The sequence below is a fragment of the Pseudomonas sp. GW821-FHT09C10 genome (genome assembly GCF_059418085.1).
This window is the reverse complement of sequence record NZ_JBWKPE010000021.1, coordinates 55564-111450: the sequence shown is the minus strand read 5'-3', so window position 1 is coordinate 111450 and position 55887 is coordinate 55564. Positions and strand designations below refer to the sequence as shown.

At 61.6% G+C, this 55887-nt stretch carries 55 protein-coding genes and 2 pseudogenes (2 of these 57 cut by a window edge); 34 read left to right on the top strand and 23 right to left on the bottom strand.

Features of this window, described 5'->3' with window-relative positions; genetic code table 11:
- The 5 genes in view from recB to yfiB are tightly spaced (at most 12 nt apart) and all read left to right on the top strand, a layout consistent with a single transcriptional unit that may run on beyond the window.
- On the top strand, positions 1-3307 hold the 3' portion of the coding sequence (gene recB / locus AC07OT_RS29510; RefSeq protein WP_495109738.1) for an exodeoxyribonuclease V subunit beta. It extends 368 nt beyond the left edge of the window; 3307 of the gene's 3675 nt are visible here — the last part of the coding sequence; its start codon lies beyond the left edge, outside the window; its stop codon occupies positions 3305-3307.
- Positions 3304-5409, top strand: coding sequence for an exodeoxyribonuclease V subunit alpha (gene recD / locus AC07OT_RS29505; protein WP_495109737.1), 2106 nt, complete (start codon positions 3304-3306; stop codon positions 5407-5409). The genes recB and recD overlap by 4 nt, the downstream gene beginning before the upstream one ends.
- 12 nt (positions 5410-5421) lie before the next feature.
- On the top strand, positions 5422-5988 hold the full coding sequence (gene yfiR, locus AC07OT_RS29500) for a regulatory sequestration protein YfiR (RefSeq protein WP_141156008.1): 567 nt from the start codon (positions 5422-5424) through the stop codon (positions 5986-5988).
- Positions 5985-7247: a diguanylate cyclase DgcN/YfiN gene (gene dgcN / locus AC07OT_RS29495; RefSeq protein WP_495109736.1), complete on the top strand. Its 1263-nt coding sequence runs from the start codon at positions 5985-5987 to the stop codon at positions 7245-7247. The genes yfiR and dgcN overlap by 4 nt, the downstream gene beginning before the upstream one ends.
- 4 nt (positions 7248-7251) lie before the next feature.
- Positions 7252-7743: an outer membrane lipoprotein YfiB gene (yfiB, locus tag AC07OT_RS29490; protein ID WP_495109735.1), complete on the top strand. Its 492-nt coding sequence runs from the start codon at positions 7252-7254 to the stop codon at positions 7741-7743.
- Positions 7744-7887: 144 nt separating this feature from the next.
- Here the strand turns inward: yfiB and AC07OT_RS29485 are convergent, their stop codons facing one another.
- The gene (locus tag AC07OT_RS29485) at positions 7888-8835 is read right to left on the bottom strand and encodes a LysR family transcriptional regulator (RefSeq protein ID WP_065938980.1); all 948 of its coding nucleotides are present in this window, start codon (positions 8833-8835) and stop codon (positions 7888-7890) included.
- Between the two features lie 131 nt (positions 8836-8966).
- Here AC07OT_RS29485 and AC07OT_RS29480 point away from each other — a divergent pair, with 131 nt between their 5' ends.
- Together AC07OT_RS29480 and mmsB are read left to right on the top strand one after the other, a co-directional pair.
- On the top strand, positions 8967-10484 hold the full coding sequence (locus AC07OT_RS29480) for a CoA-acylating methylmalonate-semialdehyde dehydrogenase (RefSeq protein ID WP_141607289.1): 1518 nt from the start codon (positions 8967-8969) through the stop codon (positions 10482-10484).
- A gap of 14 nt (positions 10485-10498) precedes the next feature.
- Entirely contained in the window at positions 10499-11386 is an 888-nt protein-coding gene (gene mmsB, locus AC07OT_RS29475) for a 3-hydroxyisobutyrate dehydrogenase (RefSeq protein WP_027607678.1), read from the top strand.
- A gap of 64 nt (positions 11387-11450) precedes the next feature.
- Here mmsB and AC07OT_RS29470 read toward each other — a convergent pair whose 3' ends face one another.
- The gene (locus AC07OT_RS29470) at positions 11451-11795 is read right to left on the bottom strand and encodes a cupin domain-containing protein (protein WP_003230905.1); all 345 of its coding nucleotides are present in this window, start codon (positions 11793-11795) and stop codon (positions 11451-11453) included.
- Positions 11796-12159: 364 nt separating this feature from the next.
- Here AC07OT_RS29470 and kynB point away from each other — a divergent pair, with 364 nt between their 5' ends.
- Both kynB and kynA read left to right on the top strand, forming a co-directional pair.
- Entirely contained in the window at positions 12160-12810 is a 651-nt protein-coding gene (kynB, locus tag AC07OT_RS29465; RefSeq protein ID WP_108574771.1) for an arylformamidase, read from the top strand.
- Positions 12807-13664, top strand: coding sequence for a tryptophan 2,3-dioxygenase (gene kynA, locus AC07OT_RS29460; protein ID WP_027607676.1), 858 nt, complete (start codon positions 12807-12809; stop codon positions 13662-13664). Before kynB ends, kynA begins: the two co-directional genes overlap by 4 nt.
- A gap of 106 nt (positions 13665-13770) precedes the next feature.
- On the opposite strand, the gene AC07OT_RS29455 is transcribed toward kynA, so the two are convergent.
- The 4 genes from AC07OT_RS29455 to antA are packed head-to-tail and all read right to left on the bottom strand — an operon-like array spanning position 13771 to position 18149.
- A complete protein-coding gene (locus AC07OT_RS29455) occupies positions 13771-15174 on the bottom strand; it encodes an amino acid permease (RefSeq protein ID WP_495109734.1) in 1404 nt (467 codons plus the stop codon).
- 57 nt (positions 15175-15231) lie between these two features.
- Positions 15232-16239 carry an anthranilate 1,2-dioxygenase electron transfer component AntC gene (gene antC, locus AC07OT_RS29450; RefSeq protein WP_495109733.1) on the bottom strand — a complete coding sequence of 336 codons (1008 nt, stop codon included), beginning with the start codon at positions 16237-16239 and terminating at the stop codon, positions 15232-15234.
- A 27-nt stretch (positions 16240-16266) separates the two neighbouring features.
- On the bottom strand, positions 16267-16758 hold the full coding sequence (antB, locus tag AC07OT_RS29445) for an anthranilate 1,2-dioxygenase small subunit (RefSeq protein WP_053131958.1): 492 nt from the start codon (positions 16756-16758) through the stop codon (positions 16267-16269).
- Positions 16758-18149 carry an anthranilate 1,2-dioxygenase large subunit gene (gene antA / locus AC07OT_RS29440; RefSeq protein ID WP_495109732.1) on the bottom strand — a complete coding sequence of 464 codons (1392 nt, stop codon included), beginning with the start codon at positions 18147-18149 and terminating at the stop codon, positions 16758-16760. Before antA ends, antB begins: the two co-directional genes overlap by 1 nt.
- A gap of 311 nt (positions 18150-18460) precedes the next feature.
- Between antA and AC07OT_RS29435 the strand changes: the two genes are divergently transcribed.
- Complete coding sequence (locus tag AC07OT_RS29435; protein ID WP_065938987.1) at positions 18461-19453, top strand: AraC family transcriptional regulator; 993 nt, start codon at positions 18461-18463, stop codon at positions 19451-19453.
- A 45-nt stretch (positions 19454-19498) separates the two neighbouring features.
- Here the strand turns inward: AC07OT_RS29435 and AC07OT_RS29430 are convergent, their stop codons facing one another.
- On the bottom strand, positions 19499-20374 hold the full coding sequence (locus AC07OT_RS29430) for a LysR family transcriptional regulator (RefSeq protein ID WP_414886824.1): 876 nt from the start codon (positions 20372-20374) through the stop codon (positions 19499-19501).
- A gap of 114 nt (positions 20375-20488) precedes the next feature.
- On the opposite strand from AC07OT_RS29430, the gene AC07OT_RS29425 reads away from it, so the two are divergent.
- Genes AC07OT_RS29425 through catA form a run of 3 tightly spaced genes read left to right on the top strand, consistent with a single transcriptional unit; the run spans position 20489 to position 22890 of the window.
- The gene (locus tag AC07OT_RS29425; RefSeq protein ID WP_495109731.1) at positions 20489-21616 is read left to right on the top strand and encodes a muconate cycloisomerase family protein; all 1128 of its coding nucleotides are present in this window, start codon (positions 20489-20491) and stop codon (positions 21614-21616) included.
- A 12-nt stretch (positions 21617-21628) separates the two neighbouring features.
- Positions 21629-21919 (top strand): muconolactone Delta-isomerase, encoded by a 291-nt coding sequence (gene catC / locus AC07OT_RS29420; protein WP_027607668.1) that lies wholly within the window; start codon positions 21629-21631, stop codon positions 21917-21919.
- A gap of 41 nt (positions 21920-21960) precedes the next feature.
- Positions 21961-22890, top strand: a complete 930-nt coding sequence (catA, locus tag AC07OT_RS29415) for a catechol 1,2-dioxygenase (RefSeq protein ID WP_495102776.1) — start codon at positions 21961-21963, stop codon at positions 22888-22890.
- Positions 22891-23031: 141 nt separating this feature from the next.
- On the opposite strand, the gene AC07OT_RS29410 is transcribed toward catA, so the two are convergent.
- A complete protein-coding gene (locus tag AC07OT_RS29410) occupies positions 23032-23505 on the bottom strand; it encodes an Lrp/AsnC family transcriptional regulator (RefSeq protein WP_003176072.1) in 474 nt (157 codons plus the stop codon).
- A 144-nt stretch (positions 23506-23649) separates the two neighbouring features.
- On the opposite strand from AC07OT_RS29410, the gene kynU reads away from it, so the two are divergent.
- Entirely contained in the window at positions 23650-24900 is a 1251-nt protein-coding gene (gene kynU / locus AC07OT_RS29405; RefSeq protein ID WP_495109730.1) for a kynureninase, read from the top strand.
- Between the two features lie 164 nt (positions 24901-25064).
- Entirely contained in the window at positions 25065-26471 is a 1407-nt protein-coding gene (locus AC07OT_RS29400; RefSeq protein ID WP_495109729.1) for an amino acid permease, read from the top strand.
- On the opposite strand, the gene AC07OT_RS29395 is transcribed toward AC07OT_RS29400, so the two are convergent.
- Positions 26417-27313 (bottom strand): LysR substrate-binding domain-containing protein, encoded by an 897-nt coding sequence (locus AC07OT_RS29395; RefSeq protein ID WP_141155997.1) that lies wholly within the window; start codon positions 27311-27313, stop codon positions 26417-26419. The two genes, AC07OT_RS29400 and AC07OT_RS29395, sit on opposite strands and share 55 nt — an antisense overlap.
- A 107-nt stretch (positions 27314-27420) precedes the next feature.
- On the opposite strand from AC07OT_RS29395, the gene AC07OT_RS29390 reads away from it, so the two are divergent.
- The 5 genes from AC07OT_RS29390 (at position 27421) to AC07OT_RS29370 (ending at position 32503) form a co-directional block, all read left to right on the top strand.
- Positions 27421-28185 (top strand): sulfite exporter TauE/SafE family protein, encoded by a 765-nt coding sequence (locus AC07OT_RS29390; RefSeq protein WP_495109728.1) that lies wholly within the window; start codon positions 27421-27423, stop codon positions 28183-28185.
- 118 nt (positions 28186-28303) lie between these two features.
- Positions 28304-28894 (top strand): NADPH:quinone oxidoreductase MdaB, encoded by a 591-nt coding sequence (gene mdaB, locus AC07OT_RS29385; RefSeq protein WP_495109727.1) that lies wholly within the window; start codon positions 28304-28306, stop codon positions 28892-28894.
- Between the two features lie 30 nt (positions 28895-28924).
- Complete coding sequence (locus AC07OT_RS29380; RefSeq protein ID WP_065947220.1) at positions 28925-29821, top strand: LysR family transcriptional regulator; 897 nt, start codon at positions 28925-28927, stop codon at positions 29819-29821.
- A gap of 103 nt (positions 29822-29924) precedes the next feature.
- Entirely contained in the window at positions 29925-30818 is an 894-nt protein-coding gene (locus AC07OT_RS29375; protein WP_495109726.1) for an NAD-dependent epimerase/dehydratase family protein, read from the top strand.
- A 239-nt stretch (positions 30819-31057) separates the two neighbouring features.
- Positions 31058-32503 (top strand): SulP family inorganic anion transporter, encoded by a 1446-nt coding sequence (locus AC07OT_RS29370; protein ID WP_495109725.1) that lies wholly within the window; start codon positions 31058-31060, stop codon positions 32501-32503.
- Positions 32504-32505: 2 nt separating this feature from the next.
- On the opposite strand, the gene AC07OT_RS29365 is transcribed toward AC07OT_RS29370, so the two are convergent.
- Complete coding sequence (locus AC07OT_RS29365) at positions 32506-32886, bottom strand: lysozyme inhibitor LprI family protein (protein WP_405126434.1); 381 nt, start codon at positions 32884-32886, stop codon at positions 32506-32508.
- 247 nt (positions 32887-33133) lie between these two features.
- Between AC07OT_RS29365 and AC07OT_RS29360 the strand changes: the two genes are divergently transcribed.
- Genes AC07OT_RS29360 through AC07OT_RS29345 form a run of 4 tightly spaced genes read left to right on the top strand, consistent with a single transcriptional unit; the run spans position 33134 to position 37219 of the window.
- Positions 33134-34483, top strand: coding sequence for a GntT/GntP/DsdX family permease (locus AC07OT_RS29360; protein ID WP_495109724.1), 1350 nt, complete (start codon positions 33134-33136; stop codon positions 34481-34483).
- Between the two features lie 12 nt (positions 34484-34495).
- Entirely contained in the window at positions 34496-35356 is an 861-nt protein-coding gene (locus tag AC07OT_RS29355; RefSeq protein ID WP_027607656.1) for a MurR/RpiR family transcriptional regulator, read from the top strand.
- A gap of 1 nt (position 35357) precedes the next feature.
- Positions 35358-36821: an N-acyl-D-amino-acid deacylase family protein gene (locus AC07OT_RS29350; protein WP_495109723.1), complete on the top strand. Its 1464-nt coding sequence runs from the start codon at positions 35358-35360 to the stop codon at positions 36819-36821.
- A gap of 29 nt (positions 36822-36850) precedes the next feature.
- The gene (locus tag AC07OT_RS29345) at positions 36851-37219 is read left to right on the top strand and encodes a glyoxalase superfamily protein (RefSeq protein WP_253492012.1); all 369 of its coding nucleotides are present in this window, start codon (positions 36851-36853) and stop codon (positions 37217-37219) included.
- A gap of 606 nt (positions 37220-37825) precedes the next feature.
- Here the strand turns inward: AC07OT_RS29345 and AC07OT_RS29340 are convergent.
- Together AC07OT_RS29340 and AC07OT_RS29335 are read right to left on the bottom strand one after the other, a co-directional pair.
- Positions 37826-38419, bottom strand: a pseudogene (locus AC07OT_RS29340) (methyl-accepting chemotaxis protein); the annotation flags it as partial.
- Positions 38420-38680: 261 nt separating this feature from the next.
- Positions 38681-39745 (bottom strand): annotated as a pseudogene (locus AC07OT_RS29335) (methyl-accepting chemotaxis protein); the annotation flags it as partial.
- A gap of 262 nt (positions 39746-40007) precedes the next feature.
- Here AC07OT_RS29335 and bamJ point away from each other — a divergent pair.
- Positions 40008-40625, top strand: coding sequence for a BamJ family beta-barrel-assembly machinery protein (gene bamJ, locus AC07OT_RS29330; protein WP_003176055.1), 618 nt, complete (start codon positions 40008-40010; stop codon positions 40623-40625).
- Between the two features lie 60 nt (positions 40626-40685).
- Here bamJ and AC07OT_RS29325 read toward each other — a convergent pair whose 3' ends face one another.
- From AC07OT_RS29325 to AC07OT_RS29315, 3 genes are all read right to left on the bottom strand, one after another.
- The gene (locus AC07OT_RS29325) at positions 40686-40943 is read right to left on the bottom strand and encodes a PA4570 family protein (RefSeq protein WP_003194088.1); all 258 of its coding nucleotides are present in this window, start codon (positions 40941-40943) and stop codon (positions 40686-40688) included.
- 159 nt (positions 40944-41102) lie between these two features.
- Positions 41103-41444 (bottom strand): zinc ribbon domain-containing protein YjdM, encoded by a 342-nt coding sequence (locus tag AC07OT_RS29320; protein ID WP_003230858.1) that lies wholly within the window; start codon positions 41442-41444, stop codon positions 41103-41105.
- 191 nt (positions 41445-41635) lie between these two features.
- Positions 41636-42604, bottom strand: coding sequence for a polyprenyl synthetase family protein (locus AC07OT_RS29315; protein WP_027607652.1), 969 nt, complete (start codon positions 42602-42604; stop codon positions 41636-41638).
- Between the two features lie 239 nt (positions 42605-42843).
- Here AC07OT_RS29315 and rplU point away from each other — a divergent pair, with 239 nt between their 5' ends.
- From rplU to AC07OT_RS29280, 7 genes are all read left to right on the top strand, one after another.
- Entirely contained in the window at positions 42844-43158 is a 315-nt protein-coding gene (gene rplU, locus AC07OT_RS29310; protein WP_003176051.1) for a 50S ribosomal protein L21, read from the top strand.
- A 34-nt stretch (positions 43159-43192) separates the two neighbouring features.
- Complete coding sequence (gene rpmA / locus AC07OT_RS29305; protein ID WP_003176049.1) at positions 43193-43450, top strand: 50S ribosomal protein L27; 258 nt, start codon at positions 43193-43195, stop codon at positions 43448-43450.
- Between the two features lie 194 nt (positions 43451-43644).
- Complete coding sequence (cgtA, locus tag AC07OT_RS29300; protein ID WP_015885843.1) at positions 43645-44868, top strand: Obg family GTPase CgtA; 1224 nt, start codon at positions 43645-43647, stop codon at positions 44866-44868.
- A 109-nt stretch (positions 44869-44977) separates the two neighbouring features.
- Positions 44978-46096, top strand: a complete 1119-nt coding sequence (gene proB, locus AC07OT_RS29295; protein WP_065939004.1) for a glutamate 5-kinase — start codon at positions 44978-44980, stop codon at positions 46094-46096.
- Positions 46097-46112: 16 nt separating this feature from the next.
- The gene (locus AC07OT_RS29290) at positions 46113-46577 is read left to right on the top strand and encodes a CreA family protein (RefSeq protein ID WP_027607650.1); all 465 of its coding nucleotides are present in this window, start codon (positions 46113-46115) and stop codon (positions 46575-46577) included.
- Positions 46578-46678: 101 nt separating this feature from the next.
- Positions 46679-47161 carry a glutathione peroxidase gene (locus tag AC07OT_RS29285; protein WP_065925972.1) on the top strand — a complete coding sequence of 161 codons (483 nt, stop codon included), beginning with the start codon at positions 46679-46681 and terminating at the stop codon, positions 47159-47161.
- 147 nt (positions 47162-47308) lie between these two features.
- The gene (locus AC07OT_RS29280) at positions 47309-48412 is read left to right on the top strand and encodes an NADH:flavin oxidoreductase (RefSeq protein WP_092359315.1); all 1104 of its coding nucleotides are present in this window, start codon (positions 47309-47311) and stop codon (positions 48410-48412) included.
- An 858-nt stretch (positions 48413-49270) separates the two neighbouring features.
- Here AC07OT_RS29280 and AC07OT_RS29275 read toward each other — a convergent pair.
- Positions 49271-50449 (bottom strand): glycosyltransferase family 4 protein, encoded by a 1179-nt coding sequence (locus tag AC07OT_RS29275; protein WP_495109722.1) that lies wholly within the window; start codon positions 50447-50449, stop codon positions 49271-49273.
- A gap of 54 nt (positions 50450-50503) precedes the next feature.
- A complete protein-coding gene (gene cysZ / locus AC07OT_RS29270) occupies positions 50504-51268 on the bottom strand; it encodes a sulfate transporter CysZ (RefSeq protein WP_137212841.1) in 765 nt (254 codons plus the stop codon).
- Between the two features lie 294 nt (positions 51269-51562).
- Here cysZ and trxB point away from each other — a divergent pair, with 294 nt between their 5' ends.
- A complete protein-coding gene (gene trxB, locus AC07OT_RS29265) occupies positions 51563-52525 on the top strand; it encodes a thioredoxin-disulfide reductase (protein ID WP_025858049.1) in 963 nt (320 codons plus the stop codon).
- Positions 52526-52628: 103 nt separating this feature from the next.
- On the opposite strand, the gene AC07OT_RS29260 is transcribed toward trxB, so the two are convergent.
- Genes AC07OT_RS29260 through AC07OT_RS29235 form a run of 6 tightly spaced genes read right to left on the bottom strand, consistent with a single transcriptional unit; the run spans position 52629 to position 55566 of the window.
- Positions 52629-52970, bottom strand: a complete 342-nt coding sequence (locus tag AC07OT_RS29260) for a HopJ type III effector protein (protein ID WP_495109721.1) — start codon at positions 52968-52970, stop codon at positions 52629-52631.
- Positions 52963-53259, bottom strand: a complete 297-nt coding sequence (locus AC07OT_RS29255; RefSeq protein ID WP_065939008.1) for a DUF1244 domain-containing protein — start codon at positions 53257-53259, stop codon at positions 52963-52965. Before AC07OT_RS29255 ends, AC07OT_RS29260 begins: the two co-directional genes overlap by 8 nt.
- A gap of 23 nt (positions 53260-53282) precedes the next feature.
- A complete protein-coding gene (gene folX / locus AC07OT_RS29250; RefSeq protein WP_003194073.1) occupies positions 53283-53654 on the bottom strand; it encodes a dihydroneopterin triphosphate 2'-epimerase in 372 nt (123 codons plus the stop codon).
- A gap of 2 nt (positions 53655-53656) precedes the next feature.
- The gene (folE, locus tag AC07OT_RS29245) at positions 53657-54217 is read right to left on the bottom strand and encodes a GTP cyclohydrolase I FolE (protein ID WP_027607643.1); all 561 of its coding nucleotides are present in this window, start codon (positions 54215-54217) and stop codon (positions 53657-53659) included.
- 20 nt (positions 54218-54237) lie between these two features.
- Positions 54238-54948: a dihydromonapterin reductase gene (gene folM, locus AC07OT_RS29240; RefSeq protein WP_495109720.1), complete on the bottom strand. Its 711-nt coding sequence runs from the start codon at positions 54946-54948 to the stop codon at positions 54238-54240.
- A gap of 57 nt (positions 54949-55005) precedes the next feature.
- Positions 55006-55566 (bottom strand): antibiotic biosynthesis monooxygenase, encoded by a 561-nt coding sequence (locus tag AC07OT_RS29235; protein ID WP_065939011.1) that lies wholly within the window; start codon positions 55564-55566, stop codon positions 55006-55008.
- Positions 55567-55780: 214 nt separating this feature from the next.
- On the opposite strand from AC07OT_RS29235, the gene AC07OT_RS29230 reads away from it, so the two are divergent.
- Positions 55781-55887, top strand: the start of a protein-coding gene (locus AC07OT_RS29230) for a MerR family transcriptional regulator (protein WP_495109719.1). It continues 853 nt past the right edge of the window; only the first 107 of its 960 coding nucleotides appear in the window; the start codon lies at positions 55781-55783; the stop codon falls past the right edge of the window.

Sequence of the window (55887 nt, the reverse complement as noted above, 5' to 3'; positions counted from 1 at the left end):
TGAAGCGGCGGTTTCCACGATTCACAGTTGGTGCCAGCGCATGCTGCGCGAACACGCGTTCGACAGCGGCAGCCTGTTCACCCAGACCCTGGAAACCGACCACAGTGACCTGCTTGGCGAAGTGCTGCGCGATTATTGGCGACTGTTCTGCTACCCGATGCACGACGACGCGCTCAACTGGGTACGCAGCAACTGGGGCGGCCCGGCCGCGTTGATGCCACGCGTGCGCGCACTGTTCGGCAGCGAACGGCCGACGGATGAAACCCGCGAACCCGCCGAGTTGATCAACGCTTGCCTGCAAGAACGCCGTGAAGCGTTGATAAACATCAAGGCTCCCTGGCAACAATGGGCTGCCGAGTTGCGCGATATCTGCCTGCAAGCCGTAGCCGCCAAAGCCGTCGACGGCCGCAAGATGCAAGCGCGTTACTTCGAGCCCTGGTTCGAAAAGATCAGCGCCTGGGCCGCTGACGAAACCCTCGAGCAACTGGACATCGGCACCGGGTTCACCCGCCTCACCCCCGACGGCATGGCCGAAGCCTGGAAGGGCGACCCGCCGCAACACCCCGGCATCGACGCCATGGCCGGCCTCAAGGCCGCCCTCGACGCGCTGCCAACCCCCGACGCGGCGGTGTTGCAACACGCTGCCGGTTGGGTGGGCAAGCGCTTCGAAGAAGAAAAGCGCCGGCGCGCCGAAATGGGCTTCGACGACATGCTGATCCGCCTCAACGCCGCCCTGCAGGCCGATGGCGGCGAGCGCCTGGCCAGTGTGATCCGCGAGCAGTTCCCGGTGGCCCTGATCGACGAGTTCCAGGACACCGACCCGGTGCAATACAGCATCTTCGACAGCATTTACCGCATCGAAGAGAACCACCTCGACAGCGGCCTGTTCCTGATTGGCGACCCCAAGCAAGCCATCTACGCCTTCCGCGGCGCCGATATCTACACCTACCTGCGCGCGCGCAAATCCACGCTCGGCCGTCATCACACCCTGGGCACCAACTTCCGTTCCAGCCATGCGATGGTCGAGGCGGTGAACCACGTGTTCCTGCGGGCGGAAACCGGCCGCGGCGCTTTCCTGTTCCGGGAGCCGAACGGCGACAACCCGGTGCCGTTCCACCCGGTGTTGTCCCAAGGCCGTAAGGAAAAACTGCAGGTCGACGGCCAAACGTTGCCGGCGCTGAACCTGTGGCACCTGCCCACCGACCAGCCGGTTTCCAACGCGGTGTACCGCCAACAACTGGCCGGCGCCTGCGCCACCCGGATTGTCGAATTGCTCAACGGCGGCCAGCAGGGCACGGCCGGTTTCCTGCAACCGGATGACAGTTTCAAAGGTGTACTGCCGTCAGACATCGCCATCCTCGTGCGCGACGGCAAGGAAGCCCAGGCCGTGCGCGTCGAGTTGGCCGCCCGTGGCGTGCGCAGCGTGTACCTGTCCGACAAGGACTCCGTCTTCGCCGCCCAGGAAGCCCACGACCTGCTCGCCTGGCTCAAGGCCTGTGCCGAGCCGGACGTCGAGCGGCCGCTGCGGGCGGCCCTGGCTTGCGTCACCTTGAACCTGTCACTGCCGGAACTGGAGCGTCTGAACCAGGACGAACTGGCGTGGGAACGCCGCGTGATGCAGTTCCGAGGCTACCGCACGATCTGGCGCACCCAAGGCGTGTTGCCGATGCTGCGTCGACTGCTGCACGACTTCAAACTGCCGCAAACCCTGATCGCCCGCAGCGACGGCGAACGTGTGCTGACCAACCTGTTGCACCTCAGCGAGTTGTTGCAACAAGCCGCGTCGGAACTGGACGGCGAACAGGCGTTGATCCGCCACCTGGCCGAACACCTGGCGTTGTCCGGCCAGGCCGGCGAAGAGCAAATCCTGCGCCTGGAAAGTGACGAGCAACTGGTCAAGGTGGTGACCATTCACAAATCCAAGGGCCTGGAGTACGACCTGGTCTTCCTGCCTTTCATCTGCTCGGCCAAGCCGGTCGACGGCAGTCGCCTGCCGCTGCATTACCACGATGAACACGGCAAATCCCACGTCAGCCTGCGCCCAACCGCCGAGTTGATCGCCCAGGCCGACGATGAGCGCCTGGCCGAAGACCTGCGTTTGTTCTACGTGGCCTTGACCCGCGCCAAACATGCCTGCTGGCTCGGCGTTGCAGACCTCAAGCGTGGCAACAGCAGCAGCTCGGTACTGCACCTGTCGGCGCTGGGTTACTTGCTCGGCGCCGGTGCGTCGTTGAGTGAATCCGCCGGCCTCGCGCGTTGGCTGCTGGATCTGCAGGACGGCTGCCCGGCCATCCACTACGCCCCGGTGCCCGACGCCCAGGACATCCTGTTCCACCCGCCGCGCAACACTGCCCACTTGCTCGCGCCCTTGTTACCCAAGCGCAAGGCCGCCGAGAACTGGTGGATCGCGTCCTACAGTGCCTTGCGCATTGGCGACAGCATGAGCGTCGCCCACCTTGAAGCGCCCGAAAGCCCACAGGCGCAAAAGCTGTTCGATGACGAACGCCTCGATCCCGACGCACCGCGTGAAGTGGCAGCGTCCGGCGCAGACATTCACCGTTTCCCACGCGGTCCGAATCCCGGCACCTTCCTTCACGGCCTGCTGGAGTGGGCCGGGGAAGAAGGCTTCAACGTGACCTCCCAAGCGATCGAACAAGCCGTAGGTGCACGCTGCAATCGCCGCAACTGGGAAGGCTGGATCGTCACCCTCAGCGATTGGCTGGGCCATCTGCTGCACACGCCGCTGCCGGTGGATAACGACCAGGTCGCCCTGAGCAACCTGCAGCACTACCAGATCGAAATGGAGTTCTGGTTCGCCAGCCATAAAGTCGACGTGCTCGCCCTCGACAAGCTGGTGTGCCAGTACACCCACAACGGCGTTTCCCGTGTCTCTGCCGAACCGGTGCTGCTCAACGGCATGTTCAAGGGTTTTATCGACCTCACCTTCGAACATGACGGCCGCTACTACGTGGCCGACTACAAATCCAACTGGCTCGGTCCTGACGATTCGGCCTACACCCAGGACGCCATGGAACAGTCGATCCTCGAGCACCGCTACGACCTGCAATACGTGCTTTACCTGCTCGCGCTGCATCGCCAACTCAAGGCGCGCCTGCCGGACTATGACTACGACCGTCATGTCGGCGGCGCGCTGTACCTGTTTCTGCGCGGCACCCAGGCTGCCAGCCGAGGGGCGTTTTTCACCCGGCCGCCACGAGAGCTGATCGAAGGCCTGGACCTGCTGTTCCAGGGCAAGCCCATCCCGCCCAAGGCTGAGCCTGCCTGGGAACAAGGAGTGTTGTTATGAGCCTGTCGCCGTTACCGCTTGAGGCGTTAGCGCCCTTGAGCCGCGCCGCCGACCTGGTGAGCCTGCTGGAGCGTTGGGTTGATCGGGGGTGGCTGCGGGCGTTGGATAAGGCGTTCGTGGGCTTCCTGCACGAGCTTGATCCACACGCGGACCCCTTGGTGCTCCTGGCGGCGGCGCTGACCAGCCATCAACTCGGCCACGGCCATGTGTGCCTGGACCTGTTCGAAACCCTCAACGCGCCGGATTTTGCCCTGTCCCTGCCGCCCGAAGGCGACCTGCAAAGCGGCGCCATGCTGCTGCCGTCGCAGTTGCTCGACAGCCTTGATGGCGCCCGCTGGTGCCACGCCCTGGCCGCCAGCCCGTTGGTCGCCCTGGCGCTGGACGGCAGCGAATCGGCACACAGTCGTCCCTTGGTGCTGTCGGGCAAACGCCTGTACCTGCGGCGCTACTGGACCTACGAGCGACGCATCGACAGCGCCTTGCGCCTGCGTCTCGCCACCCAGGAAAGCGTCGCCGCCGATTTGCCCCAGCGCTTGAATGGCTTGTTTGACCAACCGGCGCCCGATGGCGTGATCGACTGGCAGAAACTCGCCTGCGCCCTGGCCACCCGCGGTGCATTCAGCATCGTCACCGGCGGCCCCGGCACCGGCAAGACCACCACCGTGGTACGCCTGCTCGCGCTGTTGCAGGCGCCGGCCGTTGAGTCCGGCAGCCCGCTGCGTATCCGCTTGGCCGCGCCGACCGGTAAAGCCGCGGCGCGCTTGACCGAATCCATCAGCCAGCAAGTGCTGTCGCTGACAGTGCCGCAAAGCGTGAAGGAAAAGATCCCGACCCAGGTCACCACGGTCCACCGCTTGCTGGGCAGTCGCCCGGGCACTCGGCACTTCCGCCATCACCTTGGCAACCCGTTGCCCCTGGATGTGCTGGTGGTGGACGAAGCCTCGATGATCGACCTGGAAATGATGGCTAACCTGCTGGATGCGTTACCGCCCCAGGCGCGCCTGGTGCTGCTGGGCGACAAGGACCAACTCGCCTCGGTGGAGGCCGGCGCCGTACTCGGTGATTTGTGCCGCGACGCTGAAGCCGGCTGGTACAGCCCCGACACCCGCCAATGGCTGCAAACCGTCAGCGGCGAAGACCTCAGCGCCAGTGGCCTGCACGAAGACCTCGATGGCAGCCATCCCTTGGCTCAGCAAGTGGTGATGCTGCGCTACTCACGGCGTTTCGGCGAAGGCAGCGGCATCGGCCAACTGGCGCGCTGGGTCAACCAGCAAAACGCCGACGAGGCCCGCAAGCTGCTGGCCGCGCGCAGCCACAGCGACCTGTTCTGCATCAGCCTCAAAGGTGAGCACGACCACGCCCTGGAGCGCCTGGTGCTGGACGGGCAGGGCGACGGCGCCCAGGGTTATCGCTATTACCTCAACCTGCTGCACAGCGCACGCCCCGCCGTCGACACCCCGCGCGATGACCTCGCCTGGACCCACTGGGCCCAGCAACTGCTGCAAGCCTTCGATGCGTTCCAATTGCTCTGCGCCGTGCGCAAGGGGCCTTGGGGTGTGGAGGGGCTGAACCTGCGCATCACGGCCGCCTTGCGCAAAGTGCGGCTGATCGAGGGGGATGAGCAATGGTACGAAGGCCGTCCGGTGTTGATGACGCGCAACGATTACGGCCTGGGCTTGATGAACGGCGATATCGGCATTGCCCTCAAACTGCCTGAAAGCGACGGCGGCCCCCAGGTGCTGCGGGTGGCTTTCCCACGTAACGATGGCCAGGGTGGCGTGCGCTTTGTCCTGCCCAGCCGTCTCAATGATGTGGAAACCGTGTACGCCATGACCGTGCACAAATCCCAGGGCTCGGAGTTCACCCACACCGCACTGATCCTGCCGGACGCGCTGAACCCGGTGCTCACCAAAGAGTTGATCTACACCGGCATCACCCGCGCCAAGCGCTGGTTCAGCCTGATCGAACCCCGGGGCGGGGTGTTTGAAGAGGCGGTGCGACGCAAGGTCAAACGCTTGAGTGGGTTGATGCTGGAGTTGGGTCAGGAGTCAGAAATATCCGACGCTGTGCTATCGTTGCGGCATCACCCCGAAAACACCTGAGAGAATCGCTGCATGAACCTGGCCGTCTCGCCCACAGAGCGTAGTTTGAGCTGGAGACGCCTGCTGCTGGTGGCGGTTCTATGCCTGCTGGCACCCCGGGTATTTGCCGAGGCCCCAGGCCCGGCTGATCAGCGCGCCCAGGCGGTCACCCAGGTAGTACTGGGTATCCTCAGCTATGCCCGCTGGCCAGTAGAGCCTGCGCAACTGCGCCTGTGCATCGTCGGCCCGACCCAATACACCGACGACCTGATCAAAGGCACCACCCAGGCTACCGGCCGTCCGGTTGTGGTGCGGCGCCTGCTGGCCGACCATCCCGATATCGTCAATGCCTGCGATGCCGTGTACATCGGCAAACTCAGCAATGACGAACGCAGCCGCCTGTTTGCCTCGTTGATCGGCCACCCGGTGCTCAGCATCAGCGAAGGCGGCGACCAATGCACTGTGGGCAGCCTGTTCTGCCTGCGAGTGGGCGATGAGCAAGTGTCGTTTGAGGTCAATCTCGACTCGGTGGCGCGCAGTGGCGTGCGCATTCATCCCAGCGTGTTGCAACTGTCCCGGCGCCGGGCACCCGCCACATGAAAGCGGCGAACGTACGACCTACCCTGCGTTCCGTCATCGGCCGAGGGCACATGATCCTGGCGCTGGTGGCGGTGACGCTGGCCAGTGTTTCCCTGACCCTGCTCGGCGTGTTGGCGCTGCGGGTCTACGCCGAACACAACCTGCACCTGATCGCCCGGTCCATCAACTACACCGTGGAAGCGGCCGTGGTGTTCAACGACCGCGGCGCGGCCACCGAAGCCCTCAGCCTGATTGCCTCCACCGAAGAAGTCGCCCAGGCTGACGTGTTCGATAGCAGTGGCCGGCTGTTGGCGCACTGGGAACGCCCGGAAACCGGCATGCTCTCCCGGGTTGAACTGGCGCTGGCGCATACGCTGCTCGAACAACCCATCAGCCAACCGATCCTCCACCAGGGGCGCACCATCGGCAGCATTCACCTGACCGGCCACGGCGGTAGCCTGCTGCGCTTCCTGCTCAGCGGCCTGGCGGGGATCCTGATCTGCACCGTCCTCAGTGCCTGGGTCGCGCTGCACCTGGCCCGTCGCTTGTTGACCGGCATCACCGGGCCGCTGCAAAGCCTCGCCGCCGTGGCCCACGCCGCCCGCAGCGAGCGGGACTTCGACCGTCGCGTGCCGCCGGCCCGCATCGCCGAACTCGACAGCTTGGGCAGCGACTTCAATGCCCTGCTCGGCGAGATGGAAGCCTGGCAAAACCACCTGCAAAGCGAAAACGAAACCCTCGCCCACAAGGCCAACCACGACAGCCTGACCGGTCTGCCCAACCGCGCGTACTTCGAAGGCCGCCTGATTCGCGCGCTGCGCAGCGCCGCCAAAGCCAAGGAGCAGGTGGCCGTGCTGTACCTCGACAGCGACCGGTTCAAAGAGATCAATGACAGCTTCGGCCATGCCGCAGGTGATGCCGTGCTGGTGGCCGTCGCCGAGCGGGTGCGTGCGCAATTGCGTGAAGATGACCTGGTAGCGCGCCTGGGCGGTGACGAGTTCGCCATCCTGCTGGCGCCGCTGCACAAGGTCGAAGACGCCCAGCGCATCGCCGAAAAAATCATCGCCAGCATGGACATGCCGATTGCCGTGCCCGGCAGCACCCAGGTATTGACCTCCCTCAGTATCGGGATCGCCATCTACCCCGAACATGGCGTCACACCCGGCACCTTGCTCAATGCCGCCGATGCGGCGATGTACCAGGCCAAGCGTTTGTCCTCGGGCAGCCAGCAAACGGCGGAGCCGGAGAGCCCCGTCGTCAACGTTCAACACAGGAGTTGATCCCTTGTTCTCGACCGCGCGTTTTATGTTTATCACCTTGCTGATGGCACTGCTCGCCCTTGGCGGCTGCCAGACGGCGCCTCCCAAAGGCCTGACCCCAGCGCAAGTCGCCGTCCTCAAGCAACAGGGCTTCGAGCTTACCGATGACGGCTGGGCGTTCGGTCTGTCCGGCAAAGTGCTGTTTGGCAGCGACGTCGAAACCCTTAACCAACCCAGCACCGACATCGTCCAGCGCATCGGCAAGGCCCTGCTGGGTGTAGGCATCGAGCGCGTACGCGTCGATGGCCACACCGACGGCTCGGGCAAGGAAACCTACAACCAGCAACTGTCCCTGCGCCGTGCGAAAAGCGTGGCCACGGTGCTGCGGGGCGTGGGCATGAAAGAAGAAAACATTCAGCTGCGTGGGCTGGGCAGCAGCAAACCGGTGGCCGCCAACGACACGGCGGCAGGGCGTACCGAGAATCGGCGGGTGTCGATTGTGGTGATCGCGGACTGAGCCGGCAGTCCGATTTCAATCTGAAATCCAATCAAAATGTGGGAGAGGGCTTGCCACCTCCCACATTCGAACGGTGTTCGCTTAGTTGGCCGCAGATTCTTTAGGAGCCTCCTGCCATTTAAGGGGAATTGTGGTTGCTGGCCCTTAATCCGCAAACCGCATCTCCCGCGTCTCCCCCATCAACAACCCCTGGTTCTGCTCCGTCACTTCCCGGATGTAATCCCACAACAACGTAATCCGCTTCAACTTCCTCAGATCCTCACGGCAATACATCCAAAACTGGCGAGTGATCGCAATCTGCTCCCCCAGCACCGGCAGCAACCGTGGATCCTGCGCCGCCAGAAAGCACGGCAAGATCGCCATCGACCGCCCTTGCTGCGCCGCCACGTACTGCGCAATCACGCTGGTACTGCGCAGGCTGGCGCTGGCGCCGGGCACGACGTTCGCCAGGTAAAGCAGCTCCGAACTGAAGGCCAGATCATCCACATAGCTGATAAACGGATGCTCGGCTAAATCGGCCGGGCGCTGGATAGGCGGGTGTTGGTCGAGGTATTCCTGGGTCGCGTACAGCTGCAGTTTGTAGTCACACAGTTTGCAGCACACGTAGGGCCCGTGTTCCGGGCGTTCCAGGGCGATGACGATGTCGGCTTCGCGCTTGGACAGGCTGATGAAGTGGGGCAGGGGCAGGATGTCGACCGAGATGGCCGGGTAGGTGTCGACGAAGTGGCTCAACTGCGGGGTGACAAAGAAGCTGCCGAAGCCTTCGGTGCAGCCCATGCGCACATGGCCGGACAGCGCCACGCCGGAGCCGGACACCTGTTCGCAGGCCATGTGCAGGGTGCTTTCGATGGACTCGGCATACCCAAGCAAACGCTGGCCTTCGGGGGTGAGGACGAAGCCGTTGGTCCGGGATTTTTCGAACAGCAGCGTGCCGAGGGACACTTCCAATGAGCTGATGCGCCGCGACACGGTGGTGTAGTCCACCGCCAGGCGCTTGGCAGCGACGCTGGCCTTGCGGGTGCGGGCCACTTCGAGGAAAAACTTCAGGTCATCCCAATTCAGGGAGCCCAGTGATGTGATGTTTTTTTGCATATTGGACCGGCTTTTATGTGCGTTCTTGTTAGAGATTTGCACATCTATACTCCAAAAACAGTCCGAACGCCTCATTCTTCAAGGCGATTCAAGCGCCTTGTCTCTGTATAAATATAAGAGTTGGAGACCACATGAACGCATCTGCCGATATTTCCGTGCAACAGGTCAAGTTGCTGATCAATGGTGAGTGGGTCGAGTCCAAGACCACCCATTGGCAAGACATCGTCAACCCGGCCACCCAGCAAGTGCTGGCCAAAGTCCCGTTCGCCACGGCTGATGAAGTCAATGCCGCCATCGACGCCGCCCATCAAGCCTTCCAGACCTGGAAGCTGACGCCGATCGGCGCGCGCATGCGCATCATGCTCAAGCTGCAAGCCTTGATCCGCGAACACTCCAAGCGCATCGCGGTGGTCCTGAGCGCCGAGCAGGGCAAGACCATTGCCGATGCCGAGGGCGATATTTTCCGTGGCCTGGAAGTGGTGGAGCACGCCTGCTCCATCGGCACCCTGCAAATGGGTGAGTTCGCCGAGAACGTCGCCGGCGGCGTCGATACCTACACCCTGCGCCAACCCATCGGCGTGTGTGCCGGCATTACCCCGTTCAACTTCCCGGCGATGATTCCGCTGTGGATGTTCCCGATGGCCATCGCCTGCGGTAACACCTTCGTTCTCAAGCCGTCCGAACAGGACCCGCTGTCGACCCTGCTGCTGGTGGAGTTGGCGCTGGAAGCCGGCGTACCGGCGGGTGTGCTCAACGTGGTGCACGGCGGCAAGGACGTGGTGGATGCGCTGTGCACCCATAAAGACATCAAGGCGGTGTCCTTCGTTGGCTCGACTGCCGTCGGCACTCACGTCTATGACCTGGCCGGCAAGCACGGCAAGCGCGTGCAGTCGATGATGGGCGCCAAGAACCACGCCGTGGTGCTGCCGGATGCCAACCGTGAACACACCCTCAATGCCCTCGTCGGTGCCGGTTTCGGCGCGGCGGGCCAGCGTTGCATGGCCACCTCGGTGGTGGTGCTGGTGGGCGCGGCCAAGCAATGGCTGCCGGATCTGAAAGCGCTGGCGCAAAAGCTCAAGGTCAACGCCGGCAGCGAAGCGGGCACGGATGTCGGCCCGGTGATCTCCAAGCGCGCCAAGGCCCGTATCCTGGAGCTGATTGAAAGCGGCGTGAAAGAAGGCGCCAAGCTCGAGCTGGACGGCCGCGACATCAAGGTACCGGGCTTCGAGCACGGCAACTTCGTCGGCCCGACCCTGTTCTCGGGCGTGACCACCGATATGCAGATCTACACCCAGGAAATCTTCGGCCCGGTGCTGGTGGTGCTGGAAGTCGACACCCTCGATCAGGCGATTGCGCTGGTCAACGCCAACCCGTTCGGCAACGGCACCGGCCTGTTCACCCAGAGCGGGGCGGCGGCGCGTAAATTCCAGAGCGAAATCGATGTGGGCCAGGTCGGTATCAACATCCCGATCCCGGTGCCGGTGCCGTTCTTCAGCTTCACCGGTTCCCGTGGCTCCAAGCTCGGCGACCTCGGCCCATACGGCAAGCAAGTGGTGCAGTTCTACACCCAGACCAAGACCGTCACCAGCCGCTGGTTTGACGACGACACGGTCAACGATGGCGTCAACACCACCATCAACCTGCGCTGATTCGGGAGACGACCATGAAGATTGCATTTATCGGCTTGGGCAACATGGGCGCACCGATGGCCCGCAACCTGATCAAGGCCGGCCATGGGCTGAACCTGTTCGACCTGAACCAGACGGTGCTCAAGGAACTCGCCGAATTGGGCGGCAACATCAGCGACTCGCCGCGTGACGCTGCCCAAGGCGCCGAGCTGGTGATCACCATGCTGCCCGCCGCCGCCCATGTGCGCAGTGTCTGGCTGAATGAAGACGGTGTACTGGCGGGGATCGGCAACGGCGTGCCCGCGGTGGATTGCAGCACCATCGACCCACAGACTGCGCGCGACGTCGCCGCTGCTGCCGCCAAGCAAGGCGTGGTGATGGCCGACGCACCGGTCTCCGGCGGTACCGGCGGGGCGCAGGCCGGGACCCTGACCTTCATGGTCGGCGCCACCCCGGAACTGTTCGCCACCCTGCAACCGGTGCTGGCACAGATGGGCCGCAACATCGTGCACTGCGGCGATGTGGGCACCGGGCAAATCGCCAAGATCTGCAACAACCTGCTGCTCGGCATCAGCATGGTCGGCGTCAGCGAAGCCATGGCCTTGGGCGACGCGCTGGGCATCGATACCCAGGTGCTGGCCGGGATCATCAACAGCTCCACCGGGCGCTGCTGGAGTTCCGACACCTATAACCCATGGCCGGGCGTGATCGAAACCGCGCCGTCGTCCCGTGGCTATACCGGCGGGTTCGGCGCCGATTTGATGCTCAAGGACCTGGGGCTGGCCACCGAAGCGGCGCGCCAGGCCAAGCAACCGGTGATTCTGGGCGCCGTGGCCCAGCAGTTATATCAATCGATGAGTCAGCGCGGCGAAGGGGGCAAGGACTTTTCGGCGATCATCAACAGCTATCGCAAACCCGAATAAACTGACGGTGGCGAGCGGGCTTGTCCCGCTCACCACAAAAAATCAGTTCACTGGAAGAGGCGGCTCAAGCAAACACAAAATACTTACGTACCGTCTCGACCACTTCCCACGTCCCCTTCATCCCTGGCTCCACCACGAAGATATCCCCAGCCCGCAAGTGAATCGGCTCCATCCCCTCAGGCGTGATCACGCAGTAGCCTTCCTGGAAATGGCAGTATTCCCATTTCACGTATTCGACATACCACTTGCCCGGCGTGCAGATCCAGGTGCCCATGATCTTGCTGCCGTCTTCGCTGGTGTAGGCGTTGAGGTTGACGGTGTGCGGGTCGCCTTCGAGCTTTTCCCATTTGCAGGCATCCAGGACCGGCAGGGGATGGGTGTCGCGCAATACGGTGATGGGCTTGGACATGATGACTCCGAGGCAGGGAATGGAAAGATGCACCCTAAGGCCTGGGACGTTGCGCCAGTGGTCTGAACTCGACATCGGGATGCCCAGAAGCGCAGGTGAACACGATTGTCGGGGCATCGCGAATCAGTGTGGAGGGGGCTTGCCCCGATAGCGGTGGGTCAGTTGGCACCTGTGTAAACGGACCCACTGCCCTCGGGGGCAAGCCCCTTCCCACATTAATCCTCTCTAGCCGACACTTTTGAGCGTAAATCAGTCGTTTCCTCGCAGTAAGTGCGAAAGAAGTCACTCTCGGCGCACGAATTCGCAAGAAAATTCACGTCTGGCCCTCGTATCATTCACTCCAGTAACCGCCGAGAGCCTTCAAATGACCTCAATAAAAACGTGGTGGGACATCAGCCCGCCCTTGAGCACGGCAACCCCGACCTGGCCGGGCGATACGCCGTTCCAGGAAGAGCGTGTGTGGCAGTTCGGCCCGGAGTGCCCGGTGAATGTCGGACGCATCACCCTGTCGCCGCACACCGGCGCCCATGTGGATGCGCCGCTGCATTACAGCGCCGACGGAGCGCCGATTGGCGAGGTGTCGCTGGAGGTGTACATGGGCCCGTGCCGGGTGCTGCATTGCCTGGACAGCGGTGCGCTGGTCCAGCCCCATCAGTTGCAAGGGCGTGTGGATAACCTGCCGGAGCGCGTGCTGCTGCGTACTTATCCACAAGCGCCGCTGACCGAATGGGATGCGAACTTCACCGCCATCGCCCCGCAGACCATTGAACTGCTGGCCAGCCTGGGTGTGCGCCTGATCGGGATCGACACGCCCTCCCTGGACCCGCAACAGTCCAAGACCATGGATGCCCACAACGCCGTGGCGCGGCATGGCATGGCGATCCTTGAAGGCATCGTGCTCGACGACGTACCGGAGGGCGACTACGAACTGATTGCCCTGCCGCTGCGTTTCGCCAACCTGGACGCCAGCCCGGTCCGAGCCATTCTCCGCCCGCTCAAGGAGCCCACGCGATGAGCCAATGTCCTTTCTCTGCCGACTACCAGCCACCGGAAGAATGGCATAACGCCGAACTGAATTTTTCCGAGTCCATGAGCTATGGCGACTACCTGGACCTGGGCAAAGTGCTCAGTGCCCAGCACCCGCTGTCGCCGGACCATAACGAAATGCTCTTCATCATCCAGCACCAGACCTCCGAGCTGTGGATGAAGCTGATGCTCCATGAACTCAAGGCCGCCCGCGAACACGTGCGCCTGGGCGAGTTGCCGCCGGCGTTCAAGATGCTGGCGCGGGTGTCGCGGATCTTCGATCAACTGGTGCACGCCTGGGCCGTGCTGGCGACCATGACGCCGTCGGAATACAAGGCGATTCGCCCGTTCCTGGGGCAGTCCTCCGGGTTCCAGTCGTTCCAGTACCGCGAGATTGAATTTATCCTCGGCAACAAGAGCCCGGCGCTGTTGCGCCCCCATGCCCATCGGCCTGAGTTGTTGCAGGCGTTGCAGGTGGCGATTGCCACGCCGTCGCTGTATGACGAGGCGATCAACCTGATGGTCAAGGCGGGGCTGGCGATTGACCCCAAGCGAGCCGAGCGCGACCCGACGGCGGCGACCGTGCACGATGAGTCGGTGGAGGCGGCGTGGCGCGAGGTGTATCGCGATCCGAGCCGGTATTGGGACTTGTACCAGTTGGCCGAGAAGTTTATCGACCTGGAGGATTCGTTCCGCCAATGGCGCTTCCGGCATGTGACCACGGTGGAGCGGATTATCGGCTTCCAGCCCGGCACCGGCGGCACCGAGGGCGTGGGTTACCTGCGCAAGATGCTCGATACGGTGCTGTTCCCCGAGCTGTGGCGAGTGCGCTCCACGCTGTAAACGCAATCAAATGTGGGAGGGGGCTTGCCCCCGATGGCGGAGGGTCAGTGGACACATAAGTGACTGACACACTGCTATCGGGGGCAAGCCCCCTCCCACATGGATATTACTGCGCAGCGGCGACCGCTTTCGTCTTACTCACTCGCAACCGGTAGGCCACATAGATAACCCCCACCCAAACCGGCATCGCATACACCGACTCGCGAATCCCCGGGATCGCCAGCATCACGCTGATGATCATCAGCATGAACGCCAGGCACAGGTAGTTGCTGAACGGGAACCAGAAGGTCTTGAACGACGGCGTTACGCCTTGCTCGCCCATGGCCTTGCGGAACTTGATGTGGGTGATGCTGATCAGCGCCCAGTTGATCATCAGCGAGGCAACCACCAGCGCGAACAGCAGCTCCAGGGCACTTTGCGGGGCCACGTAGTTGACCACCACGCACAGCATCGTCACCAGCGCCGAGATCGCCAGGGCCCGCAGCGGCACGCCTTGCTTGTTGAGTTTCATCAGCGCTTTCGGCGCATCGCCTTGCTCGGCCAGGCCGAACAGCATGCGGCTGTTGCAGTACACGCCGCTGTTGTACACCGACAGCGCCGCGGTCAGCACCACGAAGTTGAGGATGTGGGCGGCGGTGTCGTTGCCGATCAGCGAGAAGATCTGCACAAACGGGCTGCCGCTGTAGGCATCGCCCGACGCGCCGAGGGTTTGCAGCAGTTGATCCCATGGGTACAGCGACAGCAGTACGGTCAATGCGCCGACGTAGAAAATCAGGATCCGGTACACCACCTGGTTGATCGCCTTGGGGATCACCTTGCGGGGCTCACTGGCCTCGGCCGCGGTGATACCCACCAGCTCCAGGCCGCCGAACGAGAACATGATGAAGGCCATGGACATCAACAGCCCCATGCCGCCATTCGGGAAGAACCCGCCGTGGCTCCACAGGTTGCTGACCGACGCCTGCGGGCCGCCGGTGCCGCTGAACAGCAGGTAGCAGCCGAGCACGATCATGCCGACAATCGCCACCACCTTGATGATCGCAAACCAGAACTCGGCTTCACCGAAGAACTTCACGTTAAGAGTGTTGATCAGGTTCACCGCGACAAAGAACACCAGGGCGCTGACCCAGGTCGGGATCTCCGGCCACCAGAACTGGATGTACTTGCCCACCGCAGTCAGCTCGGCCATGCCCACCAGCACGTAGAGCACCCAGTAGTTCCAGCCGGCCAGGAAGCCCGCGTAACCGCCCCAGTATTTGTGCGCGAAATGGCTGAACGAGCCGGCCACCGGTTCTTCGACGATCATCTCGCCGAGCTGGCGCATGATCAGGAACGCGATGAAACCGGCGATCGCGTAGCCCAGGATCATCGACGGCCCCGCCGACTTGAGTACCCCGGCCGAACCGAGGAACAGCCCCGTGCCTATCGCCCCGCCCAAGGCGATCAACTGAATATGCCGGTTCTTCAAGCCACGCTTGAGGCCTACCGGGTTAACCATGTCATCCGCCATTAACGTTCCCTTCTACTTGTTTTTCTCGGGGTAGAACCCCTCAGAAGTGCTGAGGAGTCAGATATTACTCTGGGTAAACTTTTCGTAATACAGCTGAACGCCATCAAGTGCCTGATCCGCCAGCCATTGTTGGATGGATTCGACCATTGGCGGAGGGCCGCACACGTACATATCCGCCAATCCGTCGCGCAATTCGGCCAGGTCGAAATGCTCGGTGAGGTAGCCGCGCTTGCCGGGCCATTCAGGCGCCGGTGCGCTCAGCACTTCGGTGTAGCGAAAACCGCGGATTGTCGAGGCGTATTGATGGATACGCTGCGCTTCACATAAGTCCTCGGCCCCGCGCACGCCGTAGTACAGGTGCACCGGCTGATCACAGCCCGTGGCGGCCAGTTCATCGAGCATGCCCAGTAACGCCGACAATCCGGTGCCGCCGGCCACCAGCACCAGCGGTTTGCTGACATGGCGCAGGTAGAACGCACCCAGCGGCGCCTCCATCAGCAACCCATCGCCGACGTGGCAACGTTCCCGCAGGTAATTGCTCATCACCCCATCCGGCAGCAGGCGGATCAGGAATTGCAGCCGGTTGCCCGGCAGGTTGGCGAACGAGTAGGAACGCCAACAGTCGGTGCCGGGCACCGAGATGCGCGCGTATTGGCCCGGCAGGAAATCCAGCGCCGTGTCCAACCGCACCGTCAAGATCGCCGTACTGGCCGACACCTGCTGCACCTCGCTTACCGTGCCACGCACCTGCACCGGCCCCGGCGCATTGCACAGGCTCGAATCAAAGTCGAAGTAGAACGCCGCGTCGGACTTCACCCGGGTCTGGCAACTGAGCATCTTGCGCTGTTGCAGGTCGAGGCTGGAGAGGGCTTCCTCGTCCACATAGTCCTGGGTGTAGTCACCCGACTCGCACCGCCCCTGGCAGGTGCCGCACACGCCTTCGCGGCAATCCAGGGGGATCTTGATGCCATTGCGCAGCGCCGCATCCAACAGGATTTCATTTGCGCCCACCGGGAAAAACAGGGTCTTGCCGTCGGCAAAACTGAAGGCCACTTTGTGATTCATTCACGGAAACTCCACGCGTGATGTGCTTCAAAGGTGATAGAAATCCAGCACCGAATTGATGGTGTCGTTAAGCAGCAGCGCATGCTTGCGAGTGATCAGCCAACTGTCGCCATGGGGCTTGAGGCGATAGGTGGCATGCCCGTAGAACTGCTCCGATGTGGCCAGCCGATAGAACAGTGTGTGCCAGTTCAACCGGACCTCCAGCGTGCCGTCCGCCTGCTCGGCGATGCGCACGTTGTTGATCAGGTGCAAGGTGCGCGGCATCGGTGTAGCGGACGCTGCCTTGCCGGTGCGCAGGCGGAACACGCGGTCTTCCAGGCCCGAACGGTTGGCGTAGTAGATCAGCGACATCTCGCGCTTGGGGTCGCGGGTGTAGACGTGCTCAGAGTCCCATTGCGGCAGGTGGAATTCGCTCTGGGGGTCGAACAACTGCACATAGGCGTCCCAGTCCTGGGCGTCGCACAGCTCGGATTTACGGTAGAAAAACTGCTCGATCCGGTACTGCAATGGCGCATTCATCATTCCACCTCCCGCAGTGTCAGCGCTTGTTGGTCCAGGCCCTTGAGCAGGAACTGCTGCCAGTTGCGGTGCTGGTTGACGTACAGGCCTTCATGGGTGAACTCGGTGCCGGTCATGGCCGGTTGAATGCCGATGGCCTCGCTGTTCGGCGTTGGCCCGGTCTCCCAGCGATGGCTGCCGCGTGAAATATCGCTCCAGCGTTCCAGGCGGCCCTGGAAACCACGCTGGGCTTCGCGGAACTCCACGAGGTCGTCCGGGGTGCCCATGCCCGAGACGTTGAAGAAGTCCTCGAACTGGCGAATACGGTTTTCGCGGTCGGCGTCGGATTCGCCTTTCACCCCCAGGCACTGGCTGATGATCTCGGTCTTGTTCCACGCCACCGGGCGGATGATGCGCAGCTGCGAGCTGATCTGGTCGAGGAAGAACAGGCTCGGGTAGATATTCAGGTTGCGCAGGCGGTGCATCATCCACTCGGCCTTCTGCTGGCCATGCTCTTGCACCAGGCGCGGCATGATGGTGGCGTAGCCGGAGCGCACGCTGGGGTTGGGCATGTCGCTGAACAACACGCTGTGGCCATTGTTGAAGGCGAACCAACCGTCATCGGTGTTGGCGTCGCCGGCGCCGAGCTTGCTGTAGTCCAGGGTGCTGGCTGACCCGCTGCCGTTCTCGGTATTCACCTGCTGGCGATGCTGCACCGTGGCCACGTAGTTGTAGTGCACGGTGCTGACGTGATACCCGTCCAGGCCGTTTTCGTTTTGCAGTTTCCAGTTGCCGTCGTAGGTGTAGGCCGACTTGCCCGGCAGTACCTCCAACTCACCGGTGGCCGACTGCGCGACCATCATGTCGAAGAACACTTTGGCATCGCCGAGGAAGTCGTCCAGGCTGTCACGGCCATTCACGTCCAGGCTGATGAAGACAAAACCCTTGTAGCTCTCGATGCGGGCCTTTTTCAGGCCGCGTGTTGCCTTGTCGAAACTTTCCGGATATTCCCCCGGCGCCTTGACCTTCACCAGCCGGCCATCGCTCTTGTAGCACCAGGCGTGGAACGGACAGGTGAAGGTGGACTGGTTGCCTTTGCCGACCCGGGTGAGGGTGGTGCCGCGATGCTGGCAGGCGTTGACCAGCGCATTGAGCCGGCCCTCGCCATCACGGGTAATGATCATCGGCTGGCGCCCGGCGCGCATCGTCACGAAGTCGTGGTTATTGGCCAGTTCGCTTTCATGGCAGGCGTAGATCCAGTTCTTCTCGAAGATCAACTCCATCTCAAGATCGAACAGTTCCGGCTCGGTGAACATGTCGCGGGCGATGCGGAACACGGCGTCTGCCGGGCGAAAATCCAGGCAGCTCTCGATAAAGCTTTTCCATTGCTCGACGCTTCTTGCACCACTCATGGGGGCACCTTTTGATAATGGCTGAACAGGTGAGCCATTAAGAGGCTGCGACAAGGTGGCGGGCTATCCGCTTAATGGGGGAAGGTGGGCCGCAAAGTTGGGCAGCAAATACCCACGGCGGTGCGGGGCGGTGACGCAACGCGCCACTGTCCGGTGCGGCCAGGGGCGGCAAAACCTGTGGTTTATCCACATAGTCGGCCGTTGCTATCCACCCGGTTGCAATCGGGTCGGCGTGGCGTAGAACTTGCTGTGGAACCACAACGACGCGCCGCCAGAGCGCGCAACCGCCTGACCGCCGTGGGTGCACACTGATGAATAGTCCTACACGCGATATCCATGTCCAACGCTTCGACCTCGAAGGCGCCCGCAGCTGGATGTCCGGCATTTGCGGACCGCACCGCCTGGTGACGGCCACGCCCGAGCGCCTTCGCTTTCATCACAGTGCCAACGTGTTCAAGTCCCGGGCCACCACCCTGGGGGTGATCGAGTACGGCACCGACGTGACCATCGATATCGAAGACGCCGAGCACTTCAGCAGCTACAGCCTCACGCTGCCGTTGGTGGGGGAGCAGGAGCTGAGCAAGAACGGCCAACGCCTGAGTTCCAACCGCGACCAGGGCGTGATCATCGCGCCCAACGAGCACCAGGTGCTGGCCATATCCGGTGACTGTCGCAAGTTGCAGGTGGTGATCACGCGGGCGGCGATGAGCGAGTCGCTGGAGGGCTTGCTGCAACGGCCGATCGAGGCGCCGCTGCAATTTGAACCGGTGATGGATGCGGTGGAGGGGGCGTCGGCGTCGTGGTGGCGCATGGCGCGCTACTTCATCGCGGAGCTGGAGTGCCGTAGCGAATTGTATGAACAGGCGGCGTTCACCCGTGACCTGGAAAGCTCATTGATCAAGGGCCTGATCCTCGCCCAGCCGAACAACTACTCGGAAGAACTGCGCGACGTATTGGGGGTGAAACTGCCCCATTACCTGATCCGTGCGCGCCAGTACATTCACGACAACGCCCGCGAGGCGCTGCACCTGGAAGACCTGGAAACCGCTGCCGGGGTGTCGCGGTTCAAGCTGTTCGATGCGTTTCGCAAGTACTTTGCCCTGTCACCCATGGCCTACCTGAAGAAGCACCGGTTGAGTGCGGTGCGCCAGGAAATCCTCGAGCATGGATCGATCCGCACCATCTCCGAGATTGCCTTCGGCTGGGGCTTTACCCACCTGGGGCGGTTCTCGGCGGAGTATCGAAAACTGTTCGATGAATCCCCCAGCCAGACGCTGCAACGCATGCGTATGCGCAGTACTTGAACCTGATGAAGATCAACCAGTGGGAGGGGCGGTGCCTGGGCGATTTCAGATCAGTTCTTCAACCAACTGCAGGCAATGACTGAGCCCCGGCGACTGATCATTCACCCGTCGGCTGAGAATGATCGGCGAGGTCGCCGTCGCTTCCACAACCGGCGTGTAGCCGATATCCGCGCGATGCAGCACCTGCACCGACGCCGGCACCAGTGTCACGCCCATGCCTGCACCGACCAGGCCTATGGCGGTCTGCAGTTCGTTGGTCCACTGCGCCACCTTGAGGCTCAGGCCGTGGGCGTCGAACAGTGCGATCACATGGTCGGCATAGCTGGGGCGCGGGTTGCCGGGGTAGAGCACAAACGGCTCGGCGGCCAGTTGGGCGAGGGTCGCGGGTGCATCGAGCAATGGGTGGCCGGCGGGCAGCACGGCGACCAACCGATCCTCCACCAGCACACGCTGGACGATGGCCGGGTCGTCGATGCGAATGCGCCCGAAGCCCACGTCGATACGTCCTGCCTTGAGCGCTTCGACCTGCTGCAAGGTGGTCATCTCCGACAACCCCAGTTCCAGCTCCAACGCCTCATGGGTGCGCAACCGTCGGATCAACTCCGGCAGCACGCCATACAAGGTCGACGGCGCAAAGCCGATGCCCAGCCAGGTCTTCTCGCCCTGGCCGATGCGGCGCGTGTTGTCGCAGACCGTGGCCAATTGTTCGAGCAACACATTGGCGTGCTCATAGAAAAACCGCCCGGCTTCGGTCAGCCGCAGCGGTCGGCCACGCTCCAGCAGGACCACGCCCAATTCCTCTTCCAATTGCTGGATCTGCCGGCTCAACGGCGGCTGGGCGATGTGCAGGCGTTCGGCCGCACGGGTGAAGTTGAGGGTCTGCCCCAGCACCTGGAAGTAGCGCAGATGACGCAGTTCCATAACGGCTCCTTTCATACCTTGAGGGTATTGATCGAGACCAATTCTATATTGGAAGCCAGGAAAAATGCGGCACAGAATCGACGTAAATCTATAAAGAACCCAGCGGGTATTGCCATGCCGATTTGCGCCATCGAGTCGATCGAGACCATTATCGTCGACCTTCCCACCCTTCGCCCGCACAAGCTGGCGATGCACACCCTGCAAAACCAGACCCTGGTGATCATCCGCGTGCGCTGCGCCGACGGCATCGAAGGCATCGGCGAATCCACCACCATCGGCGGCCTGAGCTACGGCAACGAGAGCCCCGAGAGCATCAAGGTCAACATCGACCGTCACTTCGCCCCATTGCTGATCGGCCAGGACGCCAGCAATATCAACGCGGCCATGTTGCGCCTGGAACGCAGCATTCGCGGCAACACCTTTGCCAAATCCGGTATCGAAAGCGCCTTGCTCGACGCCCTCGGCAAGCGCCTGAACCTGCCGGTCAGTGAACTGCTCGGTGGGCGTGTGCGCGATGCACTGCCGGTGGCCTGGACCCTCGCCAGCGGCAATACCGCCCAGGACATTGCCGAGGCCGAAAAGATGCTCGACCTGCGCCGCCACCGCATCTTTAAATTGAAGATCGGTGCCGGTGAAGTGGGCGAGGACCTGGCCCATGTCATCGCGATCAAACAGGCCCTGGGCGAACGTGCCAGCGTGCGCGTCGACGTCAACCAGGCCTGGGACGAAGCCGTGGCCCTGCGGGCGTGCAAGGTGCTCGGCGAACACGGCATCGACCTGATCGAACAGCCGATCTCGCGTAACAACCGTGGCGGCATGGCCCGGCTCAACCTGTCGAGCCCGGCGCCGATCATGGCCGACGAATCCATCGAGTGTGTCGAAGAGGCCTTCAACCTGGCCCGTGAAGGCGCGGCCTCGGTGTTCGCCCTGAAGATCGCCAAGAACGGCGGCCCCCGCGCGGTATTGCGCACCGCCGCGATTGCCGAGGCCGCCGGTATCGGCCTGTACGGCGGCACCATGCTGGAAGGGGGGATCGGCACCCTGGCGTCGGCGCATGCCTTCCTCACGCTGAACAGGCTGGCATGGGGTACCGAGTTGTTCGGCCCGCTGTTGCTGACCGAAGACATTCTTGCCGAGCCGCCGCTGTACCGCGATTTCCAGCTGCATGTCTCCCACTTGCCGGGCCTGGGCCTGGCCATCGATGAGGAGCGCCTGGCGTTCTTCCGTCGTGACAAACACTAAGAGGCGCCGCCCATGTTGTTCCACGTAAAAATGACCGTGAACCTGCCCGTCGACATGCACCCCGAGCGCGCCGCCAGCCTCAAGGCCGACGAAAAGGCCTTTGCCCAGCGTCTGCAGCACCAGGGCAAATGGCGCCACTTATGGCGCATCGCCGGGCTCTACGCCAACTACAGCGTGTTCGACGTCGACAGCGTGCAAGAACTGCATGACCTGCTGATGCAACTGCCGCTTTACCCCTACATGGCCATCGAAGTGAATGCCTTGTGCCGGCACCCTTCGTCGATCCATGAAGACGACCGCTAGGCCGGTTTTCACCCTGATAACTACAAGATGAGGAACGCACCATGTCCATCCGACTGTCCCAGACTGCCCACGCCCAACGCTTTCTCGAAGAAGCCAGCGGCAACCTCACTGACGGCGGCAACCCGCGCGCCAAGGCGCTGATCTACCGCATCCTGCGCGATACGGTAAACATCATCGAAGACCTGGACGTGACCCCGGAAGAGTTCTGGAAGGCGGTCAACTATCTCAACGAACTGGGCAAGCACCAGGAGGCCGGACTGCTCGCCGCCGGGCTCGGCCTGGAGCATTACCTGGATATGCTGATGGACGCCGCCGACGAGGAAGCCGGCAAGTCCGGTGGTACCCCGCGCACCATCGAAGGTCCGCTGTATGTGGCCGGCGCGCCGCTGTCGAAATACGAGGCACGGCTGGACGATGGCAAGGACGACGCGGTGCCGCTGTTTATGCGCGGGCAGGTGCGCGACACCGACGGCAAGCCGTTGGCCGGGGCGATTGTCGATGTGTGGCAGGCCAATACCGGTGGCACCTATTCGTGGTTCGACCCGACGCAATCCGAATTCAACCTGCGTCGGCGTATCGAGACCGACGCCCAGGGCAACTACCGCTTTCGCAGCATCGTGCCGTCGGGCTACGGCTGCCCGCCGACCGGGCCGACCCAGCAGTTGCTCGATCAACTGGGGCGACACGGGCAGCGCCCGGCGCATATCCACTTCTTTATCTCGGCGCCGGGGTATCGGCACTTGACCACCCAGATCAACCTGTCGGATGACCCCTACCTGCACGATGATTTTGCCTACGCGACGCGGGATGAGTTGATTGCCGAGATTCGCTTCAGTGACGATCAGCAACTGGCACGGGAGTTTGGCGTGGAGGGGCGGTTTGCACAGATTGATTTTGACTTTGAGTTGCAAACCGCCGCAGCGCCGGTAGAGCAAAAACGCATGCAGCGGGTTCGCGCGTTGGAGGATTGATCAACACGGTCAAAAATGTCGGAGGGGGCTTGCCCCCGATAGCGGCGGATCAGTAAACATTTAAGTGACTGACACACCGCTATCGAGGGCAAGGCGAATCGTCGCACCGCCCCTCCCACATTTGATCGGTATTGTGGCTGACTATTTGCGAACGACCAGATCAAGCACCTCATCCCGATCCTTGATTTTCTGCAGCACAATCTCCGAGCGGATATCCATCACCCCCGCCGTGCGGTTCAGGTGGTTCACGATAAAGTCCGAAAAGTGCTTGAGGTTGCGCGCCTGCACCCGCAGCACATAGTTGCTGGCGCCGGTGATCACGTAGGCGCTGGCCACTTCCGGCCAGCCTTGCACCTTCTTGATAAACGTCTCATGCCAATCCTCCACATCCTGGCGCAATGACAGGTGGACGATGGCCTCCAGTTCAATCCCCAACTGCTCGGCATTCAACACCGCACGGTAGCCGCTGATAATCCCTTCGCTCTCCAGCAGGCGTAGACGACGCAGACAGGCAGAGGGCGACAACGCGACTTTTTCCGCCAGTTCCTGGTTGCTGATACGGCCATCCTGTTGCAGGAAATGCAGGAGGCGCAGGTCGGTGGCGTCAAGGATCATGGTTAGAATAAATCCGCGTATTTAGGGGTTAAATTCGAATTTCCTACAGCTTAATTAGCCTGTTGCCCACCACTTTGCACGAAAATTCTTTAAATCTTCGTTCATTATCTGCTGCATCCTCACTGACAAAAACCAGGACAGCCCATGACCCCTCGCAGCCATTGCCAAGCCCTTGACACCCAGGACCCGCTGGCGCCGCTACGTCAGCAGTTCGCCTTGCCGCAGGACGTTATCTACCTGGACGGCAACTCCCTCGGTGCGCGTCCGGTGGCGGCGCTGGAGCGGGCGCAGGCGGTCATCGCGCAAGAGTGGGGCAATGGCTTGATCCGCAGTTGGAACAGCGCCGGCTGGGCCGACTTGTCCCAGCGCCTGGGCAACCGCCTGGCGCCGCTGATCGGTGCGCGGGAGGGTGAGGTGGTGATCACCGATACCACCTCGATCAACCTGTTCAAGGTGCTCAGCGCCGCCTTGAGCGTGCAGCGCCAACGTGAGCCGGCGCGCAAGGTGATCGTCAGCGAAGCGAACAACTTCCCCACCGATTTGTACATCGCCCAGGGCCTCGCCGAGTTGCTGCAACAGGGCTATTCCCTGCGCCTGGTCAACAGCCCGGATGAATTGCCCGAGGCCATCGATGCGGACGTGGCGGTGGTGATGCTCACCCACGTCAACTACAAGACCGGCTACATGTACGACATGCAGGCGCTCACGGCCTTGAGCCATGAATGCGGCGCGCTGAGCATCTGGGACCTGGCGCATTCGGCCGGCGCGGTGCCCATCGACCTGCACGGGGCCGGTGCTGACTATGCGATTGGCTGCACTTACAAATACCTCAACGGCGGCCCCGGTTCCCAGGCATTCGTGTGGGTCAACCCGGCGTTGGTGGACCTGGTGCACCAGCCGCTGTCGGGCTGGTTCGGGCATACCCGGCAGTTCGCCATGGAATCCAGCTATGCGCCGAGCGCCGGCATCGCCCGCTACCTGTGCGGCACCCAGCCGATCACGTCGCTGGCGATGGTGGAATGCGGCCTGGAAGTTTTTGAACAGACCGACATGGCCCGCCTGCGCAGCAAATCCCTGGCGCTGACCGACCTGTTTATCGAGCTGGTCGAAAGCCGCTGCGCCGCCCACAACCTTGTGCTGATCACGCCGCGTGAACACGCCCGGCGTGGCAGCCATGTGAGCTTCGAACACCCGGAAGGCTATGCGGTGATCCAGGCCCTGATCGCACGTGGCGTGATCGGTGATTACCGCGAGCCGCGCATCATGCGTTTTGGGTTTACGCCGCTGTACACCAGCTTCACCGAGGTGTGGGATGCGGTGGAAATCCTCGGTGAGATTCTCGACAACGGCACCTGGGACCAGCCGCAATTCAAAGTGCGCCACAGCGTCACCTGAAGATAATGCAGATCAAAATGTGGGAGGGGGCTTGCCCCCGATTGCGGTGTGTCAACTTGCAAATCCGGCGACTGATACACCGCTATCGGGGGCAAGCCCCCTCCCACAGGGGATTTGCGTCAATATCCAAATAGTACAACCACAATAATAAAGGGACACACCACGTGACCACGCCAGACCACGGCTTTGCCGAGATCACCCACCGCGAACTGGGCCTGAGGCGCCAGCTCACTTCCGGCCAGATGAGCATGATCGCCATCGGTGGCGCCATCGGCACCGGGCTGTTCATGGGCAGCGCCTATGCCATCGGCTACGCCGGGCCCAGCGTGCTGGTGAGCTACGCGATCGGCGCGTTGATCACCTTGCTGCTGATGGGCTGCCTGGCCGAGATGACGGTGGCCCATTCCACCTCGGGCTCTTTCGGCGCCTATGCCGAGTTCTACATCAGCCCGCTGGCCGGGTTCCTGGTGCGTTATGCCTACTGCGCGGCGATTGTGCTGGCGGTGGGCGCCGAGGTCACGGCGGTGGCGATGTACATGAAGTACTGGTTCCCCCACGTGCCGGAATGGGTGTGGATCGTGTCGTTTTCCAGCGTGCTGATCCTGCTCAACGCCATCAGCGTCAAGACTTTCGGCAACTTCGAATACTGGTTTTCGACGATCAAGATCAGCGCCATCGTCGGCTTCATCATCCTCGCGGTGTACGTGGTGTTCGGCTCCGGCAACCCGCAATACGGGGTGCAGAACTACACGGCCCACGACGGGTTTTTCCCCCATGGCGTGAGCGGCATGTGGATCGCCGTGATCGTGTCGATCTTCAGCTACCTGAGCGTCGAGATGATTGCCGTGGCCGCCGGTGAAGCGGCGGACCCGGAGCAGGCCGTGAAGAAAGCCTTTCGCGCGACCATCGTGCGGCTGGTGGTGTTTTACCTGCTGACCCTGGCGCTGATGCTCGCCATCGTGCCGTGGAACCAGGCCGGCCAGGCCCAGAGCCCGTTCGTCACGGTGATGCAGACCATCGGCATTCCCGGCGCCACCGGGGTGATGAATTTCGTGATCCTGATCGCGGCCTTGTCGGCGATGAACAGCCAGCTCTACATCACCACGCGCATGATGTTCAGCCTGTCCCGCGCCGGCTTTGCGCCCAGGTCCATGGGGGCCTTGAGCAAGAGCGGCATTCCGCTGAATGCCTTGCTGTTGTCCAGCTCGGGCATCGCCCTGGCGACGCTGTTGAACCTGGTGTACCCGGAAAGTTCGTTCACCCTGATGATGGCGATCTCGATGTTTGGCGCGATCTTCACCTGGTTCATGATCTTCCTCACGCACCTGTTCTTCCGGCGCTATCGCAAGCGCCATGGCGGCGCGAAGCTGTCGTTCCAGTTGCGCCTGTTTCCCTACAGCACGTTATTGGGGCTGGTGCTGATGGGCGCGGTGATGATCACCACGTACTTCACCGAAGCGTTCAAGATGACCCTGGTGTTTGGCGTGCCGTTCCTGCTGATCCTGTCGGCGGTGTATTACGGGGTTTTCCGCAAGGGCAGGGCCAAGGCATCGAACAAGGCCCTGGCGTAACCCGGCAATTGTTCGAACGAACGCGCGCATAACAGCAGCGTTCGGCAAGCCCACTCTTCCTGCAACGGTTGGGCGAGGAAGCGGCGCGGCGCTGGCCAGCGCGCCAGCGCCGCCTGGGGCACGATGCCCAGGCCGGCGCCGCGGGCCACCATGCGAATCAGCCCGTCAAAACCGTCGGCGCGGATGCGCGTCTGCACACGAAAGCCCGCGTGCAGCGCCTGTTCTTCCAGGTACACCGCGAGTGCGCTGGCGGCGGCCAAACCCACGTAGTCGTATTGCAGGCTGTCGACAAAGCTCACCGTGCCGCCCGCCAGGGGATGGTCGTGCGGCATGATCAGCGCCAGCGGGTCGTCGCGAAAGGGCAAGGTCTGCAAGCCGTGGGTGTCCACCGCGTCGGAGATGATCCCCAACTCCGCCGTGCCCTGGCGCAAGGCCTGGGTGATGCGCAGGCTGGGCAATTCTTGCAGGTCGATATCGAGGTTGGGGTGTTCGCGCAGAAAGTCCGCGAGCAGTTCCGGCAGGTATTCGCTGAGCGCAGTGGTGTTGCACAGCAGGCGCACCTGGCCTTTGACGCCGTTGGCGTATTCCGCCAGGTCCTGTTGCAGGTGCTCGGCCTGTTGCAACAACAGGCGGGCGTGACGGGCCAGGGCCTTGCCCGCCGGCGTGGGGGTGACGCCGCGACGTCCACGCTGGAGAAACTCGATGCCCAACGACGCCTCCATCGCCCGGATGCGGGCACTGGCGGCGGCCAGGGATAAATGGCTGCGGGCCGCGCCGGCGGTGATGTTGCCGGTGTCGAGGGTGTGCAGGTAGAGGCGCAGGTCGATCAGGTCAAAGTGCATGGCTGATGGCTCGGGTAACTGGATTGGCCTCAGGCTCACGCAAAACAAGAGGCTGCCTCAGTATATGGCGAATTTTAGAGCGCATCGAAAAGTCGCACACTCTGCCCATGAATACCTTCCTCGCGTTTTACCAGAACCTCGGTCCCGCCCTTACCTTGCTGGTGATCGGCACCTTCCTGCTGGCCGGTACGGTCAAGGGGGTTATCGGCCTGGGCCTGCCCACTGTCGCCATGGGCATGCTCGGCCTGGCTATGCTACCGGCGCAGGCAGCGGCATTACTGATCATCCCTTCGACCGTCACCAACCTGTGGCAATTGGCATTCGGCGGGCACCTGAGTGCGTTGCTCCGGCGGCTATGGCCGATGTTGCTGCTGATTTTCCTCGGCACCGGGCTGGGCACGGTGTGGCTGGGGATGGACGGCGGGCAATGGGTGGTGCGCGCATTGGGCGCGGCGTTGCTGGCGTATGCACTGAGCGGACTGTTCCTGCCCACGTTCAAGGTCAAGGCCCGGACCGAGCGTTGGCTGGGCCCGGTGTGCGGGCTGATCACCGGCCTTATCACCTCGGCCACCGGTGTGTTTGTGATTCCTGCCGTGCCGTACCTGCAGGCGCTGGGATTGAATCGCGATCAACTGGTGCAGGCGTTGGGGCTGTCGTTCACGGTATCGACCCTGGCCCTGGCCGCCGGTCTGGCCTGGCGCGGCACCTTGGGCGCTGGCGCAATCAACGCCTCGTTGCTGGCCTTGGTGCCGGCGCTGCTGGGCATGTGGCTGGGCCAGGTGGTGCGCCAGCGCATCAGTGCGGTGCTGTTCAAGCGGGTATTTTTTATCGGCATGGTACTGCTGGGCGGGCATTTGCTGATCGGCGGTTAACAATTCATGATCAATTCGTGCCTTGTGGTCAAAGGTATTTTGCCCGGTGGCCGCTTATTCCGAAGGGCCGAGGTGGATAGTCTGCGTCCAGACATTTTCAACCTTCTGGATGCCTCCCATGAAAAAAGTACTCCTGCTCAACGGCGGTAAAAAGTTCGCCCACTCCGACGGCCGCTATAACGCCACCCTGCATGACACCGCCTTGGCGGTGTTGGACCGAGGCGGTATCGACGTCAAGGTCACCCATATCGACGAAGGCTACGACGTGGCCGAAGAGGTCGCCAAATTCCTCTGGGCCGACGTGATCATCTACCAGATGCCAGGCTGGTGGATGGGCGCGCCATGGATCGTCAAGAAGTACATCGACGAAGTCTTCACCGAAGGCCACGGCAGCCTGTATGCCAGCGATGGCCGCACCCGTTCCGACGCCTCGCAGAAATACGGCAGCGGCGGCCTGGTCCAGGGCAAGCACTACATGCTGTCACTGACCTGGAATGCACCGCAGCAAGCCTTCGACGACCCGACCGACTTCTTCGAAGCCAAGGGCGTGGATGCGGTGTACTTCCCGTTCCACAAAGCCAACGAGTTCCTCGGCATGACCGGCCTGCCGTCCTTCCTGTGCGTGGACGTGATGAAACGCCCGGCTATCGAGGTGGATGTGGCGCGCTACGAACAGCATCTGGCGCGGGTGTTCAACCTCTCGGTGTAAGCTGCGGTACACCGATAACGAGGACCGCCCGTGAAAGCCCGATCCGATGAGCTACAGATCTTCGTCAGCGTGATTGAGTGCGGCTCGATTTCCGCCGCCGCGGAGCAGGTCGGGCAGACGCCATCGGCGGTCAGTCGCACCCTGTCGCGCCTGGAAGCCAAGCTTGAGACCACGCTGATCAACCGCACCACGCGGCGCATGGACCTGACCGAGGAGGGCAAGTACTTCTTCGAGCAGGCCAAGCTGATCCTGGCGCAGATGGACGAGCTGGAGGAGCGCCTGTCGTCACGCCAGAAAAACCCCGCCGGGCGCCTGCGCATCAATGCCGCCGTGCCGTTCATGCTGCATGGGATCGTGCCCTACATCGCCGAATTCCGCCGTTTGTACCCGCAGATCCAGCTGGAGTTGAACAGCGATGACTTGATCATCGACCTTTTGGAACAGAGTACCGATATTGCGATCCGCATCGGTGCCCTGGCCGACTCCACCCTGCATGCGCGATCCCTGGGCTGTACGCCGCTGCATATCCTCGCCAGCCCTGATTACCTCAAACAGTACGGCACGCCGACGACGGTCGCCGAGTTGGCTGACCATACCCTGCTGGGCTTTACCCAGACCGAAACCCTCAACCACTGGCCGCTGCGCCATGTGGAAGGTGACCGCTGGCTGATCGAGCCCAGCGTGGCCGCGTCCAGTGGTGAAACCCTGCGCCAGTTGGCGTTGGAAGGGCAGGGCATTTGTTGCCTGTCGAACTTCATGACCGTCGAAGACATCAATGCCGGGCGCCTGGTGCCGGTGCTGGAGGCGTTCAACAGTGGGTATCGCCAACCGATCCACGCGGTGTTCTACCGCAACTCGCAATTGGCGCTGCGCATCCAGTGCTTCCTGGACTTTATCCAGGCCAAGCTGGCGCGGTATGCGTGCTGATTCGTGACTGTCGCGCAAGAGTGAATTGGGCGGTGCGGGCTTATTCGCCAGGGATCAGTCCGTAACAATGGACCCATCACTTACCCCGTCAGGAGCACTCTCCATGAACGTATTCATTACCGGCGCAGCCGGTTTTATCGGCGGTTCCATCGCCACCGGCCTGGTCAAGGCTGGTCACACGGTTACCGGCCTGGTACGCAGCGCCGAGCAAGCGGCTGAAATGACCGCCCTGGGCATCAACCCGGTGATCGGCACCCTCGACGATGCTGCTGTGTTGACCGAGCAAGCGCATAAAGCCGATGCAGTGATCAATGCTGCGAGCAGCGACCATCGTGCCGCGGTGGAAACCCTGCTGGCCGCACTGAAAGGCTCGAATAAGCCATTCCTGCACACCAGCGGTTCGAGCATCGTGGGGGATGCGTCGGGCGGTAAGTCCAGCGATGTCATCTATTTCGAAGACAGCCTGCCGGAGCCGACCGTCGACAAGGCTGCCCGCGTGGCCATCGACAACCTGATCCTGGCGGCCGCAAAAGACGGCGTGAACTCAGCGGTGATCTGCAACACCCTGATCTACGGCCACAGCCTCGGTGTGAAGCGCGACAGCGTGCAACTGCCGCGCTTGCTCAAGCAGGCACGCAAGAGCGGCGTGGTGCGCCATGTGGGCACCGGGCAGAACATCTGGTCCAACGTGCACATTGAAGACGTGGTGGCGCTGTACCTGCTGGCACTGACCCGCAACGTGCCGGGCACGTTCTACTTTGTGGAAAGCGGCGAGGCCTCGTTTATCGACATGACCACGGCGATTGCCCAAGCCCTGAACCTGGGCCGGCCGCAGGATTGGCCATTGGCCGAGGCTGAGGCCGAGTGGGGCTATGAAATGGCCAACTATGGCCTGGGTTCCAACAGCCGCGTGCGCGGCAGGCATGCCCGCGAGTTGCTGGGTTGGGCGCCGAAGCGTACGTCGGTGGTGGAGTGGATTCGCCAGGAGATGGTCTAAGTTTTCCGCCGTTTAGTTGTGGCGAGCGGGCCTGCCCGCGTCGGGCTGCGAAGCGGCCCCCTGTCAGTAATCGCATACATTCAGACAGAAATACGGTGAATGGTTTTGGGGCTGCTTCGCAGCCCAACGCGGGGCAAGCCCGCTCACTACAGGGTGTGTGCTTGCCTTAAAAATCTGGCCCCACCGCGCTCAATTCCGTACCATTCCCCGCCTTATCCCCCGCAATGCCCTGGTACCTCATGAACCTCACCCGTCTGCGCGCCGATGCCCTGGCCGGCCTCACCACGTCTTTCGCGCTGCTGCCCGAGTGCATCGCCTTTGCCCTGGTGGCTCACCTCAACCCGCTGATGGGGCTGTACGGCGCCTTTATCATCTGCACCCTTACCGCCTTGTTCGGCGGCCGGCCCGGCATGGTATCCGGGGCGGCAGGCTCGATGGCGGTGGTGATCGTCGCGCTGGTGGTGCAGCACGGCGTGGAATACCTGCTGGCCACGGTGCTGCTGGGCGGGCTGATCATGGTCGCGTTCGGCCTGTTGCGCCTGGGCAAGCTGGTGCGCATGGTGCCGCACCCGGTGATGCTGGGGTTCGTCAACGGCCTGGCGATCATCATTGCCCTGGCCCAGTTGGAACATTTCAAGAACGGTGAACGCTGGCTCAGCGGCATGCCGTTGTACGTGATGACGGGCCTGGTGCTGGTGACCATGGCCATCGTCTACCTGCTGCCGCGCATCACCCGTGCGGTGCCGCCGGCCCTGGTGGCGATCCTTGGCGTGGGCCTGGTCGTGTACCTGCTCGGCCTGCCGACCCGTACCCTCGGCGACATGGCCCACATCGCCGGCGGCCTGCCGGCCTTCGCGCTGCCGCAGATCCCCTGGACCCTGGAAACCCTCGGCATCATCGCCCCCTATGCGTTCCTGATGGCCATGGTCGGCCTGCTGGAAACCCTGCTGACCCTGAACCTCACCGACGAAATCACCGAGACCCGTGGCTACCCCGACCGCGAAAGCGTGGCCCTGGGCGCGGCGAATATGCTCTCGGGCCTGTTCGGCGGGATGGGCGGTTGCGCGATGATCGGGCAAACCGTGATCAACCTCAGCTCCGGCGGGCGCGGACGTTTCTCCGGGGTGTTCGCCGGGGTGATGATCCTGCTGTTTATTTTGTTTCTGTCACCGCTGATCGAGCGGATCCCGCTGGCGGCGCTGGTGGGGGTGATGTTCGTGGTGTCCCAGCAGACCTTCGCCTGGGCGTCCCTGCGGGTGATCAACAAGGTGCCGCTCAATGATGTGCTGGTGATTATCGCGGTAACGGTGATCACGGTGTTCACCGACCTGGCCACCGCCGTGCTGTGCGGCATCGTGATCGCAGCACTGAACTTTGCCTGGCAACAGGCCCGTGAGCTGTACGCCGATGAGCATCTGGAAGCGGATGGCAGCAAGCTCTATCGCCTGCACGGCACGCTGTTCTTTGCCTCGACGACGCCGTTCCTGAACCAGTTCGACCCGGCCAACGACCCCGCCCAGGTGACGCTGGATTGCCGTCACCTGAGCTTTGTCGACTACTCGGCAATTGCCGCGCTGATGACCCTGCGCGAGCGCTACAGCAAGGCCGGCAAGCATTTGCGCGTGCTGCATTTGTCCGAACGCTGCAAGAAGCTGCTCAAGCGTGCGAGGGTGCATCACGACTGATTTTATGGCCCGACCAGGTCTTCCAGTTCCTGGGCGCGGGTCTGGGTCATGTCCAGCACGCAGCCGGTGCCGTTGACCTGGTCGATGGTGCCACCGGTGGCGGAGCCGGCGAAGGCACAATTGGCGTCCCGGTATTTGATCCACAGGCGCTGCAGGTCCTGCAGTTGCTGCCTGCGGTTGCCTTCCTGGGCGGCGAGGGCGGTTTTGTAGGCTTTGTTCAGGCGCGTGTCTTGCACCTTGGTTTCCTTGACGTTGCAACCAACCATGTCAGCGGTGGTGTTAGCGCCGTCCATGCATTTTTTCAGCGCCGGGTTGTCGGCAGCGGCGGCAGTGCCGCACACGGCGAGAAGCAGGGCGCCGGCGGCGAGTGTGGTGCGAATCATGCTCGATTTTCCTGGCAACGGTGGATGTGCATTCTATGACTCAAGGGTATTCGTTGAGTTTCCAGCCTTCTCCGATCTTCATGTAAGAACACCCCCCGGATTTTCATGCACGGCCCTTGGGCATGTCCCAACGCGACAGCGCTTATCTATGGGCGAAAGTTACTTTCATAAAATTTGAAAATGCTCCTCGGTAATGATTTATGAGTTTCACAATCAATTCGACGTGACCCTTTCCGAGGAGTACCGCATGGCCGCATCACCGGGCTTCGGGCTGTTGGCATACGCTGCCATCGCCATCATTGCTTTGATCGTGCTGATCGCACGTTACCGGCTCAACCCGTTTATCGTCATCACCCTGGTGTCCATCGGCCTGGCGCTGATGGCCGGGATGCCGGCGGACACCATCATGGGTTCCTACGAGGCCGGCGTCGGCAAAACATTGGGGCATATCGCCCTGGTCGTGGCACTGGGCACCATGCTCGGCAAGATGATGGCCGAGTCCGGTGGCGCCGAGCAGGTGGCGCGCACCCTGATCAACCGTTTCGGCGAACGTAATGCCCATTGGGCCATGGTGTGCATCGCCTTCCTGGTGGGGCTGCCGTTGTTCTTCGAGGTCGGTTTTGTGTTGCTGGTGCCGATCGCCTTTACCGTGGCGCGGCGCGTGGGGGTGTCGATCCTGATGGTCGGCCTGCCGATGGTTGCCGGCCTGTCGGTGGTGCATGCGTTGGTGCCGCCACACCCGGCGGCGATGATGGCCGTGCTGGCGTATAACGCGTCGGTGGGGCAGACCGTGCTCTATGCGATCCTCATCGGTATCCCGACGGCGATCATTGCCGGCCCGGTGTACGCCAAATTCATCGTGCCGCACATTCACCTGCCGGCGGAAAACCCGCTGGAACGCCAGTTTATCGAGCGTGAACCTCGCGAGCGTTTGCCGAGCTTTACGCTGACCATGGGCACCATCCTGTTGCCGGTGGTGCTGATGATGATCGGTGGTTGGGCCAACGTGATTTCCACCCCGGGTACGGGCTTCAACCAGTTCCTGCTGTTTATCGGCAACTCGGTGATCGCGCTGCTGGTGGCGACCCTGGTGAGTTTCTGGACCCTGGGCCTGGCGCAGGGCTTCAACCGCGAGTCGATCCTCAGGTTCACCAATGAATGCTTGGCGCCGACTGCGAGCATCACCTTGTTGGTGGGCGCGGGTGGTGGCCTGAACCGGATCCTCGTGGATGCAGGCGTCACTCATGAGATCCTCGGCCTGGCCCACGCGTTTCAGTTGTCGCCGCTGGTGATGGGGTGGCTGTTTGCGGCCCTGATGCGCATCGCCACAGGTTCGGCCACGGTGGCCATGACCACCGCATCCGGCGTGGTTGCGCCGGTCGCCCTGGGCCTGGGTTATCCACATCCGGAATTGCTGGTGTTGGCCACTGGCGCGGGTTCGGTGATCTTTTCCCACGTTAACGACGGCGGCTTCTGGCTGATCAAGGAATACTTCAATATGACGGTGATCCAGACCTTCAAGACCTGGACCGTGCTGGAGACTTTGATTTCGGTGGTCGCCTTCGGTCTGACTTACGGCCTGTCCTGTATTTTGTAACCCGGAGCCTTCATGGACATCCTCTACCAGATCCGCGCCCGTCAGGATTCCTTCAGCGCCGGCGAAGGGCGTATCGCCAGGCTGATGCTGGAGGATGTGGGCTTTGCCGCCTCGGCCAGCCTGGAAGAGCTGTCCCAACGGGCCGAGGTCAGTACCGCGACCTTATCGCGGTTTGCCCGCAGTGTCGGTTGCCGGGATTTGCGCGACCTGCGCCTGCAACTGGCCCAGGCCAGCGGCGTCGGCAGCCGCTTCCTGGACCCGGCGGGGCTGCCTGAACAGTCGGCATTTCATCGGCAGATTCTCGGCGATATCGAAGCGACGTTGCGCCAGCACTTGTCGGGTTTCAACCAGGCGAGTTTCGTCGATGCGGTCAACCTGCTGGGCAAGGCGCGGATGATCCACGCGTTCGGCATGGGCGGGCCGTCAAGTTTGTGCAGCGATGAATTGCAGGTGCGCCTGGTTCGCCTGGGCTACCCGATTGCCGCCAGCCACGACCCGGTGATGATGCGCGTCACGGCTGCAACCCTGGGGCCGGAACACGCGCTGATTGTCTGCTCGCTCACCGGCCTCACCCCTGAATTGCTCGATGTGGTGGCGCTGGCACGCAACTACGACGCGCGGATCGTCGCCATCACCCTGGCCGACTCACCCCTGGCGCAGTTGGCGGATGTGCTGCTGCCGCTGCAACCGGCCGAAACCAGTTTTATCTACAAACCCACGGCGGCGCGCTACGGCATGCTGCTGGCCATCGACCTGCTCGCCACCGAACTGGCGCTGGCCCTGCCCGACGACAACCAGGAGCGCCTGCGCCGGATCAAGCTGGCCCTCGACGATTATCGCGGCGGCCCTGACCGCCTGCCGCTTGGAGATTGATATGACGTACGACACGCTGATTCGCCAGACGCTGATCATCGATGGCAGCAACACCGAAGGGTTTGTCGCCGATGTGGGGCTGCGTGACGGGCGCATCGAGACGATCGGCGACTTGTCGACGGCGTGTGCCGAGCATGAAATCGATGGGACTGGCCGGGTGCTGGCGCCGGGCTTTATCGATGTCCACACCCACGACGACACGGTGGTCATCCGCCAGCCCCAGATGCTGCCCAAGCTCAGCCAGGGTGTGACCACGGTGATTGTCGGCAACTGTGGCATCAGCGCCTCACCGGTGAGTTTGCGCAGCGATCCGCCGGACCCGATGAACTTGTTGGGCAGCGCTGCGGCGTTTGTTTATCCCCGGTTCAGCGACTATCGCAGCGCCGTTGAAAGCGCTCATCCAGCGGTCAACGTCGCGGCATTGATCGGTCACACGGCGCTGCGCAGTAACCACATGGACGACCTGCATCGCACCGCCACACCGGCGGAAATCGCCGCCATGCGTGTGCAGTTGCACGAAAGTCTCGAGGCCGGCGCTCTCGGTTTATCCACCGGCCTGGCCTACGCCAGCGCGTTCAATGCCGAGACCGATGAGGTGCTGCAACTGAGTGAAGAACTCACGGCCTTCGGTGCGGTATACACCACCCATTTGCGCAGCGAATTCGAACCGGTGCTGGAGGCGATGGACGAGGCTTTTCTGATCGGTCGGCACGCACAGGTACCGGTGATTATTTCCCACCTCAAATGTGCGGGCGCGGGGAACTGGGGGCGTAGTCCGCAGCTGTTGGCGGCGTTGGAGTCGGCGGCGAAAACCCACCCAGTGGGGTGTGATTGTTATCCCTACGCGGCCAGTTCTTCGACCCTGGACCTCAAGCAGGTGACCGACGCATTTCGCATCACGATTACCTGGTCGACGCCGCACCCGGAAGTGGGGGGGCGCGACTTGCAGGACATTGCCGGCGAATGGGACGTCTCGTTGATGGATGCCGCTCTTCGTCTACAGCCTGCGGGAGCGGTGTACTACGGGATGGATGAAGCGGATGTGCGACGCATCCTTGCGCATCCATTGTCGATGGTGGGGTCTGATGGGTTGCCCGAAGATCCGTTTCCACACCCACGCTTGTGGGGGGCGTTTCCACGGGTGCTGGGGCATTTCAGCCGGGATGTCGGTTTGTTCCCGTTGCACACCGCCGTGCACAAGATGACCGGCTTGTCGGCAGCGCGTTTTGGGTTATCCGAGCGTGGTGAAATTCGTGAAGGGCACTGGGCCGACCTTGTGTTGTTCGATCCGTTGCGGGTGCGGGATGTGGCGGATTTCAATGAGCCACAGCGGGCAGCGCAAGGCATTGATGGCGTGTGGGTCAACGGCGTATTGAGCTACAGCGATGGCCAAGCGAACGGTCAGCGACCGGGGCGCTTCCTGGCGCGCAGTGGGGATTTGCGTGGTGGGTTTTCGACTCTATAGTGGGCGCTTTCATACACGGAGCGGTTGCCATGCACTTAGGAAACGTCACCCCCATCCTGCGGATTTTCGACGAGGCCAAGGCCTTGGAGTTCTACGTCGACTTCCTGGGATTCAAGGTCGATTGGCAGCATCGCTTTGAGGCGAACTATCCACTCTATCTGCAAGTGTCGCTGGGCGATTGTGTACTGCACCTGTCCGAACATCATGGCGATGCTTCGCCGGGCGCGGCGGTGCGGATTCAGGCGCAAGGGGTGGACACGTATCAGCAGCAGTTGGCGGGCAAGGATTACCGTTACGCCAAGCCTGGGGTTGAGGAAACGCCTTGGGGATCGCGGGAGATGAGCATCAAGGATCCGTTTGGGAATCGGGTGGTGTTTGTTGAGGAAGGTGAGGGCTGAGAGGTAAATCGCAGGCAATAAAAAACCGCCTTGGTAGGCGGTTTTTTATTGCAATCCCAGTTTGCGGCTGGGGTTGCTGTCTCACAGGAGCACTGACGTGTTGGAGAATACTACTGCTGCTTTAAGGTTTTTTACAAGGGCTGACGATAACTGGTTTTATTGGTTTTCAATTGCAAAGAACAGCAACAACTTTTGAGGGCGATTAGTTGTTACTTGTAACACCTTGGCGTAGATGGCTGAGCTAGCATCACCCGCGTTCTGTGTTCATCGTGAGGAAGGTTGGCTGGGTTCGCGCGCAAATTTTGGACCGACTGCCACGGGCTTGCAATCCGTGCCGGATTAATGCGGGAGGACCATCAACCCAGCCGCCTCACAGGAGCACTGACGTGCGTCCAAAGGCCCACATGTTCCGGTAAGTGTGCTGGAGGTAAGGCCCAGCTCACGGAGGGCCGAGTATGTCTAGGTTTGCACGACGTACATGGAACCTCGTAGTGAACTGCCTACGTGCTTATCACGTATGGAAGTTCCTGCGGGACAGCTTCGATGACTGCTAACGTCTGAGAGGTGGAGCCGCCTCGGTATATGCCGAGGCGGCTTTTTGATTTCTTACACCCGGAAGTGACTGACCATCTGCTGCAACTGGCTACCCAAACGCGCCAGTTCCACGCTCGATTTCGCCGTTTCATTGCTCGCGGTGGCGGTCTGCTCGGACACATCACGCACATTCACGATGCTGCGGCTGATCTCTTCGGCCACGGCGCTTTGTTCCTCGGCGGCTGCGGCAATCTGCTGGTTCATGGACTGGATGTTCGACACCGTGCGGGTGATATTTTCCAGGGACACACCGGCCTTGCGCGTCAGTTCGACACTGCTGTCGGTGAGGCTGCGGCTGTTGTTCATCACGTTGGCGACTTGCTGGGTGCCGTTCTGCAAGCCGGCGACCAGGCCTTCGATTTCTTCGGTGGATTTCTGTGTGCGCTGGGCCAGGCCACGCACTTCGTCGGCGACCACGGCAAAGCCGCGACCGGCTTCACCGGCACGCGCCGCTTCGATCGCTGCGTTGAGCGCGAGCAGGTTGGTCTGTTCGGCCACCGCCTTGATCACGTCCATCACGCTGCCGATCTTGTTGCTCTCTTGTTGCAGGTGCGCCATGGCATCGGTGGAGCGCGCCACTTCGGCGGCCAGGCGTTCGATCTGGGCGATGGCCTCGGCCACCACTTTATCGCCTGCGCGGGCCTGGCCGTCAGCGTCGGCGGCAGCCAGAGAGGCTTGCTCGGCGTTGCGTGCGACTTCCTGCACGGTGGCGGTCATTTCGTGCATTGCCGTGGCGACCTGATCGGTCTCGATCTTCTGGCTGTTCACACCGGCGCTGGTCTGCTCGGTCACGGCCGACAACTCTTCGGCGGCGCTGGCGATCTGGGTCACGCCGTCGCGAATCCCGCTGATCAGTTCACGCAAGGTGGTGCCCATGCGCTGGATGCCTTGTTGCAGTACGCCCAGCTCATCGCGACGGGTGACCTGGATATTGTGGCTGAGGTCGCCGGAGGCGATGCGCTCAACCACGGCCAGGGTTTCTTGCAGTGGGCGGGTGATCTGGCGGGTGATCACCAGTGCCGCGATGATACCGACCAGCAGTGCCAGCAGCGTGCTGATCAACTGCAGGCTACGGGCCTGGGCGCTTTCGGCGTCGCGACGATCCAGCTGGATGTCATACAGCTTGTCACTGATGGTGACGATATCGGCGCCTTGGGTGGTCATTTCGGCACGGGCAGCCACGATATTGGCGTTGGCCGTCTTGTAGTTTTGAACGGCTGTGCGATAGGCGCCCAGGGCGGTTTCCAGGGCGCTCAGCGCGCTTTGCTGGCTGGCGCCGAATGCGTCACTGAGGCCTTTCAAGCCGCCGATGGCTTTCTCGATTTGTGCCGCAGCGCGGGCTTCGGTGTCCGGGTTGACGTTGTTGGTGTAGCCACGCACTTCGTAGCGGGCCAACTGGAACGCCTGCTTGGCGTTGGTCACCGCCTGAAACTGAGTGAAGCGCTCCGGGCTGTCGGGCATCTGCTGCACGCTGGTGTCCAGCGCATCGATCTGGGCGTTGGCGATATCGGCCTTGTCCCCCATGACCTGGCGAGCAGCGTTGCCGTTACGGTAAGCCTCACGCATTTTGTTCAGGGATTGCTGATAAGCCGTGATGATGGCTTTCTGCTCGTTGAGCAGCTTGACGTTTTCCGGGCTCTTGAAGCTGTCCAGGAGTTTCTGTTGCTGGGCAGCAAAGGCATCCAGGCTGGTCTGCACGTTCTGCGCCACGGCTTCATCGCCGTTGGCCAACATGTATTGCAGGCGCACGATGCGCAGTTTGGTCAGCGACGCGTTGAGCTGGGTAATGTCGCTCATCCAGTTACTGCGGTCGATCAGGCTGCCCAGGCTGGTCCAGCCGGTGAAGGCCAGGATCGAGGTGAGAACCAGTACCAGGCCAAAGCCCAGGCCCAGTTTGAGGTTGACGCTGATGTTACCGAACCAGCTGTTCATCGAATGCTCCGCGAAGGTGATTTTTTGTCTGCTGGACGGTGTTGTTGTTTGAGCCAGCCAAAGTGTGTAGCGCTGTATCGGCGGGGAGGTTTGAATCTGAAGCGCTTTTATTGCGCGTGCGACGAAGGGTCGCGATCCCGGTGCCGCGCCGCGGTGGGGGGCTCATCACCAGCAGGTCTTGTGTGCTAGTCTGCTGGCCCTTTTAGTTCAGGGCGGCGCGCACATCACTGTTTCCAGTGCTGCCCTACAGCGGAGCCTCTTCATGTCCGAAGTTAATCTGTCCACCGACGAAACCCGCGTCAGCTACGGTATCGGCCGTCAGTTGGGCGACCAACTGCGTGACAACCCGCCACCGGGTGTGAGCCTGGACGCGATCCTGGCTGGCCTGACCGACGCATTCGCCGGCAAACCAAGCCGTGTTGACCAGGAGCAAATGGCTGCCAGCTTCAAGGTCATCCGCGAAATCATGCAAGCCGAGGCCGCTGCCAAGGCTGAAGCTGCTGCCGGTGCTGGCCTGGCGTTCCTGGCTGAAAACGCTAAGCGTGATGGCATCACTACCCTGGCTTCCGGCCTGCAATTTGAAGTGCTGACGGCCGGTGACGGCGCCAAGCCGACCCGTGAAGACCAGGTGCGCACTCACTATCACGGCACCCTGATCGACGGCACTGTGTTCGACAGCTCCTACGAGCGTGGCCAGCCTGCAGAATTCCCGGTGGGTGGCGTGATCGCCGGCTGGACCGAAGCCCTGCAACTGATGAATGCCGGCAGCAAATGGCGCCTGTACGTGCCGAGCGAACTGGCTTACGGCGCTCAAGGCGTTGGCAGCATTCCGCCGCACAGCGTGCTGGTATTCGACGTCGAACTGCTCGACGTTCTGTAAGACCTGCTGCTTACCTGTGGGAACGGGGCCGTTCGTTCCCACAGTGTCTTGCCGGTGTGTTCATGGATGGAACTTGCCATTGAGCTCCGTCGCCGGGCGCAACGCTCGGGCATAGCAGAACAGAAACAGATTACGCACCACTTCCTTGAGCACTCCTGGTTCACTCGAACTCAGGCCGTTGACGTCCAGGTCACCCTGATCCTGCAATTCATTCAGCGCTTCTTCTTCCAGCACCGCACAGACTTCGCCGGTTTCCCGATGAAGGATGCGCAGGTAAGGGTGTGGGCGGTCGAGCCAGGCATCTATCAAATAAGTCATGGGTACATCTCCTTGATGGGTTTCAATGAGAATAATTCTTATTCGTAGAATAGCAAGTGCCTATTGGCAGTTTCCTGGTTTTTCTGTGTGGATATTGCGAGGGGTCAACGGGGAGGGCAAAACGCCATCCCGCGCGGGCGCGGGATGGATGCAGCAGGTTCAGACTTTGCGCACGAACTCGGACTTGAGTTTCATCGGGCCGATACCGTCGATCTTGCAATCGATATCGTGGTCGCCGTCGCACAGGCGGATGTTCTTGACCTTGGTGCCGACCTTCACGACCAGGGACGTGCCCTTGACCTTGAGGTCTTTGATCACGGTGATGGTGTCGCCGTCCTGCAGGACGTTGCCCACAGAGTCTTTCTTCACGGTTTCATCGCCGGCCACTTCGGCCTCGCCATTGGCGGACCACTCATGGGCGCATTCCGGGCAGATCAGCTGGGCGCCGTCTTCATAGGTGTATTCGGAATTGCATTTCGGGCAGGGTGGCAACGTGCTCACTAAAGCTCCTTGAGATTCAGGGATGACTAAAAGTCGCACATTATATAGGGTTTTGTGATGTTGCAGGCTGTATGAAATCCAAATGTGGGAGGGGGCTTGCCCCGATGACGGTGTTCCAGTCGATATATCGACTGGCTGATCCACCGCCATCGGGAGCAAGCCCCCTCACACATTGGTCTTGCAGGTATGTCTTAGTGAGTACGGGCGACCGCAAACTCACTCAGCTCAACCAGGGCATCCCGGTACTCGCTGGCCGGCAGGGCTTGCAGGCATTGGATCGCACGGGCCACGTAGTCGCGTGCCAGTTGCGCGGTGTACTCCAGGGAACCGGACGCTTCCACGGCAGCGCGGATGGCCTCCAGGTCTTCGATCCCGCCTTTCTGGATCGCCTTGCGCACCAGAGCCGCCTGTTCCGGCGTGCCTTCGCGCATGGTGTAGATCAGCGGCAAGGTCGGTTTGCCTTCGGCCAGGTCGTCGCCGACGTTCTTGCCCAGGGTCTCTGCATCGCCACGGTAGTCGAGCAGGTCGTCCACCAGCTGGAATGCCACGCCCAGGTGATCACCGAAGGTTCGCAGGGCTTCGGCCTGCTCGGCGGTCGCGCCACAGAGCGCGGCGGCACTGTGTGTGGAGGCTTCGAAGAGCATCGCGGTCTTGCCGCGAATCACTTCCATATAGGTTTCTTCGGTGGTGCTGGCGTCGCGAACCTTGGACAGCTGCAGCACTTCGCCTTCAGCGATGATGCGCGTGGCCTGGGAAAGAATCTTCATCACCGGCATCGAGCCGAGCTCGACCATCATTTCGAACGAGCGCGAGTACAGGAAGTCGCCCACCAGCACGCTCGGGGCATTGCCCCACATCGCATTGGCGGTCTCGCGGCCACGGCGCATGCCGGACATGTCGACCACGTCGTCATGCAGCAGGGTCGCGGTGTGCAGGAATTCGATGGTGGCGGCCAGCAGGCGCAGGTCATCGCCTTCGCGGCCCAGGGCCTTGCCACACAGCAGCACTAATAAAGGACGCAGGCGTTTACCGCCCGCCGACGTAATGTAGTCGCCAATTTTGGAGACCAGCGGCACTTTAGACGTCAGCTGCTGCTTGATGATGCCGTCGACGGCGCTAAAATCGTCCGCGACCGCGCGGTAGAAAGCTTGGGGTTGCATCAGCGACAGTCGCTCCAGAAGGGTTGCGCGGCATGCTAGGACCCTGACCCCCGGGTGTCAAGGCGCGATAGACGGCCACTTGCAACACCCATTTACCTTGCGTACAATCGCGCACCCTGAACTTCCTGGGCAGCACCTGCCTTACGCAATTGCATTCGGGACGTCCATCCCATGCAGCCATGCCAGCCAATACCTCTTCTTATAAAGCGCTGGGTGAGCAGGATTATCGGAGAAATACCATGTCGTACGCAGTAATTGTTACTGGTGGCAAGCAATACAAGGTCGCCCCAGGTGAATACCTGAAGATCGAAAAACTGGAAATCGCTACCGGCGAATCCGTTACCTTTGATCGCGTTCTGTTGGTCGCCAATGGCGATGACGTGAACATCGGCGCTCCAGTTGTTGCTGGCGCTACCGTTGTGGCTGAAGTGATCTCCCAAGGTCGTCACGATAAAGTCCGCATCATCAAGTTCCGTCGTCGTAAGCACCACATGAAGCGTATGGGCCACCGCCAGTGGTACACCGAGATCAAAATCACCGGTATTCAGGCTTAATTTCAGCCTAATTCCTCACTAGGAGAATTGACTCATGGCACACAAAAAAGCTGGTGGTAGTACCCGTAACGGTCGCGACTCAGAAGCCAAACGCCTTGGCGTTAAGATGTATGGCGGCCAGAAAATCATTCCGGGCAACATCATCGTGCGTCAGCGCGGCACCCAATTCCACGCCGGTTACGGTGTTGGCATGGGTAAAGATCACACCCTCTTCGCGAAAATCGAAGGCGTGATCAAGTTTGAAGTAAAAGGCGCGTTCAACCGCCGTTACGTGAGCGTTGTCGCCGCTTAATTGCGCGATCGCTGGAAAAGCCCTGTCTTGCGACGGGGCTTTTTCGTTTGTGGAGTGAGTCTCTTGCAAAGCTGTTTGTAATGGGCTCAAGCAGCTGGATTTGCGGCTGTTGATTGAGGTCGCTGCGCTCATTTTTGCAAGAGTCTTATGTCTTGGTTTCTTAAGCTCGTCCGTGCGGCGAGAGGCGTTTTGTTATGAAGTTCGTTGATGAAGTTTCCATCCGAGTAAAAGCAGGCGACGGCGGTAACGGTTGCATGAGTTTCCGTCGCGAAAAATTCATCGAAAACGGTGGCCCCAACGGCGGTGACGGCGGTGACGGCGGTTCCATCTACATGATGGCCGACGAAAACCTCAACACCCTGGTGGACTACCGTTACACCCGGCATTTCGATGCCGAGCGTGGCTCCAACGGCGGCAGCACCGACTGCACCGGTAAAAAAGGTGAAGACCTGGTACTGCGCGTACCGGTCGGCACCACGATCATCGACTCCGCGACCCAGGAAGTGATTGGCGACCTGACCAAGGCCGGCCAGAAACTGATGGTTGTACAAGGCGGCTGGCACGGTCTGGGTAACACCCGATTCAAGTCCAGTACCAATCGTGCACCGCGCCAGACCACGCCGGGCAAGCCGGGCGAGCAGCGCGACCTGAAGCTGGAAATGAAGGTACTGGCTGACGTGGGCCTGCTGGGCCTGCCGAACGCCGGCAAAAGTACCTTCATCCGCTCGGTGTCGGCCGCCAAGCCGAAAGTCGCCGACTACCCGTTCACCACCCTGGTGCCAAACCTGGGCGTGGTCAGCGTCGACCGCTGGAAAAGCTTTGTGATCGCCGACATTCCCGGCCTGATCGAAGGGGCTTCCGACGGTGCAGGCCTGGGGATTCGCTTCCTCAAGCATTTGTCCCGTACCCGTTTGCTGCTGCACCTCGTCGACATGGCGCCCTTGGATGACACCAGTGCACCGGACGCCGCCGAAGTGATCGTCAGCGAACTGACCAAGTTCAGCCCGGCCCTGGCCGAGCGTGATCGCTGGTTGGTGCTGAACAAATGCGACCAGATCCTCGAAGAAGAGCACGAGGAGCGCGTCAAGGAAATCGTCGATCGCCTGGAATGGACCGGTCCGGTCTACGTGATCTCGGCGATCGCCAAAGAAGGCACCGAGCGCCTGACCCGCGACATCATGCGCTACCTGGAAGACCGTGCCGACCGTCTGGCGGCCGACCCGGTATTCAAGGCCGAACTCGCCGAACTCGATCAGCAGATCGAAGACGAGGCCCGTGCCCAGTTGCAGGCCCTGGACGACCAGCGTGCCCTGCGCCGCAGCGGCGTGAAGTCGGTCCATGACATCGGCGACGATGATTGGGACGAAGAAGACGTGGATGACGAAGACGGTCCGGAAATCATTTACGTGCGCGACTGATCCGTTGCGATAAACTTGAACGCCGCTCCCAGGAGCGGCGTTTTGGTATCCGGGTATAACGTTATGGGCGGCGCTGGGTCGCGCGGCCCTCAATCTAAGGTTGAAGATGATGCGGAGCAAAGTGACAGGTGCGCAGCGCTGGGTCGTAAAGATCGGAAGTGCGCTGCTGACGGCAGATGGCAAAGGCCTGGATCGTGCAGCCATGAGCGTCTGGGTCGAGCAGATGGTGGCCTTGCATGAAGCAGGTGTCGAGTTGGTGCTGGTGTCGTCCGGGGCGGTTGCCGCCGGGATGAGCCGCCTCGGCTGGACCGCGCGACCCAGCGCGATGCATGAGCTGCAAGCCGCCGCCGCCATCGGCCAGATGGGCCTGGTGCAAGCCTGGGAATCCAGCTTTGCCGAGCATGGCCGCCACACGGCGCAGATCCTGCTGACCCACGATGACCTGTCCGACCGCAAGCGCTACCTCAATGCCCGCAGCACCTTGCGTGCGCTGGTGGAACTCAAGGTCATCCCGGTGATCAACGAGAACGACACCGTGGTCACCGACGAAATCCGTTTCGGTGACAACGACACCCTGGCCGCGCTGGTGGCCAACTTGGTGGAGGCCGACCTGCTGGTGATCCTCACTGACCGCGACGGCATGTTCGACGCCGACCCGCGCCACAACCCCGATGCCCAACTGATCTACGAAGCGCGCGCCGATGATCCGGCGCTCGACGCCGTGGCCGGCAGCGTCGGCGGCGCCCTGGGCCGTGGCGGGATGCAGACCAAGTTGCGCGCAGCGCGCCTGGCAGCACGTTCCGGGGCCCACACCATCATCGTCGGTGGGCGCCTGGAGCGTGTGCTGGATCGCCTCAAGGCCGGTGAGCGCATCGGTACGTTGCTGTCGCCCGAACGCGGCATGCTGGCGGCGCGCAAGCAATGGCTGGCTGGGCACTTGCAAACCCGTGGCACCCTGGTGCTCGACGATGGCGCGGTGTCGGCGTTGTCCCAGGGCAACAAGAGCCTGCTGCCGGTGGGCGTCAAGTTGGTGCAGGGCAGCTTCCGCCGTGGCGAGATGGTGGTATGCGTGGCGCCTGACGGTCGTGAGATCGCCCGGGGCCTGGCCAATTACAGCGCCCTGGAAGCGCAGAAAATTATCGGACAATCGTCTGACGCGATTGTCGGACTCTTGGGTTACATGGCGGAACCGGAACTGGTTCACCGCGATAACCTGATCCTGGTCTAAACAAAGGGAATACACGATGCGCGTGATGAAGGGATTGCTCGGCCTGCTGCTGGCCCTGCCGCTGCTGGCTTCGGCCGAAGAAGTTGGCCAGGTGTCGACGGTGTTCAAGTTTGTCGGCCCCAACGACCGGATTGTGGTCGAAGCGTTCGATGACCCCAAGGTCGACGGCGTGACCTGCTATTTATCGCGCGCCAAGACCGGCGGCGTGAAAGGTGGCCTGGGCTTGGCCGAAGACCGTGCCGAAGCCTCGATCGCCTGCCGTCAGGTCGGCCCGATTCGCTTCAAGGGCGAGCTCAAGGACGGCGACGAAGTGTTCAAGGAACGTACCTCGCTGGTGTTCAAGACCATGCAGGTGGTGCGTTTCCTCGACAAGAAGCGCAATACCCTGGTGTACCTGGTCTACAGTGACCGCTTGATTGAAGGCAGCCCGCAGAACGCGGTGACGGCGATTCCTATTCTGCCGTGGCCGACCGCTCAGTAATCCGCAGGCGAGTTTTGCAATCGGCGTCTATGATTGCAGGCTTGCGGGTTGTAATCTCGAAGCGCTGCTTTGCTAAGAACATGGGAAATCTGGAGTTCGTCATGAGTGCTTTCCACGACCTGAAACTCAAAGCTTTGGACGGACAAGAGCTGCCGCTGGCGCCCTTCAAGGGACACGTTGTGCTGGTGGTCAACGTAGCCTCCAAATGTGGCTTGACCCCGCAGTACGCGGCGTTGGAAAACCTTTATCAGCAGTACAAGGACCAGGGATTTACCGTGCTTGGCCTGCCGTGCAACCAGTTTGCAGGCCAGGAACCGGGCACCGAGGAAGAAATCCGCGAGTTCTGCAGCCTGAACTACGGCGTGACCTTCCCCCTGGGCAGCAAACTCGATGTGAACGGCCCTGAGCGTCACCAACTGTACCGTTTGCTGGCGGGCGAGGGCGCCGAGTTTCCAGGGGATATCACCTGGAATTTCGAGAAATTCCTGCTGGGCAAGGATGGCCGGGTCCTCGCGCGATTCTCGCCGCGCACCGCACCGGATGATCCGACGGTCGTGCAGGCTATCGAAAAAGCCCTGAATTGAGCACCAGCAGGCGCAGCTTCAAGTTTCAGGCTTGAAGCTGGCCGCTGCTTTCATACCCCTTAATCACCCAAATCAATAGTGCTATTCAGCACGCTGCACTCCTCATATTATCCGCATCATAAACCTCGTCTTCCGCGGAGTGCTCCCATGCCTGTCCAAGCCTTGTTCAAACCGTTCCAGCTCGGTGCACTGCAGCTGTCGACCCGTGTAGTCATGGCGCCGATGACCCGTTCGTTTTCCCCAGGTGGCGTGCCTGATTCCAAGGTCATCGAGTACTACCGCCGCCGTGCCGCTGCCGGCGTGGGCCTGATCATTACCGAAGGCACCGTGGTCGGTCACCCGGCCTCCAACGGCTACCCGAATGTCCCGCATTTCTACGGCGAGGCGGCGCTGGCCGGCTGGAAGAAGGTCGTCGATGCCGTGCACGCCGAAGGTGGCAAGATTGTCCCGCAGCTCTGGCACGTGGGCAGTGTGCGCCGCATCGGTACCGAGCCTGACGCCAGTGTGCCGGCCTACGGCCCGATGGAAAAACTCAAGGATGGCAACGTGGTCGTCCACGGCATGACCGCCCAGGACATCCAGGAGGTGATCGCCGCGTTTGCCCAGGCCGCCAAGGATGCCCAGCGCATCGGCATGGACGGCGTGGAAATCCATGGCGCCCACGGCTATCTGGTCGACCAGTTCTTCTGGGAAGGCAGCAACCAGCGCACCGACGAATACGGCGGCAGCCTGGCCAACCGTTCGCGCTTTGCCATCGAGTTGATCCAGGCCACCCGCGCCGCCGTCGGCCCGGACTTCCCGATCATCTTGCGTTTCTCCCAGTGGAAGCAGCAGGACTACACCGCGCGCCTGGTGCAAACCCCCGAGGCGTTGGGTGAATTCCTCAAGCCGTTGTCTGATGCCGGTGTGGATATTTTCCACTGCTCCACCCGTCGTTTCTGGGAGCCGGAGTTCGAAGGTTCCGACCTCAACCTCGCCGGCTGGACCCGCCAACTCACGGGCAAACCGACGATCACCGTGGGCAGTGTCGGCCTGGATGGCGAGTTCCTGCAGTTCATGGTCAATACCGACAAGGTTGCGCAACCGGCCAGTCTGGAAAAACTGCTGGAGCGCTTGAACAACGACGAGTTCGACCTGGTCGCTGTTGGTCGTGCGCTGCTGGTAGATCCGGATTGGGCCGTGAAGGTGCGTGAAGGTCGTGAAGGCGACATTCTGCCGTTCAGTCGCGAGGCGTTGACGACCCTGGTGTAGGGTGGTTGGAGCCCAGGCCTGCGCTCACTATCGACGGTTGAGCGTGAAGGTTTAGCTGTTTCAGGCGAAAGGCTGGGTAGTGAGTACCCGGCCTTTCGCTTGTGTTCAGGCCATCATTTGCCTCAATGCTTATTATCTTATCTTTGGTCCATATGGATTAGAGCGAGAAGTGCTGTCCGTCTGGTCGGAACGTGCCCATTGAGGTGGCCTGACGGAACATTGCTCCTGGTTTGGGCGCGTACCGCCAGGTCGTGGGAGGCCGTCAGCGGGCTGTGGGCGTTGCCAGTCGTTCTGCGCCGTTTGCCAGTGATGTTGCGGGCGCGTGGACTGCGGACAGTTGTCAGGGGTGTGCAGTGGACGTTGCCAGTCGTTCTGCGCCGGCCGCCAGGCGTTTTGCGGGCGGGTGGGCTGCGGGCGGTTGTCAGGGTTGTGCGATGGGCGTTGCCAGTCATTCTGCGCCGTTTGCCAGTTGTTTTGCGGGCGTGAAGGTTGCGGGCGGTTCCAGCCAGTGTTTGCGTGGTTCTGGTGGTTGTGACCGCTTCCGGATGGGGAGGCCCATGCGGATGGGGTGATTGGTTGGAATCTCAGCGGCATTGATCCATTTATCAGTGTCGACATAGTGCTCTCTATTGGTTTTTCAGCATGAATGACCTGCCTTGTTCGAGTGTGTTTCACAGGAAGACACCCCTCTTGGGGCAGGTGCCATATAAGTGGCGATAATCCGCTCGACGTTCCGGAAATATCCTGTTGTGGCGTGCCGATTCAGGCAGTCCCAGGCGGGGATTCCTACCGTTGAAACCAGTATTCAATGGGTAGGCAGGCAGGGCGGGGAATTGGCCTACGTTATTCGTAGAGCGTTCAACGAATGTCAGGCAGTGTTGGAGCTGCCAAATGTTCTGCGCACACATCGCGTAACTGGTTCTCGAACTGCTCGATAATCGCCGGCCAGCCCTGGCGGCTCGCATGTTGGCGTGCATTGAGGCGGGCCCTGCGCAAATGTTCGCTGTCTTCCAGCAACCATCTGGCCGCATCGCAAAACGCGTCCTCATCACCCGGCATGGCCAGCACACCGTTGTAACCATGGCGGATATGCTGGGTCGCCGCCGCCTGGTCGTACGCCACCACACCCAGCCCGGAGGCCATGGCTTCGAGCACCACATTGCCGAAGGTTTCGGTCAGGCTGGGGAACAGGAACACATCCCCTGATGCGTAATGCCGCGCCAGTTCTTCGCCGCGCTGGGTGCCGCAGAACACCGCGTCGGGCAGGTCGCGCTCGAGCATCGGGCGTTGCGGGCCATCGCCGACGATGATCAGCTTCAGCCGACGCTGTGGATAAGTTGCCTGCAGCGCGTCAAAGCAGCGCTTGAGCAGCCCGAGGTTTTTCTCCTGGGCCAGGCGCCCCACGTGCAGCACGGCAATATCGTCGTCTTCCAGGCCCCAGCTTTCCCGTAGTGCGTTGTCACGCTTGGCCGGGTGGAATAACTGGCTGTCCACCCCGCGCGCCAGCATCCCCAGGCGCTCGAAATGCCGACGCTCCAGTTCCAGGCGTTGGCTGGCGCTGGGCACCAGGGTCAAGGTCGAACGGTTATGAAACCAGCGCAGGTAGTGCGTGACCATGCGGCTTAACAGGCTCAGGCCGTACTGGTTGGAGTACTGCTGGAAATTGGTGTGAAAACCGCTGACCACGCTGATTCCCAGGCGCCGTGCCGCCCGCAGCGCCGACAGCCCCAGCGGCCCTTCAGTGGCGATATACAGCACGTCCGGGCGCTGGCGGGTCCAACGGCGCAGCAACTTGTGCATCGACGACTGGCCCCATTGCAGGCCTGGGTAACCCGGCAGCGGCCAGCCGCGGCAGAGCAGCAAGCCATCATCGCTGGGCCGGCTTGCATCGGCGCCCTGGCGCGGGCGAACCAGTTCGACTTGATGGCCGCGCGCGCGCAAACCTTCGCACAGGCGGCCAAGGGTATTGGCCACCCCGTTGATCTCTGGCGGGAAGGTTTCGGTGATGAGAGTGATGTGGAGCGAAGCTGTCGTCATGACCCACAGTGTCGCCGTGGGCCATGTCGCCATTGTGTCATGCAGATGATGGATTTATGACTTGGCCACTTTCGGCGTCGCCATGGCCTCGGCGCCCTGTTCGCGCACCCAGAACAAGGTCGCCCCGGCCACTGCCGCCGGCATCATCAACAGGTTCACCACCGGTACCAGCAGCACCAGGTAGACGATGCCGCCGAAGCTCATGCTCTGCCAGCGCTTCTGGCGCAGCCAGGCGAGCATTTCGTTCCAGCCCAGCTTGTGGTTGTCCGCCGGGTAGTCGATATATTGGATCGCCATCATCCACACGCCGAACAGCAACCACAATGGCGCGGCGATCAGGTTGACCACCGGAATGAACGACAGGATAAACAGGCCGATGGCCCGTGGCAGGAAGTAGCCCAGCTTGCGCATTTCCCGGGCCAGGGTACGCGGAACCATTTCAATCAGTTCGCCCCAGCTGAATGCCGGGAAGTCATCGGTACCCCGTACCACCACTTCGACTTTCTCGGAAAGAAAGCCGTTGAACGGTGCCGCGATGATATTGGCGAGCATGGTGAAGGTGAAAAACACCATCAGCACCACCAGCACCACAAACAGCGGCCATAGCAGGTAATTCAGAAAGCTCAGCCAGCCGGGCAGGGTCGGCATCAAGTGGTCGACCCACAGGCTGAACTGATGGCCGGCAAAGTAGATCAAGCCGACGAACAGCATCAGGTTGATCGCCAGCGGCAGCAGTACAAACAGGCGCAGGCCGGGGCTCAGCACCAGTTTGAGGCCTTCACGCAGGTATTGCGGGCCGGAAAGAACAGGGGCGGGCATGGAGAACTCCGAGCAGGATGACGAACGCGCCGACCTTACCGGCTTTGCCTTCAAGGCGAAAGCGTGGTCGGTGTGACGACATCAACGGTAACAAAGGCGTCGATTAATCGGCCTGACTGCATAGAGACCGCCTATGAGCTGGATTGTTATTCCGTATTTCCTTAATCTTGCCCCCCTCGATACGCTGCACCCATTATTTTTCAGGGCCTGCGAGTTAAAGCCTTCCCCAAGTGCTTCGTGGTCCCTTTTTTATTCCAGCCGTCTTGTAGTCCGGGCGGTCGATAGGAGTGAGTCATGTCTGATACCCGTCATTCGCGAGTGATTATTCTCGGTTCCGGCCCTGCCGGTTACAGCGCTGCCGTCTACGCTGCCCGGGCCAACCTCAAGCCGCTGCTGATCACCGGCATGCAGGCGGGCGGTCAGTTGACCACCACCACTGAAGTCGACAACTGGCCGGGCGATGTCCACGGCCTGACCGGTCCGGTGCTGATGGAGCGTATGAAAGAACACGCCGAGCGCTTTGAAACCGAGATCGTGTTTGATCACATCAACAAGGTCGACTTCTCCAAGAAGCCTTACAGCCTCACCGGCGACAGCGGCGTCTACACCTGCGACGCACTGATCATCGCCACCGGTGCCAGCGCTCGCTACCTGGGCCTGCCATCGGAAGAAGCGTTCATGGGCAAGGGTGTTTCCGCTTGCGCCACCTGTGACGGTTTCTTCTACCGCAACAAGCCGGTCGCCGTGGTCGGTGGCGGCAATACGGCCGTGGAAGAGGCGCTGTACCTGGCCAACATCGCCAGCACCGTGACCCTGGTTCACCGCCGCGAGACGTTCCGCGCCGAGAAGATCCTGATCGACAAGCTGCACGCCCGTGTCGCCGAAGGCAAGATCATTCTCAAGCTCAACGCCACCCTGGATGAAGTCCTGGGCGACAACATGGGTGTGACCGGCGCTCGCCTGAAAAACAACGACGGCAGCTTCGACGAGCTGAAAGTCGACGGCGTGTTCATCGCCATCGGCCACACCCCGAACACGTCGTTGTTCGAAGGCGTGCTGGAAGCCAAAGACGGTTACCTGGTGGTGCAAGGCGGTCGTGAAGGCAACGCCACCGCGACCAACATCGAAGGCATCTTCGCTGCCGGCGACGTGGCCGACCACGTCTACCGCCAGGCCATCACCTCGGCCGGCGCCGGTTGCATGGCGGCCCTGGACGCCGAGCGTTACCTCGACGGTTTGAAGGACGCTGCGTTCTAAATTGTTGAAATAAAAAAACCGGCTGCGAGGCCGGTTTTTTTATGGGGGCAATTTTAAATCTGGGAGGGACAAGCCCTCTCTCACATTTTGATCTGCATCTGACTCAGGATTTGCGGGTCAGTGGCTGGGTGGCGAATTTCACACCTGCCAACCCATGGGCAATCAACGCGCGGATATTGCCATGGTCACTGCCCTCAGGCGTGGCCACCACCGAACGGTAATGCTCGCCAAATGCGAGCAGCGCTTCCTGGTCGCTCAAGCCTTCCAGCAGCGCCAGGCCCAAGGTCTTGCACGAACCTTCGTTCTGCCCGGCAGCGTTTTCCACATCGCCATTGGTGAAGGCCTGTGGCTGGTAATCGTAACCGGCAGCGACAAACGCCAGGGTGTCGGCAAAAACGTGTTCGCCACTGTTGAGGCTGGCGCGCAGGGTGTTCAAATCAGTCATGGGTTTTTCCTTTGGCAAACGCCGCCTGTTGCTCGGCGCTGGCTTCTTGCTGGAATTGGGCTTTCCACTCGGCGTACGGCATGCCGTACACCACTTCACGGGCGTCATCGAGGCTCAGCTCGATCTGGCGTTCGTCGGCCTCGGCCTTGTACCACTTGGACAGGCAGTTACGGCAGAAACCGGCGAGGTTCATCAGGTCAATGTTCTGCACATCCTTGCGGCTGTCCAGGTGCGCCACCAGGCGGCGGAAGGCGGCGGCTTCGAGTTCGAGGCGTTGTTGATCGTTCATAGGGCTCACTGACAATTCAGGGGTTAGCGGCTGGCCGCCAGGGTAATCGACACCGACTCGGCAAAGCGCAGCGCATGGGGCTTGTCCACTTCGACTTCGGCGTACAGCACCGATTCGTTGCTCATCACCAGGTCCAGCAGTTCCTGGGTCAGGCGCTCCAGCAAGGCAAAGCGATTGCCTTCCACGTGGGCGATGATGGCCTTGGTGATGGTGCGGTAGTTCAGCGCGTGGTCGATGTCGTTGTCGCGCACGGCTTCCTGGGCGGCATACAGGATGGTCAGGTTGATCAGCACATCCTGCTTGTTGAGGATTTCGTCCTCATTGATACCGATGAAGGTGCGCAGGCACAGGTCCTTGACCCGGATGCGCGCCATGCCTGGTTGAAGTTGTGGCATTGCTACTTGCTCCGTCCAATCAGTTGCAGGAACTCCATGCGCGTGGTGTTCGACTCGCGGAACGCGCCGAGCATCACCGAGGTGTTCATGGTTGAATTCTGTTTTTCCACGCCGCGCATCATCATGCACATGTGCTTGGCTTCGATCACCACGGCCACGCCGGCGGCCTGGGTCACGTCCTGGATGGCGTCGGCGATTTGCCGGGTGAGGTTTTCCTGGATCTGCAGGCGCCGGGCGAACATGTCGACGATGCGTGCCAGCTTCGACAGGCCCAGCACCCTGCCGGTCGGAATATAGGCCACGTGGGCCTTGCCGATAAAGGGCAGCAGGTGATGCTCGCACAGTGAATACAGCTCGATGTCCTTGAGGATCACCATCTCGTCGTTGTCGGAGGCGAACAGTGCGCCGTTGACGATTTCCTCGAGGTTCTGTTCATAGCCATGACACAGGTACTGCATGGCCTTGGCGGCGCGCTTGGGGGTGTCGAGCAAGCCTTCGCGTTCCGGGTCTTCGCCCAGGCCCTTGAGGATCTCGCGGTAATGGTGGGGCAGGGATAAGGTCATACAACATCCTCACAAACGGCTTATTTGATATGCCGCCCGCCGTTGACGGTCAGGGTGGTACCGGTGACATAGGGGTTGTCCAGCAGGTAACGCACACTCTGGTAGATCACCTCGGGGCCAGGCTCGATGCCCAGGGCCGACTTGGCCAGCACCTTGGTGCGATAGGCAGCGTCGTCCTCTTCGTTGAACATCACCATCGCCGGGGCGATGCCGTTGACCTTGATCAGCGGCGCAAACTGCGCGGCGAACGACAGCGTGAGGCTGTCGAGCCCGGCCTTGGTGGCGCAGTAGGCGATGTGCTGGCGGCTGCCCTTGCGCACCACGTCATCGCTGATATGCACGATGTCGGCAGGTGTAGAGCGTTGCAGCAAGGGTGAACAATGCAGGTTGATCAGGTACGGCGCAAGCATGTGCACGCTGAACATGTCGGTAAAGGCACGGCTTTCGTCGCCCGGCGCCTCCGCGACCCAGGCCGAAGCGTTATGGATGATCGCACGCAGGCTTTGGGTGTGGCTGTTCAGTTCAGCGATAAACGCGAGAATCCCGGCTTCGGTGGAAAAGTCGGCAAACACGCCGACTGCGCCACGCTCACGCAGGGCCTGCACGCCGGGGCGTTCGCTGCGGTAGCTGAAAATCACCGGCTGGCCTTCGTCCAGCAGGCGCTCGGCGCAATGCAGGCCGACGCGCTGGCCGGCGCCGGTGATCAGGATCGGGGCGTTCGTTGCAGTCATGGGAGGCTCGCGTCGCTGGCAGGCGCAAATCATACCAGCGACGGGCCGCCCCTGTACTCACGCCGCCGCTTCGGAGGCCTTGCGCGGGGCTGGCGCTGGGTGCAGCCAGTTCGCCAGCAGGTGGGTCGACAGCGGAATGAACCAGTACACCATCAAGGGCGTGAGTGCCATTGTGCTGACCAGCACACGTGGCCCCAGTTCGAGTTCACTGAGCAGCGGCCCCAGGACGAAGTTGAACAGCAGCGACACCGGGAAAAACGCCAGCCAGATCGCCACCGCCTGCTTCCAGCGGGGCGGACGGGCACCCGCTGCGCCAAACCAGCCATCGATGCCCCGTACACGGTGCTCGGACGGGTCGGCGAATAAATCGCTGCCACGGCTCAACCACGCACTGCGTGAGGCGGAAAACTCCCAGGCGTGCAGGGTCTTCTCATCGGCGAAGCGGAAAATGATCTGGAATTCATCGTCATTGGGCGGTGGTGCCAGCACGCCGGAGCCCAGGTAACCGGGGAAGTCGGTGGCCAATTGCTCGCCTTCGCGAAGCCAGGCCATCAGTTCTTCGTAGCGCCCTTTGGCCACGCGGCGCGCAACCATCAAGGTGACGGGAGAGGTAGACATTATGTATCTCCAAATGTACGGGTGCACTGGACCGGGTAGGTGGCGCACAGACGACACTGCGGGGTGTTGCAGCGACGTGTAAAAAGCAGGCAAGGATTATTCCTGTTTTACCCGAATACACCAGCGACATTGGTCCGAAAAGCGGGAAACTTGAAAAAGACAGGTGTAAAGGCGTTAAATGAGCGCCCAGTTAACGTTGCTTTTTTGGTCAAAAATGCCCGTGATTACTGCTCCGCTTGAAAGTGTTTCGCATCTGGATTCCACTGATTCCGATGAGCTGTTTCCGATCCGTGAAGTCTCGAGATTGACAGGCGTCAACCC

What these genes read in the sequence shown, in the direction of transcription:
- recD (WP_495109737.1), top strand. Translation starts at nt 3,304, where the DNA reads ATGAGCCTGTCGCCGTTACCGCTTGAGGCGTTAGCGCCCTTGAGCCGC.
- yfiR (WP_141156008.1), top strand. Translation starts at nt 5,422, where the DNA reads ATGAACCTGGCCGTCTCGCCCACAGAGCGTAGTTTGAGCTGGAGACGC.
- dgcN (WP_495109736.1), top strand. Translation starts at nt 5,985, where the DNA reads ATGAAAGCGGCGAACGTACGACCTACCCTGCGTTCCGTCATCGGCCGA.
- AC07OT_RS29485 (WP_065938980.1), bottom strand. Translation starts at nt 8,835, where the DNA reads ATGCAAAAAAACATCACATCACTGGGCTCCCTGAATTGGGATGACCTG.
- AC07OT_RS29480 (WP_141607289.1), top strand. Translation starts at nt 8,967, where the DNA reads ATGAACGCATCTGCCGATATTTCCGTGCAACAGGTCAAGTTGCTGATC.
- mmsB (WP_027607678.1), top strand. Translation starts at nt 10,499, where the DNA reads ATGAAGATTGCATTTATCGGCTTGGGCAACATGGGCGCACCGATGGCC.
- AC07OT_RS29470 (WP_003230905.1), bottom strand. Translation starts at nt 11,795, where the DNA reads ATGTCCAAGCCCATCACCGTATTGCGCGACACCCATCCCCTGCCGGTC.
- kynB (WP_108574771.1), top strand. Translation starts at nt 12,160, where the DNA reads ATGACCTCAATAAAAACGTGGTGGGACATCAGCCCGCCCTTGAGCACG.
- kynA (WP_027607676.1), top strand. Translation starts at nt 12,807, where the DNA reads ATGAGCCAATGTCCTTTCTCTGCCGACTACCAGCCACCGGAAGAATGG.
- AC07OT_RS29455 (WP_495109734.1), bottom strand. Translation starts at nt 15,174, where the DNA reads ATGGCGGATGACATGGTTAACCCGGTAGGCCTCAAGCGTGGCTTGAAG.
- antC (WP_495109733.1), bottom strand. Translation starts at nt 16,239, where the DNA reads ATGAATCACAAAGTGGCCTTCAGTTTTGCCGACGGCAAGACCCTGTTT.
- antB (WP_053131958.1), bottom strand. Translation starts at nt 16,758, where the DNA reads ATGAATGCGCCATTGCAGTACCGGATCGAGCAGTTTTTCTACCGTAAA.
- antA (WP_495109732.1), bottom strand. Translation starts at nt 18,149, where the DNA reads ATGAGTGGTGCAAGAAGCGTCGAGCAATGGAAAAGCTTTATCGAGAGC.
- AC07OT_RS29435 (WP_065938987.1), top strand. Translation starts at nt 18,461, where the DNA reads ATGAATAGTCCTACACGCGATATCCATGTCCAACGCTTCGACCTCGAA.
- AC07OT_RS29430 (WP_414886824.1), bottom strand. Translation starts at nt 20,374, where the DNA reads ATGGAACTGCGTCATCTGCGCTACTTCCAGGTGCTGGGGCAGACCCTC.
- AC07OT_RS29425 (WP_495109731.1), top strand. Translation starts at nt 20,489, where the DNA reads ATGCCGATTTGCGCCATCGAGTCGATCGAGACCATTATCGTCGACCTT.
- catC (WP_027607668.1), top strand. Translation starts at nt 21,629, where the DNA reads ATGTTGTTCCACGTAAAAATGACCGTGAACCTGCCCGTCGACATGCAC.
- catA (WP_495102776.1), top strand. Translation starts at nt 21,961, where the DNA reads ATGTCCATCCGACTGTCCCAGACTGCCCACGCCCAACGCTTTCTCGAA.
- AC07OT_RS29410 (WP_003176072.1), bottom strand. Translation starts at nt 23,505, where the DNA reads ATGATCCTTGACGCCACCGACCTGCGCCTCCTGCATTTCCTGCAACAG.
- kynU (WP_495109730.1), top strand. Translation starts at nt 23,650, where the DNA reads ATGACCCCTCGCAGCCATTGCCAAGCCCTTGACACCCAGGACCCGCTG.
- AC07OT_RS29395 (WP_141155997.1), bottom strand. Translation starts at nt 27,313, where the DNA reads ATGCACTTTGACCTGATCGACCTGCGCCTCTACCTGCACACCCTCGAC.
- AC07OT_RS29390 (WP_495109728.1), top strand. Translation starts at nt 27,421, where the DNA reads ATGAATACCTTCCTCGCGTTTTACCAGAACCTCGGTCCCGCCCTTACC.
- mdaB (WP_495109727.1), top strand. Translation starts at nt 28,304, where the DNA reads ATGAAAAAAGTACTCCTGCTCAACGGCGGTAAAAAGTTCGCCCACTCC.
- AC07OT_RS29375 (WP_495109726.1), top strand. Translation starts at nt 29,925, where the DNA reads ATGAACGTATTCATTACCGGCGCAGCCGGTTTTATCGGCGGTTCCATC.
- AC07OT_RS29370 (WP_495109725.1), top strand. Translation starts at nt 31,058, where the DNA reads ATGAACCTCACCCGTCTGCGCGCCGATGCCCTGGCCGGCCTCACCACG.
- AC07OT_RS29365 (WP_405126434.1), bottom strand. Translation starts at nt 32,886, where the DNA reads ATGATTCGCACCACACTCGCCGCCGGCGCCCTGCTTCTCGCCGTGTGC.
- AC07OT_RS29360 (WP_495109724.1), top strand. Translation starts at nt 33,134, where the DNA reads ATGGCCGCATCACCGGGCTTCGGGCTGTTGGCATACGCTGCCATCGCC.
- AC07OT_RS29355 (WP_027607656.1), top strand. Translation starts at nt 34,496, where the DNA reads ATGGACATCCTCTACCAGATCCGCGCCCGTCAGGATTCCTTCAGCGCC.
- AC07OT_RS29350 (WP_495109723.1), top strand. Translation starts at nt 35,358, where the DNA reads ATGACGTACGACACGCTGATTCGCCAGACGCTGATCATCGATGGCAGC.
- AC07OT_RS29345 (WP_253492012.1), top strand. Translation starts at nt 36,851, where the DNA reads ATGCACTTAGGAAACGTCACCCCCATCCTGCGGATTTTCGACGAGGCC.
- bamJ (WP_003176055.1), top strand. Translation starts at nt 40,008, where the DNA reads ATGTCCGAAGTTAATCTGTCCACCGACGAAACCCGCGTCAGCTACGGT.
- AC07OT_RS29325 (WP_003194088.1), bottom strand. Translation starts at nt 40,943, where the DNA reads ATGACTTATTTGATAGATGCCTGGCTCGACCGCCCACACCCTTACCTG.
- AC07OT_RS29315 (WP_027607652.1), bottom strand. Translation starts at nt 42,604, where the DNA reads ATGCAACCCCAAGCTTTCTACCGCGCGGTCGCGGACGATTTTAGCGCC.
- rplU (WP_003176051.1), top strand. Translation starts at nt 42,844, where the DNA reads ATGTCGTACGCAGTAATTGTTACTGGTGGCAAGCAATACAAGGTCGCC.
- rpmA (WP_003176049.1), top strand. Translation starts at nt 43,193, where the DNA reads ATGGCACACAAAAAAGCTGGTGGTAGTACCCGTAACGGTCGCGACTCA.
- cgtA (WP_015885843.1), top strand. Translation starts at nt 43,645, where the DNA reads ATGAAGTTCGTTGATGAAGTTTCCATCCGAGTAAAAGCAGGCGACGGC.
- proB (WP_065939004.1), top strand. Translation starts at nt 44,978, where the DNA reads ATGCGGAGCAAAGTGACAGGTGCGCAGCGCTGGGTCGTAAAGATCGGA.
- AC07OT_RS29290 (WP_027607650.1), top strand. Translation starts at nt 46,113, where the DNA reads ATGCGCGTGATGAAGGGATTGCTCGGCCTGCTGCTGGCCCTGCCGCTG.
- AC07OT_RS29285 (WP_065925972.1), top strand. Translation starts at nt 46,679, where the DNA reads ATGAGTGCTTTCCACGACCTGAAACTCAAAGCTTTGGACGGACAAGAG.
- AC07OT_RS29280 (WP_092359315.1), top strand. Translation starts at nt 47,309, where the DNA reads ATGCCTGTCCAAGCCTTGTTCAAACCGTTCCAGCTCGGTGCACTGCAG.
- AC07OT_RS29275 (WP_495109722.1), bottom strand. Translation starts at nt 50,449, where the DNA reads ATGACGACAGCTTCGCTCCACATCACTCTCATCACCGAAACCTTCCCG.
- cysZ (WP_137212841.1), bottom strand. Translation starts at nt 51,268, where the DNA reads ATGCCCGCCCCTGTTCTTTCCGGCCCGCAATACCTGCGTGAAGGCCTC.
- trxB (WP_025858049.1), top strand. Translation starts at nt 51,563, where the DNA reads ATGTCTGATACCCGTCATTCGCGAGTGATTATTCTCGGTTCCGGCCCT.
- AC07OT_RS29260 (WP_495109721.1), bottom strand. Translation starts at nt 52,970, where the DNA reads ATGACTGATTTGAACACCCTGCGCGCCAGCCTCAACAGTGGCGAACAC.
- AC07OT_RS29255 (WP_065939008.1), bottom strand. Translation starts at nt 53,259, where the DNA reads ATGAACGATCAACAACGCCTCGAACTCGAAGCCGCCGCCTTCCGCCGC.
- folX (WP_003194073.1), bottom strand. Translation starts at nt 53,654, where the DNA reads ATGCCACAACTTCAACCAGGCATGGCGCGCATCCGGGTCAAGGACCTG.
- folE (WP_027607643.1), bottom strand. Translation starts at nt 54,217, where the DNA reads ATGACCTTATCCCTGCCCCACCATTACCGCGAGATCCTCAAGGGCCTG.
- folM (WP_495109720.1), bottom strand. Translation starts at nt 54,948, where the DNA reads ATGACTGCAACGAACGCCCCGATCCTGATCACCGGCGCCGGCCAGCGC.
- AC07OT_RS29235 (WP_065939011.1), bottom strand. Translation starts at nt 55,566, where the DNA reads ATGTCTACCTCTCCCGTCACCTTGATGGTTGCGCGCCGCGTGGCCAAA.